At 59.6% G+C, this 57,671-nt stretch carries 50 protein-coding genes and 1 riboswitch (2 of these 51 running past the window's edge); of the genes, 25 read left to right on the forward strand and 25 right to left on the reverse strand.

Annotated features, from left to right (window positions below):
* The 13 genes from AX768_RS01830 to AX768_RS01890 all read right to left on the reverse strand — a co-directional run.
* On the reverse strand, positions 1-773 hold the 5' portion of the coding sequence (locus tag AX768_RS01830; protein ID WP_062000694.1) for a M48 family metallopeptidase. 184 nt of this gene lie to the left of the window's left edge; the window shows 773 of its 957 coding nt (coding positions 1-773); its start codon is at positions 771-773; the stop codon falls past the left edge of the window.
* Between the two features lie 81 nt (positions 774-854).
* Complete coding sequence (locus AX768_RS01835; RefSeq protein ID WP_061998537.1) at positions 855-1,628, reverse strand: lysophospholipid acyltransferase family protein; 774 nt, start codon at positions 1,626-1,628, stop codon at positions 855-857.
* 43 nt (positions 1,629-1,671) lie between these two features.
* Positions 1,672-2,235, reverse strand: coding sequence for a D-glycero-beta-D-manno-heptose 1,7-bisphosphate 7-phosphatase (gmhB, locus tag AX768_RS01840; RefSeq protein ID WP_062000695.1), 564 nt, complete (start codon positions 2,233-2,235; stop codon positions 1,672-1,674).
* Positions 2,236-2,246: 11 nt separating this feature from the next.
* A complete protein-coding gene (gene glyS / locus AX768_RS01845) occupies positions 2,247-4,346 on the reverse strand; it encodes a glycine--tRNA ligase subunit beta (protein WP_061998538.1) in 2,100 nt (699 codons plus the stop codon).
* 18 nt (positions 4,347-4,364) lie between these two features.
* The gene (gene glyQ / locus AX768_RS01850) at positions 4,365-5,372 is read right to left on the reverse strand and encodes a glycine--tRNA ligase subunit alpha (RefSeq protein ID WP_075358982.1); all 1,008 of its coding nucleotides are present in this window, start codon (positions 5,370-5,372) and stop codon (positions 4,365-4,367) included.
* Positions 5,373-5,559: 187 nt separating this feature from the next.
* Positions 5,560-6,042 carry a GNAT family N-acetyltransferase gene (locus tag AX768_RS01855; protein WP_061998539.1) on the reverse strand — a complete coding sequence of 161 codons (483 nt, stop codon included), beginning with the start codon at positions 6,040-6,042 and terminating at the stop codon, positions 5,560-5,562.
* A 9-nt stretch (positions 6,043-6,051) separates the two neighbouring features.
* Positions 6,052-7,695, reverse strand: coding sequence for an apolipoprotein N-acyltransferase (lnt, locus tag AX768_RS01860; RefSeq protein WP_061998540.1), 1,644 nt, complete (start codon positions 7,693-7,695; stop codon positions 6,052-6,054).
* A gap of 121 nt (positions 7,696-7,816) precedes the next feature.
* On the reverse strand, positions 7,817-8,728 hold the full coding sequence (locus AX768_RS01865) for an HlyC/CorC family transporter (RefSeq protein ID WP_061998541.1): 912 nt from the start codon (positions 8,726-8,728) through the stop codon (positions 7,817-7,819).
* A gap of 187 nt (positions 8,729-8,915) precedes the next feature.
* Positions 8,916-9,584, reverse strand: a complete 669-nt coding sequence (locus AX768_RS01870; RefSeq protein WP_061998542.1) for a gamma-glutamylcyclotransferase — start codon at positions 9,582-9,584, stop codon at positions 8,916-8,918.
* A 3-nt stretch (positions 9,585-9,587) separates the two neighbouring features.
* On the reverse strand, positions 9,588-10,055 hold the full coding sequence (gene ybeY / locus AX768_RS01875; protein ID WP_061998543.1) for an rRNA maturation RNase YbeY: 468 nt from the start codon (positions 10,053-10,055) through the stop codon (positions 9,588-9,590).
* 15 nt (positions 10,056-10,070) lie between these two features.
* Complete coding sequence (locus AX768_RS01880; protein ID WP_061998544.1) at positions 10,071-11,159, reverse strand: PhoH family protein; 1,089 nt, start codon at positions 11,157-11,159, stop codon at positions 10,071-10,073.
* Positions 11,160-11,191: 32 nt separating this feature from the next.
* Entirely contained in the window at positions 11,192-12,553 is a 1,362-nt protein-coding gene (miaB, locus tag AX768_RS01885) for a tRNA (N6-isopentenyl adenosine(37)-C2)-methylthiotransferase MiaB (protein ID WP_061998545.1), read from the reverse strand.
* Between the two features lie 126 nt (positions 12,554-12,679).
* The gene (locus tag AX768_RS01890; protein WP_061998546.1) at positions 12,680-13,645 is read right to left on the reverse strand and encodes a LysR family transcriptional regulator; all 966 of its coding nucleotides are present in this window, start codon (positions 13,643-13,645) and stop codon (positions 12,680-12,682) included.
* A 103-nt stretch (positions 13,646-13,748) separates the two neighbouring features.
* Between AX768_RS01890 and AX768_RS01895 the strand changes: the two genes are divergently transcribed.
* The 5 genes from AX768_RS01895 to AX768_RS01915 all read left to right on the forward strand — a co-directional run bounded on the left by AX768_RS01895 (position 13,749) and on the right by AX768_RS01915 (position 18,406).
* A complete protein-coding gene (locus AX768_RS01895) occupies positions 13,749-14,132 on the forward strand; it encodes a VOC family protein (protein ID WP_061998547.1) in 384 nt (127 codons plus the stop codon).
* Between the two features lie 16 nt (positions 14,133-14,148).
* Entirely contained in the window at positions 14,149-15,333 is a 1,185-nt protein-coding gene (locus AX768_RS01900) for an MFS transporter (RefSeq protein WP_061998548.1), read from the forward strand.
* A 4-nt stretch (positions 15,334-15,337) separates the two neighbouring features.
* The gene (locus AX768_RS01905; protein ID WP_061998549.1) at positions 15,338-15,718 is read left to right on the forward strand and encodes a pantoate--beta-alanine ligase; all 381 of its coding nucleotides are present in this window, start codon (positions 15,338-15,340) and stop codon (positions 15,716-15,718) included.
* Positions 15,719-16,115: 397 nt separating this feature from the next.
* Positions 16,116-16,976 carry an FkbM family methyltransferase gene (locus AX768_RS01910; protein WP_197672641.1) on the forward strand — a complete coding sequence of 287 codons (861 nt, stop codon included), beginning with the start codon at positions 16,116-16,118 and terminating at the stop codon, positions 16,974-16,976.
* A gap of 503 nt (positions 16,977-17,479) precedes the next feature.
* Positions 17,480-18,406, forward strand: a complete 927-nt coding sequence (locus AX768_RS01915) for a hypothetical protein (RefSeq protein WP_155524152.1) — start codon at positions 17,480-17,482, stop codon at positions 18,404-18,406.
* Between the two features lie 56 nt (positions 18,407-18,462).
* On the opposite strand, the gene ribB is transcribed toward AX768_RS01915, so the two are convergent.
* The 3 genes from ribB to glpD all read right to left on the reverse strand — a co-directional run bounded on the left by ribB (position 18,463) and on the right by glpD (position 22,089).
* Positions 18,463-19,209 carry a 3,4-dihydroxy-2-butanone-4-phosphate synthase gene (ribB, locus tag AX768_RS01920; protein ID WP_061998551.1) on the reverse strand — a complete coding sequence of 249 codons (747 nt, stop codon included), beginning with the start codon at positions 19,207-19,209 and terminating at the stop codon, positions 18,463-18,465.
* A 130-nt stretch (positions 19,210-19,339) separates the two neighbouring features.
* Positions 19,340-19,521, reverse strand: a riboswitch (FMN riboswitch).
* Positions 19,522-19,622: 101 nt separating this feature from the next.
* Entirely contained in the window at positions 19,623-20,381 is a 759-nt protein-coding gene (locus tag AX768_RS01925) for a helix-turn-helix domain-containing protein (protein ID WP_082778853.1), read from the reverse strand.
* 127 nt (positions 20,382-20,508) lie between these two features.
* The gene (glpD, locus tag AX768_RS01930; protein WP_061998552.1) at positions 20,509-22,089 is read right to left on the reverse strand and encodes a glycerol-3-phosphate dehydrogenase; all 1,581 of its coding nucleotides are present in this window, start codon (positions 22,087-22,089) and stop codon (positions 20,509-20,511) included.
* A 230-nt stretch (positions 22,090-22,319) separates the two neighbouring features.
* Between glpD and AX768_RS01935 the strand changes: the two genes are divergently transcribed.
* The gene (locus AX768_RS01935) at positions 22,320-22,700 is read left to right on the forward strand and encodes a hypothetical protein (protein ID WP_061998553.1); all 381 of its coding nucleotides are present in this window, start codon (positions 22,320-22,322) and stop codon (positions 22,698-22,700) included.
* 34 nt (positions 22,701-22,734) lie between these two features.
* Here AX768_RS01935 and AX768_RS01940 read toward each other — a convergent pair whose 3' ends face one another.
* Both AX768_RS01940 and AX768_RS01945 read right to left on the reverse strand, forming a co-directional pair.
* On the reverse strand, positions 22,735-22,932 hold the full coding sequence (locus AX768_RS01940; protein WP_062000698.1) for a hypothetical protein: 198 nt from the start codon (positions 22,930-22,932) through the stop codon (positions 22,735-22,737).
* Between the two features lie 270 nt (positions 22,933-23,202).
* Positions 23,203-23,982: a DeoR/GlpR family DNA-binding transcription regulator gene (locus tag AX768_RS01945; RefSeq protein ID WP_061998554.1), complete on the reverse strand. Its 780-nt coding sequence runs from the start codon at positions 23,980-23,982 to the stop codon at positions 23,203-23,205.
* A 497-nt stretch (positions 23,983-24,479) separates the two neighbouring features.
* Here AX768_RS01945 and AX768_RS01950 point away from each other — a divergent pair, with 497 nt between their 5' ends.
* Both AX768_RS01950 and AX768_RS01955 read left to right on the forward strand, forming a co-directional pair.
* Complete coding sequence (locus AX768_RS01950; RefSeq protein ID WP_061998555.1) at positions 24,480-25,307, forward strand: ferritin-like domain-containing protein; 828 nt, start codon at positions 24,480-24,482, stop codon at positions 25,305-25,307.
* Positions 25,308-25,377: 70 nt separating this feature from the next.
* Positions 25,378-25,893 (forward strand): hypothetical protein, encoded by a 516-nt coding sequence (locus AX768_RS01955; RefSeq protein WP_061998556.1) that lies wholly within the window; start codon positions 25,378-25,380, stop codon positions 25,891-25,893.
* 51 nt (positions 25,894-25,944) lie between these two features.
* Here AX768_RS01955 and AX768_RS01960 read toward each other — a convergent pair whose 3' ends face one another.
* From AX768_RS01960 to AX768_RS01975, 4 genes are all read right to left on the reverse strand, one after another.
* Entirely contained in the window at positions 25,945-27,432 is a 1,488-nt protein-coding gene (locus tag AX768_RS01960) for a DEAD/DEAH box helicase (RefSeq protein WP_061998557.1), read from the reverse strand.
* 245 nt (positions 27,433-27,677) lie between these two features.
* The gene (gene trhA / locus AX768_RS01965) at positions 27,678-28,298 is read right to left on the reverse strand and encodes a PAQR family membrane homeostasis protein TrhA (RefSeq protein WP_061998558.1); all 621 of its coding nucleotides are present in this window, start codon (positions 28,296-28,298) and stop codon (positions 27,678-27,680) included.
* Positions 28,299-28,523: 225 nt separating this feature from the next.
* Positions 28,524-29,822, reverse strand: coding sequence for a c-type cytochrome (locus tag AX768_RS01970; protein ID WP_061998559.1), 1,299 nt, complete (start codon positions 29,820-29,822; stop codon positions 28,524-28,526).
* Positions 29,823-29,843: 21 nt separating this feature from the next.
* Entirely contained in the window at positions 29,844-30,593 is a 750-nt protein-coding gene (locus AX768_RS01975) for a c-type cytochrome (protein WP_061998560.1), read from the reverse strand.
* Between the two features lie 415 nt (positions 30,594-31,008).
* Between AX768_RS01975 and AX768_RS01980 the strand changes: the two genes are divergently transcribed.
* A complete protein-coding gene (locus tag AX768_RS01980) occupies positions 31,009-31,944 on the forward strand; it encodes a copper resistance D family protein (RefSeq protein WP_061998561.1) in 936 nt (311 codons plus the stop codon).
* A gap of 29 nt (positions 31,945-31,973) precedes the next feature.
* Here the strand turns inward: AX768_RS01980 and AX768_RS01985 are convergent, their stop codons facing one another.
* Together AX768_RS01985 and dgoD are read right to left on the reverse strand one after the other, a co-directional pair.
* Positions 31,974-32,273 carry a hypothetical protein gene (locus AX768_RS01985; RefSeq protein WP_062000699.1) on the reverse strand — a complete coding sequence of 100 codons (300 nt, stop codon included), beginning with the start codon at positions 32,271-32,273 and terminating at the stop codon, positions 31,974-31,976.
* Positions 32,274-32,561: 288 nt separating this feature from the next.
* Positions 32,562-33,710 (reverse strand): galactonate dehydratase, encoded by a 1,149-nt coding sequence (dgoD, locus tag AX768_RS01990; RefSeq protein WP_061998562.1) that lies wholly within the window; start codon positions 33,708-33,710, stop codon positions 32,562-32,564.
* Positions 33,711-33,842: 132 nt separating this feature from the next.
* On the opposite strand from dgoD, the gene AX768_RS01995 reads away from it, so the two are divergent.
* The 3 genes from AX768_RS01995 to AX768_RS02005 all read left to right on the forward strand — a co-directional run bounded on the left by AX768_RS01995 (position 33,843) and on the right by AX768_RS02005 (position 36,672).
* On the forward strand, positions 33,843-34,553 hold the full coding sequence (locus AX768_RS01995; RefSeq protein ID WP_155524245.1) for a FadR/GntR family transcriptional regulator: 711 nt from the start codon (positions 33,843-33,845) through the stop codon (positions 34,551-34,553).
* A 144-nt stretch (positions 34,554-34,697) separates the two neighbouring features.
* On the forward strand, positions 34,698-35,729 hold the full coding sequence (locus tag AX768_RS02000; protein WP_062000701.1) for a DedA family protein/thiosulfate sulfurtransferase GlpE: 1,032 nt from the start codon (positions 34,698-34,700) through the stop codon (positions 35,727-35,729).
* 43 nt (positions 35,730-35,772) lie between these two features.
* Positions 35,773-36,672: an alpha/beta fold hydrolase gene (locus AX768_RS02005; protein WP_082778722.1), complete on the forward strand. Its 900-nt coding sequence runs from the start codon at positions 35,773-35,775 to the stop codon at positions 36,670-36,672.
* Positions 36,673-36,730: 58 nt separating this feature from the next.
* Here the strand turns inward: AX768_RS02005 and AX768_RS31805 are convergent, their stop codons facing one another.
* Entirely contained in the window at positions 36,731-37,450 is a 720-nt protein-coding gene (locus AX768_RS31805) for a TIR domain-containing protein (RefSeq protein ID WP_082778723.1), read from the reverse strand.
* 493 nt (positions 37,451-37,943) lie between these two features.
* Between AX768_RS31805 and AX768_RS02015 the strand changes: the two genes are divergently transcribed.
* From AX768_RS02015 to AX768_RS02075, 13 genes are all read left to right on the forward strand, one after another.
* On the forward strand, positions 37,944-39,293 hold the full coding sequence (locus AX768_RS02015; RefSeq protein ID WP_062000703.1) for an IS4 family transposase: 1,350 nt from the start codon (positions 37,944-37,946) through the stop codon (positions 39,291-39,293).
* 227 nt (positions 39,294-39,520) lie between these two features.
* Entirely contained in the window at positions 39,521-40,339 is an 819-nt protein-coding gene (locus tag AX768_RS02020; RefSeq protein ID WP_231941296.1) for a DUF1819 family protein, read from the forward strand.
* Positions 40,336-40,914 (forward strand): DUF1788 domain-containing protein, encoded by a 579-nt coding sequence (locus AX768_RS02025; RefSeq protein WP_061998564.1) that lies wholly within the window; start codon positions 40,336-40,338, stop codon positions 40,912-40,914. The genes AX768_RS02020 and AX768_RS02025 overlap by 4 nt, the downstream gene beginning before the upstream one ends.
* A 15-nt stretch (positions 40,915-40,929) precedes the next feature.
* Positions 40,930-44,481 carry a BREX system P-loop protein BrxC gene (gene brxC / locus AX768_RS02030; RefSeq protein ID WP_231941297.1) on the forward strand — a complete coding sequence of 1,184 codons (3,552 nt, stop codon included), beginning with the start codon at positions 40,930-40,932 and terminating at the stop codon, positions 44,479-44,481.
* 118 nt (positions 44,482-44,599) lie between these two features.
* On the forward strand, positions 44,600-47,635 hold the full coding sequence (gene pglX, locus AX768_RS02035) for a BREX-1 system adenine-specific DNA-methyltransferase PglX (RefSeq protein ID WP_061998565.1): 3,036 nt from the start codon (positions 44,600-44,602) through the stop codon (positions 47,633-47,635).
* Between the two features lie 156 nt (positions 47,636-47,791).
* Positions 47,792-48,124, forward strand: a complete 333-nt coding sequence (locus AX768_RS33585) for a BREX-1 system adenine-specific DNA-methyltransferase PglX (protein ID WP_231941298.1) — start codon at positions 47,792-47,794, stop codon at positions 48,122-48,124.
* The gene (pglZ, locus tag AX768_RS02045) at positions 48,117-50,741 is read left to right on the forward strand and encodes a BREX-1 system phosphatase PglZ type A (protein WP_061998567.1); all 2,625 of its coding nucleotides are present in this window, start codon (positions 48,117-48,119) and stop codon (positions 50,739-50,741) included. The genes AX768_RS33585 and pglZ overlap by 8 nt, the downstream gene beginning before the upstream one ends.
* An 8-nt stretch (positions 50,742-50,749) precedes the next feature.
* Positions 50,750-52,849 carry a protease Lon-related BREX system protein BrxL gene (gene brxL / locus AX768_RS02050; protein WP_172811909.1) on the forward strand — a complete coding sequence of 700 codons (2,100 nt, stop codon included), beginning with the start codon at positions 50,750-50,752 and terminating at the stop codon, positions 52,847-52,849.
* 230 nt (positions 52,850-53,079) lie between these two features.
* Positions 53,080-54,426, forward strand: coding sequence for an ISL3 family transposase (locus AX768_RS02055; protein ID WP_061998568.1), 1,347 nt, complete (start codon positions 53,080-53,082; stop codon positions 54,424-54,426).
* 395 nt (positions 54,427-54,821) lie between these two features.
* Entirely contained in the window at positions 54,822-55,430 is a 609-nt protein-coding gene (locus tag AX768_RS02060) for a hypothetical protein (protein ID WP_155524153.1), read from the forward strand.
* A 57-nt stretch (positions 55,431-55,487) separates the two neighbouring features.
* On the forward strand, positions 55,488-56,237 hold the full coding sequence (locus AX768_RS02065) for a hypothetical protein (protein ID WP_061998570.1): 750 nt from the start codon (positions 55,488-55,490) through the stop codon (positions 56,235-56,237).
* Positions 56,238-56,653: 416 nt separating this feature from the next.
* Entirely contained in the window at positions 56,654-57,457 is an 804-nt protein-coding gene (locus tag AX768_RS02070; protein ID WP_061998571.1) for a hypothetical protein, read from the forward strand.
* A protein-coding gene (locus AX768_RS02075) for a hypothetical protein (protein ID WP_061998572.1) crosses the window boundary here: on the forward strand, positions 57,454-57,671 show its 5' end (the start). It continues 700 nt past the right edge of the window; the window shows 218 of its 918 coding nt (coding positions 1-218); its start codon is at positions 57,454-57,456; the stop codon falls past the right edge of the window. The genes AX768_RS02070 and AX768_RS02075 overlap by 4 nt, the downstream gene beginning before the upstream one ends.

Below are 57,671 nucleotides of genomic sequence, written 5' to 3' on the forward strand. Positions count from 1 at the left end.
TTGAGGCGGATCTTGCCTTCGCTGGAACAACTGCCCCAGCGCGTTGCCGCCGAAGACAACGCGTATGCCTTGTATTCAACGCCGAGTTTCGTGGCATACACCGGCAGGCGCTGACCGAACACTTCCAGCGCCTGTTTATGCAACCAGAGTTGCACGCGCTCGCGAATGAGTTGTGCGTCAGCCAGTGCGGGAAGGCCGAGCCAGAGGGTGTTGGCGGTGGTATCGAAATGCGGTTGGGTCGCGCTCTTTCCGGTCGCGCCCGGTGCAGCGGTCATCATCACGCTGATGTTCTGCCCGAGATACGGAAGCTGCGCTCCGTCCTTCCAGACAATACGCGGTACGACGCGTTGTTCAACCCGCGTTTGCCATTCTTCGAGCTTCTTGAAGATCCACTTCTCTTTTTCGACAATCGCACTTTCGATAGCACCGATCGTCACCCAGCGCGGCGCGGTGATCGCAAGGCCGGTGCCGTCGATCATGAAACCGATGGTGCGTCGCGACGAACGCTTCAACCGGTAGTCGAGCAGCTTCGACCCGAGCATGAGATGCCGGGAACGCGTGCCGTCCGGAGCGCGCAAAGGTGGAGCGGGCGGTGCGGTTGTATCGGCCGGCGTGATGTCGCCGCGCAACGTGGCGGGCATGGCAGGCGCGGCAGAACCTGCGGCCGACGATGCGTGTTCCATCGGCGCATCGAGCGGCAGATGGAGCGGCAAATCGAGTTGCGGGTTGTCGAGCGCGGCAGCCTGGTGCTGTCGCGTGGGAGTCTTCTGCATCGGCTCAGCTTGGCGCACGCGGCGCAGGAATGACAAAAGGAACGAAGCTAAAAACATGTAACGACGATACAGCCGCGGGCGCTACCGTCGGGTCGCCGCGCCTTCGGAGCGCGCGACGAAACGGTCGTCGGGACCATACGAACCCGGATCGATGCGGCGCATTTCTGTCTCGATCCATTGCTCGACGCGAAGGTTGACTTCTTCCGCGGTGAGGCCGGTCGTCTCGATCGGACGACCGATGGACATTGTGACTATACCCGCATATTTGAGAAACGATTTTCGAGGCCAGACGTGCCCTGCGTTATGAGCAATGGGCACGACAGGCGCGCCCGCCGCCACTGCGAACCGCGCGCCGCCCGACTTGTATTTACCTTGCTGGCCAACAGAGGTGCGTGTGCCTTCCGGAAACATGATGACCCACGCGCCTTCGGCCATGCGCTCACGCCCTTGCCGCGCCACCGATTGAAACGCGTCCTTGCCCTGACGCCTGTCGATATGCACCATCTTCAGCATGCCCATGGTCCAGCCGAAGAACGGCACGAACAGCAACTCGCGCTTGAACACATAGCAGAGCGGCCGCGGCATCAACGCGGGGAACGCGAGCGTTTCCCATGCGGACTGGTGTTTGGACAGCAGCACGGCGGGACCATCGGGCAGGTTCTCCATGCCTTCGATCCGGTAGCGGATGCCGATCAGGTAACGCATCACCACGATCGATGACTTGCACCAGAACGCCGCCATCCAGTAACGCCTTGCAGCGCCCAGGAACGGGAACGTGATGAAGCACATGCACGCGTACGGCACTGTGTACACAACGAAAAAGACCATCAGCAACAGCGAACGAATGAAGCGCATCGGCGTGAAAGAGTTCTTTGGATTCGACGATAAAGCCGGCGCGTCAGTCGTGATCTGCAGCGAGGAAATTCAGCGCGAAAGAGCGCAGGTCGTCGTGTACTTTTGTATTGGGCGGCAGGTTCCCCGCCGCCAGCGTCTTGTGTCCCTTGCCGGTCAGCACCAGATGCGACTTGAAGCCAAGCGAGGCGCCGGCCTGCAGATCGCGCAGGGAGTCGCCGACCACCGGCGTGTCCTCCGGATCGATCTCGAAACGCTCCACGATCTGCTGCAACATGCCCGGCTTCGGCTTGCGGCAATCGCATTCGTCTTCCTGCGTATGCGGGCAGAAAAATACCGCATCGATGCGCCCGCCGACCGCCGCCACCGCCCGGTTCATCTTCACGTGCATGGCGTTGAGCGCGGCCATGTCGAAAAGACCCCGGCCAATGCCTGACTGGTTCGACGCAATCGCCACGCGGTACCCGGCCTGATTCAGCCGCGCAATGGCTTCGAGACTGCCGGGAATGGCAACCCATTCTTCCGGCGACTTGATGAATGCGTCCGAGTCGACGTTGATCACGCCGTCACGATCGAGAACCACCAGTTTCTTGTTTGCGTTGGTCGGCATGGTGTGTCGCATCAGGCGGCGAGCTTCGAGATATCCGCGACGCAGTTCATCTGCTGATGCAGCGCGCCGAGCAGAGCCAGGCGGTTGTTTCGCAGCGCGGGATCTTCGGCGTTCACCATGACGTCGTTGAAGAAGGTGTCAACCGCGTCACGCAACGCGGACAACGCGGACAGTGCTTCCGTGTAGTTGCGCTCGGCCAGTTGCTTTTGCACCTGCGGCGCAACCTGCTCGAGCTGCGCGTACAGCGCTTTCTCGGCGGCTTCTTGCAGCAGCGCAGGTTGCACGCTTGCCGGCACGCCTTCGGCCGACTTCTTCAGGATGTTCGAGATGCGTTTGTTCGCAGCCGCGAGCGATGCCGCCTCCGGCAAGCTCGCGAATTCACGCACGGCCTCGAGGCGCGCAACGATGTCATCCAGTCGAGTGGGGTTCAGGCTCAGCACGGCATCGATTTCGACCGCGTTGAAACCGCGCTCGCGCAACACGCCCCGCAAACGGTCCATGAAAAATGCGTAGATCGCGTCGGTCGAATCGGCGACTTGCGGCATATCGGCAAACTGCTTTTGCGCGATGCGCAGCAAGTCGAGCAAATCGATAGCCAGTTTCTTTTCCAGCAGAATGCGTAACACACCGAGCGCGTGGCGGCGCAGCGCGAACGGATCTTTTTCGCCCGTCGGCTGCAAGCCGATACCCCAGATGCCCACGAGCGTTTCCAGCTTGTCGGCCAGGGCGACGGCGCTGCTTACGCCAGTGGACGGGGTTTCATCGCCGGAAAAACGCGGCTGGTAATGTTCCGAACACGCGAGCGCGACCTCTTCCGGCTCGCCGTCATGGCGCGCGTAATACGTGCCCATCGTGCCTTGCAATTCAGGGAATTCGCCGACCATGTCGGTGAGCAAGTCGGCCTTCGCGAGCAGGGCGGCGCGCTTCGTCACGGCGACGTCCACGCCGATCATCGGGGCGATTTCGCCTGCCAGCGCTTCGAGGCGCTGCACGCGCTGCAGTTGCGAGCCAAGTTTGTTGTGATACACCACGTTCGCCAGCAGCGGCACGCGGTCGGCCAGGCGCTTCTTCTTGTCCTGCTCGAAGAAGAACTTGGCGTCGGCAAGACGCGGACGAATCACGCGCTCGTTGCCTTCCACGATATCGGCCGGCGTTTCTGTTTCAATGTTCGACACAATCAGGAAGCGCGAGCGCAGCTTGCCGTGATCGTCGGTCAGCGCGAAATACTTTTGGTTCGTCTGCATGGTCAGGATCAGGCATTCCTGCGGCACTTGCAGGAACGATTCGTCGAAACGGCACTGATACACGACCGGCCATTCGACCAGCGCGTTCACTTCGTCGAGCAGCGTCTCGGGCATCACGACGCGATCTTCGCCTGCAAACGCGAGCAACTGCGTGCGGATGGATTCGCGGCGGTCATCGAAATTCGCGACTACACGGCCCTTCGAGCGCAGCGTCTCCGAGTAATCGTCGGCGTGACCGATCGCCACGATTCCGCTCGAGAGGAATCGATGACCCAGCGTGGTGTCGCCCGAATCGATGCCAAGCGCGCTCACCGGCACGATGTCACGGCCATGCAGCGCGATCAGCCCATGCACCGGGCGCACGAACTGCACGCTGGTGCCGTCGGGCCGTTGATACGTCATGAGCTTCGGGATTGGCAACTTGCCGAGCGTCTCGGTCAGCGCGGTTTGCAGGCCTTCAGCGAGCGTCGCGCCCGGCGCCGCGTAGCGCAGGAAGAACGCTTCGGCTTTGCCGTCTTGCGCGCGCTCGAGATCTTCGATCTTGATATCGGGGAACCCGAGCGCGGCAAGTTTCTTCGCGAGCGGCGGGGTGGATTGTCCGTCTTTATCGAGCGCTACGCTGACGGGCAGCACTTTCTCGCGCACTTGCCGTTCGGGCGCAACCGCGCGAACGTTCTTGATCAGCACGGCGAGACGGCGCGGCGTGGCGAATTTCTCGAAACTCGCTTCGCCTTCAAGGAGGTCGCGCGCGGCAAGCCGCTGCACGATGCCTTCGGCAAACGAGGTGCCAAGGCGCGCGAGCGCCTTTGGCGGCAGTTCTTCGGTCAGCAGCTCGACGAGCAGCGATGCGGGATTGGATTCGGTCATTGTTATGTCGTGCTCTGGTCAGGCCTGATCGATATTGCGCTCGACCTTCAGCGCCGGCACCCACGAGGGCTTGGCGGCGTCTTCGGCGTCGGTGACGACTCCGGCTGCGGCGTGTACGGGGTTGCCCAGCATCGGGAAACCAAGCGCTTCGCGCGACTCGTAATAGCCCTTCGCGACAAGGCGCGAAAGATCACGAATCCGCCCGATGTACGCCGCGCGCTCCGTCACCGAAATCGCGCCGCGTGCGTCGAGCAGGTTGAACGTGTGGCCGGCTTTCAACACGAGTTCATACGCGGGCAACGCCAGCTTTGCGTCGATCATCTTTTTCGCTTCGGCTTCGTAGCTCTTGAAGAACGTGAACAGCAAGTCGACGTTCGCGTGCTCGAAGTTGTACGTGGACTGTTCCACTTCGTTCTGGTGATAGACGTCGCCGTAAGTGAGGCGCCGTGTCTCGGGACCATTCGGGCCGTTTTCTTCCCATTCGGTCCACACGAGGTCATAGACGTTCTCGACCTTCTGCAGATACATGGCGAGCCGTTCGAGGCCGTAGGTGATCTCGCCCAGCACCGGCTTGCAATCGATACCGCCAACTTGCTGGAAGTATGTGAACTGCGTGACTTCCATGCCGTTCAGCCAGACTTCCCAGCCGAGGCCCCACGCGCCGAGCGTCGGGTTTTCCCAGTCGTCTTCCACGAAACGCACGTCGTTCTGCTTCAGATCGAAGCCGAGCGCTTCGAGCGAGCCGAGGTACAGATCGAGAATGTTCTCGGGCGCCGGTTTCAGCACCACCTGATACTGGTAGTAGTGCTGCAGACGGTTAGGATTGTCGCCGTAGCGGCCGTCCTTCGGGCGGCGCGACGGCTGCACATACGCTGCACGCCACGGTTCCGGGCCGATCGCGCGCAGGAACGTGTGCACGTGCGACGTGCCCGCGCCGACTTCCATGTCGATTGGCTGGAGAAGCGCGCAACCCTTGTTGTCCCAATAGGATTGCAGCGTCAGGATGATTTGCTGAAAAGTGAGCATGAATGCCTTTGAAGCGTGCCTTCGAGGTCGGGCCGGCGGATGAACGTGTCCGGGCGTCCTTCGAAGCGGACCGGAAATTCCGACGGCCGGAGGGCTAAAACCTTGAATTTTAGCGGGAATGAGGGGCTAGCGCGACTTTTTGGGGTGGAACAGCAGACTCATAGGCCGTTCGGAGGGGAAATCGGGGTCAAGCGCCGAGACGTTTCACCATCGGGACGCAATCCATTGTCAGGCCGCGCGGCGAGCGGTACTTCGCGATTTCATCGCCGACGAAACCCAGCGAGCGGTAAAAGGGCGCCGCGTTCAGCGTGGAATCCAGCCGCAGCTTCGTGCAACCCCCGGCACGCGCCAGCGTTTCGAGATGCAGCACCATCCCCGCACCTATGCCGCGTTTCATGTACGCCGGGTCCACGAAGATTGCATCGATCTTGCCGGTAGTGACATCGATCATGCCAGTGCCCGCAACGCGCTCATCCACGGTTGCAACGAGGAACCGTTCTTCGACGGCATCGGCGAATGCTTTCGATGTCGCCCCGCCTGTCCATTCGTCGAGTTGTTTGAGCGGATACGCGTTGATGCACTCGCTCATCACGGCGGCGCGGCGGATTCGCCACGCAACGTCGGCGTCGGCGCGCATGGCTTTGCGGATGATGAAGGCGGGAGAATGCATATGCTGGTTTCAGCTCTTCTTGCGCCCCGGCGCGAACGCGAAGCCAAATGCCAGCAGCAACAGCGACACCAGGATCACCGTCATGTTGCCGCTCGTCACGTAAGGCGTGCGCCCGGATGTACCTTGCACGGTGGCATCGAGGGAACCCGTCGTGTAGACCGGAAGCCTTGCCACCACCGCGCCGTTCGCCGCGATCACCGCGGTCGTACCGGTGTTCGTGGAACGAAGCATCGGGCGGCCGGTTTCGATCGAGCGCATACGGGCCATCTGCAAATGCTGGTCGAGCGCAATCGTGTCGCCGAACCACGCGAGGTTCGTCGAGTTCACGAGAATGCCCGCGGGCGCTTCCTGCTCGCGAATCGTGCGCGCGATTTCTTCGCCGAAAATATCTTCGTAGCAGATATCGACGGCAATTGGCTGGTTGTGCACGAAGAACGATTTCTGCACCGGCGGACCGCGTCCCAGGTCACCGAGTGGAATGCCCATGAGCGCCACGAACCAGTGGAAACCCGTCGGCACGAATTCGCCGAAGGGCACGAGGTGATGTTTGTCGTAGCGGTACACATCCTTCTGGTTCGGCGTGATGCCGAACAGGCTGTTCGTATAATCGGTCGCGCGGCCTTCGGGCGAAACCGTCACGCCGATCGCGCCGAACAGGATGGACGAGTTGGTGGTATCGGAGAAATTGCGCAGTGTCAGCGCGAGGTCTTGCGGCACTTGCACGGCGAGAACGGGGAACGCGGTTTCGGGCGTCACGATCAGGTCAGCCGGTTTCTCGGTGATCAACTTCTTGTAAAGCTGCAGCGACTGGTTCACGCCTTCCTGCTCGAACTTCATTTCCTGCTTCACGTTGCCTTGCAAGAGCCGCACGGTCAGCGGCGCATTTGCGGGAAGCGTCCATTCGACCAGCGACAGCAACATGCCCGCCACGACCAGCACGATCGCCCCGATAAACGGCGCGAACTTCGCGAACGGCGTGTCGCCATGCCGAAACGTATAGAAGCCCTGCACGAGCAACGCAGCGACGAGCGCCAGCACCCAGCCAACGCCATACACGCCCGCGATTGCCCCATAGCTTGCCAGCGGACCGTCGACCTGGGCGTACCCGCTCGAAAGCCATGGGAAGCCCGTGAAGACCAGTCCGCGCAGCCATTCGCCGAGGGCCCATGCACTGGCGAACGCGAATGCGCCGTGCCATGTGGGGACGAAGCGCGGTTCATCGGCGGCGGGGATTACAGAGCCGTTCTCTTCATACCGCGCCCGTCCCGCACAAAACGACCAAAGAACGCCTGCAAGGGCCGGGTAGATCGCGATGTACATGGAGAACAACACGACCGCTGCGGCCGCCAGCGGCGCCGCCATGCCGCCGAAATCGTGCATGCTGACGTAAAGCCACCAGACGCCGGTGACGAAATTGCCGAAACCAAACGCCCAGCCGGTCAGGGCCGCGCCTTTCCATCCGCTGGTACGGGTGAGCCACGCAAAGAACAACGTGAAGATCACGAGTTCGATCCAGCCGCCATGCGGCGTGGGCGCGAATGAAAGGGTGTTCGCGGCGCCCAGGATTGCCGCGACGAGGTAATGCCAAAGCGGCAGGGACTGGGCGCTATCAATCCGGTTACTGCGCCGCAAGGCAAAACGGGAATCGGCCATGGATTACGAAATCGACTGGAAAGTAGGGGATGACGCGGCGTGACCGTCGCGCGTCATGGTGTGACCGGCAGCATGAGCACGCGGCGTGAAACGGGATTCATGCGCGCGTTCATGCTCGTTCTCAATCGCGGTCTTCGTCGCTGTCGCGGGAGCGGCCATCGAGCGCCGGGGTATTGACCGCGCGCCGCACTCTCAGCACGTGAATCTGGCGGGCGTCGCCGCGCAGGATCTCGAACACGAAGTCGTCGATCTTCACCTTCTCCCCACGATGCGGCACGCGGCCGAATCGATGCGTCACCAGCCCGCCGATGGTGTCGACTTCGTCGTCGGAATAATGCGTGCCGAACTCTTCGTTGAACTGTTCAATGCCCGTGAGCGCGCGCACACGATGCCGGCCGTCAGGCGTGGCAATGATGTTGCCGGCTTCTTCGTCGAAGTCGTATTCGTCTTCGATGTCGCCAACAATCTGTTCCAGCACGTCTTCGATCGTGATCAATCCGGCCACGCCGCCGTATTCATCCACCACGATTGCAATGTGATTCCGGTTCACGCGGAAATCGTGAAGCAGCACATTCAGGCGCTTTGATTCGGGAATGAAAACGGCGGGGCGCAGCATGCCGCGGACATCGAATTCTTCTTCGTGGTAATAGCGCAGCAAGTCTTTTGCAAGCAGCACGCCGATTACGTTGTCGCGATTGCTTTCAAATACCGGATAACGCGAGTGCGCTTTTTCCAGCATGAAAGGGATGAATTGCTCGGGCGTTTCAGCAATGTTGATGGCGTCCATCTGGGCACGCGGAATCATGATGTCGCGGGCGCAGAGTTCGGAAACCTGGAATACGCCTTCGATCATGGAGAGCGAATCCGCGTCGAGCAGATTGCGTTCGTGGGCGTCCTGGAGAACTTCCAGCAGTTCGTCGCGAGATTCCGGCTCGTGCGAGATGAAATCGGTCAGGCGCTCGAGCAGCGTGCGCTTTTCCGGTTTGTCGGCAGGTTTGTCGGTATATCGTCGACTGGGATAGGCGTCGTTCATAGTGGGGCGTGCGGAGTGTTCCGAACGCAAAATCACGGAAAGTTAAGAATACACCAAGGAAATTTCGCGCCAATTGATCCGGCGCGAACGCGTGCTACATCATGTGCAAACATCGTAACTGATAAATATGGGCGCAGTATGTCGGACGCCTGACGTTAGCCAATCGGCCTATCTCCGCCGAAGAGATTCATTCCTGCGATGAATCCGCATCCTTGCATCGTTGCAAAAGCGACTCCAGCGCACGGTCCGGCATGCCGCATTCTCGCAGCGCGGCCACGGTGCGGCTGACGTAGTCGAGCGTAGTGCCGTATCGGCCGGTCGCGCAGCCAAAGACGCGGCGCACGATCGGATCGCCGAGCTTGCCGGTGTAAGTGGGTGCTTCACGGCGCATCACGAATGCGAGCGCGTCGACACGGCGGCCATCGATCAACGTGCATGGCAACCACGCGACGCGATACGAATTCATTGCCATTTCGCGCCGCCACAGTACTTCGAGGTGTTCGTCGGCGCCCTCGGCGGCAAGCCGGAACGCCATGCCGGAACAGGAACCGCCCCGATCCAGCGCGAGGACGAGGCCCGGTTGTTCGGGCGTGCCGCGATTCACGCGCGACCATAAATACAGGCCGCGATGATATCCGTGCACCTTGCTGCGCACCGCTTCCACGGCCGGCAACCCCGGATTCCAGATCAGCGAGCCATAACCGAACAGCCACAAATCCGTCTTGCGATCCCAGTGTGCGAACGCTTTTTCGCGCGATGCCAGCAGTTCCGCGTCGGTAAGCAGGCGCGACTCGGCAAAGACCGGCGGGTAGTCGGCGTCAGGCAATCCAGGAGGGGGGAGAGGTATGTCGGTCAAGGCTTAATCAGGCGGCAACGGCAAATAGGGATCGGTGAAACCGAGCTTTTGCATGATGCCGGTTTCGATCGATTCCATTTCATCCGCCTCGGCGGAATCTTCATGATCGTAGCCTTGAGCATGCAGCGTGCCGTGCACGATCAGATGCGCGTAATGCGCGGCGAGCGGTTTGTTCTGCTCACGCGCTTCGCGTTCCACGACCGGGCAACACAGGATCAGGTCGCCCGAAACCGGATCGTCTTCCGATTCGGCATACGCAAAGGTCAGCACGTTCGTTGCGTAATCCTTGTTCCGATACGACCGGTTGAGCGTGCGGCCTTCATCGGTATCGACGAAACGTACCGTCAGTTCCGCGTCCGCGAAGAGCGACGCCTTGATCCAGTTGGCGACCATGGCACGCGGCAAGAGCGCCTTGTGCTCCGGATACGCCTTCGCGGCGGGAAATTGCAGCGTCAATGCAAGTTTCGGCATGACTTTATTCGCTGCTTACTTTGCCGCGGCCGCGTCGGAATCGCGCTGCGACTGCGCGTCGTACGCTTCCACAATGCGCGCGACGAGCGGATGGCGCACCACGTCCACGCTGGTGAAACGCGTCATCGCAATGCCGCGCACGTCCGCCAGGACATGTTGCGCCTCGATCAAGCCGCTCTTGTGACCGCGCGGCAAGTCGACCTGCGTGGTGTCGCCGGTGACGACCGCCTTCGAGCCAAAGCCGATCCGCGTCAGGAACATCTTCATCTGCTCGGGCGTGGTGTTCTGCGCCTCGTCCAGGATGATGAACGCGTGGTTGAGCGTCCGGCCGCGCATGTAGGCGAGCGGCGCGATCTCGATCATCTGGCGCTCGAACATCTTCGCGGTTTTATCGAAGCCGAGAAGGTCGTAGAGCGCGTCGTACAACGGGCGCAGATACGGATCCACTTTCTGCGCGAGATCGCCCGGCAGGAAACCCAGACGCTCGCCGGCTTCCACCGCCGGGCGCGTCAGGACGATGCGCTTTACCTGATCGCGCTCCAGCGCATCGACTGCGCACGCCACCGCCAGATACGTCTTGCCCGTACCGGCCGGGCCGATGCCGAAAGTCACGTCGTGCGCGATGATCTGCTTCAGGTATTCGCGCTGCATGGGCGTGCGGCCGCGCAGGTCCGCACGCCGTGTGTAAAGCTTCGGACCCGGATCTTCCTCGTCGCCCAAATCGATGGTGACGCTGGGTTCATCGAACGGATGATCGGGGTCGCCGCGAAAACGCGGATCGACGGGATCGGAATTCAGATTGTTCGATGGTTTTGCGGCATTCAATCCCCGCCGCGCCGCATTGCGCGCCTCGACCAGCGCCAGTTGAATGTCGTCCACCGACAGCGAATCCTTTGCGCGGTTGTAGAAATTCTCGAGCGCCGTGAGCGCCACTTTCGCGCCGCGTCCGCGGATCGTGATCTTGTGACCGCGGCGCGTGAGCGTCACGTCGAGCGCCTGCTCGATCTGCCGCAGGTTTTCGTCGAGCGGGCCACACAGGTTGGCGAGCCGCGCGTTGTCGTCGCGCGGTGCGGTGAATTCCATATGCTGCTGAGCGGTCTTCAAGGCGAGAGTCGGGGTCCTGTCGAAGCTTCAGTTTAGTGAGTCGTGGCCGGCGTCAAAATCAATTCGCCGCGCAACGAATGGGGGTATGCCACGTTGATTTCTACATCGACCATCTGGCCGATCAGCCGTTTGTGCGACGAAATCGGTACCGGGAAATTCACCACACGATTGTTTTCCGTGCGTCCGGCGAGTTCGCTCGGGTCCTTGCGCGACGGTCCTTCCACCAGAATACGCTGCACCGAACCCAGCATGGAATTGCTGATTTTCGCGACGTTCGCCTCGATGGTCGCCTGCAGATGCTGCAAACGCTTGAGCTTCACTTCGCGCGGCGTGTCGTCGTGCAGGTTCGCGGCGGGCGTGCCGGGACGCGGGCTGTAGATGAACGAGAAACTCGTGTCGTAGCTCATTTCGTCGATGAGCTTCATCATCTTCTGGAAATCGTCCTCGGTCTCGCCGGGGAAACCGACGATCATGTCGGTTGACAGCGACAGATCCGGGCGGATCGCGCGCAGCTTGCGGATCACCGACTTGTATTCGAGCACCGTGTAGCCACGCTTCATGGCCATCAGGATGCGGTCGGAGCCGTGCTGCACGGGCAGGTGCAGGTGGCTCACGAGCTTCGGCACTTTCGCGTAGGTATCGATCAGCCGTTGCGTGAATTCCTTCGGATGCGACGTGGTGTAACGAATCCGTTCGATACCCGGAATCTCCGCCACATATTCAATCAACGTGGCGAAGTCGGCAATATCAGTGGAGTGCTGCGTCACCGGCCCGCGATACGCATTCACGTTCTGCCCGAGCATGGTGACTTCGCGCACGCCCTGGTCGGCGAGACCGGCGATTTCAGTCAGCACGTCGTCGAGCGGCCGGGAGACTTCTTCGCCGCGCGTGTACGGCACGACGCAATAGCTGCAGTACTTGCTGCACCCTTCCATGATTGATACAAACGCGCTCGGGCCATCCACGCGCGCCGGCGGCAAGTGATCGAACTTTTCGATTTCGGGAAACGAGATGTCGACTTGCGAGCGCCCGCTGGAACTGCGTTTCGCGATCATGTCCGGCAGCCGATGCAAGGTCTGCGGGCCAAACACCAAGTCCACGTAGGGCGCGCGGGAAACGATCGCCGCGCCTTCTTGGCTCGCCACGCATCCACCCACGCCGATGATCAGGTTCGGATTCGCTTCCTTCAATTCACGCACGCGGCCGAGGTCAGAGAAGACCTTTTCCTGCGCTTTTTCACGCACGGAGCACGTGTTGAAGAGGATCACGTCCGCGTCTTCCGGCGTGTTTGTCTGGATGAGGCCATTGGCTGCGTTGAGGACGTCGACCATTTTGTCGGAGTCGTACTCGTTCATCTGGCAGCCGAATGTCTTTACATAAACTTTCTTGGTCATGAATTTCGCCGGTCGCAGTGATTAGTCTGGGGGCGCGGTGTTTGATGCGTTGAAGGGATTCTTTCACGTGTTTTAGCGCTGATTCAGACCTGTTCGGCCGGAATTCGCGCATCGTTTAGCCCAATATTATAGCGCCCGCTCGACTTCTCGCCCGGGCTGGCCGGGCGGGTAGGCCAGGTCGCCGAGCAATTCTTCCGTCGCGCGCGCGAAGCGTTCAGTGAGGAAATCCAGCAGAACGCGTACGCGCGGCGCCATGTACCGGTTCGCGTGGAACAGCGCATGGACCGCCGCCTCGTGCGAACACCAGTCGGCGAGCAGCATTTTCAGCGCGCCGGAGCGGACATCGGCGGCGATATCCCATATCGATTTGTGCGCGATGCCTTGCCCCGCCAGCGCCCACGCGCGGGACAAGGCGCCGTCGTTGGTTTCCCAAGCGTCGGCAAGCGGGATGATGTGGGAATACCGCTCGTCGCCGCGCACGAAGTTGATTTCGTTCAGCGTACCCGTCGATGTCACCAGCACCGAGAACGAATGCCCGGCGAGATCGGCGGGCGTTTTCGGCTCGCCGTGCTTCGCCAAATATTCCGGCGATGCGCACAGCACACGCCGGTTTGGCGCGAGGCGGCGCGCGACGAGGCTGGCATCGGGCGGAAGTCCGAAGCGGATCGCCAGGTCGATGTCCTCGCGCAACAGGTTCGACACCGAATCCGCCAGGGTCAGCGCGAAGCTGACGTCGGGGTGAATCCGGCTGAATTCATCGAGCCAGTGGCAGAGCAGGTTGCGCCCGAAATCCGATGTTGCCGAGATCCGCACTTTGCCGCGCACGAGGTTCTGCCCGGCATGCAGCGCGGCTTCGCCGTCTTCAATGGCCTGCAGCGCGATCCGGCAATGCCTGAGATAAAGCTGGCCTTCGTCGGTGAGGCGGAGCTGGCGCGTGGTGCGCTCGAACAATCGCGCCGTGAGGGATTTTTCCAGCTTGAGCAGGCGCGCGCTGGCGGCCGCCGGCGACAAACCCAGCTTCCTCCCCGCCGCCGACAAGCTGCCGAGCGCCGCGGCTTCAACGAACAGGCGCATATCGCCGAGTCGATCCATCGTCACTCTCAATTGCAATTTGATAATGCTTCAAATGCTACGCCAATTATCAAAACCTTACCTGTGACGGAGAATTTGATGCATTGCAGCGTAGGAAGTCGATATGAAGCTGGATCACGCCACCATCGTCACGCCCGATTGCGAGCCAATGCGCCGTTTTTTCACCGACGTAGCCGGCATGACCATCGGCCCGCGTCCGCCGTTCGGCATAGGCGGTTGCTGGCTGTATCTGAACGGCGCGCCGGTCGTGCATCTGGTCGAAAGCGGATCGGTGCTTGTGGCGCCGGCCGGAGGGCGAGCGGCGACGCGTATTGACCACATTGCGCTGCGCGTAACCGATGAAGCCGAATGGCAAACCTTGCTCGCGCGTCTGCACGAGCATGCCGTGCCGTTTTCCGAAGCCGACGTGCCGGTTTCCCGCGAACGCCAGGTGTTCGTGCAGCTTGCGCCCGGCGTGGTCGTCGAATTTGTCGTCCAGCTTTCTTAATACCTAGGACCTTCCCATGCCTATCCCACTTCTAGCGCTTGCCATCAGCGCCTTTGCCATCGGCACGACCGAGTTCGTGATCATGGGCCTGCTGCCCGATGTGGCCCGCGACCTGGCTGTATCGATACCGTCTGCCGGCTTTCTCGTCACTGGCTATGCGCTTGGCGTAGCCGTCGGTGCGCCGCTGCTTGCCGTACTCACCGCAAAATTGCCGCGCAAACTTTCGCTGCAATTGCTGATGGGCGTATTTATCGTGGGCAACGTCTTGTGTGCCATGGCGCCCGGCTATTCGATGCTGATGGTGGCGCGCGTGGTGACATCGTTCGCGCACGGCTCGTTTTTCGGCATCGGCGCGGTGGTCGCAGCGTCGCTCGTTCCGGCTGAAAAGCGGGCAAGCGCAATTGCGCTGATGTTCACCGGGCTCACTCTGGCGAATGTGCTGGGCGTGCCGTTCGGGACGTTTGTCGGGCAGCAGTTCGGATGGCGCGCGACGTTCTGGGTGGTATCGGTGCTCGGGCTGGTGTCGCTGATCGGCGTGGCTGCGCTCGTTCCCAACAAACACGATTCAGGACCGTCGAACTTCGGCCACGAACTGCGCGTGCTGAAAGAGCCGCAAGTCTGGCTGGCACTGGCCATGACGGTGCTCGGCTTCGGCGGCGTCTTTGTGGTGTTCACCTATATTGCGCCGATCCTCGAGCAGGTCAGCGGCTTCGGGCCCCACGGCGTGACGCTCGTGCTGGTGCTGTTCGGCGTTGGACTCACGATCGGCAATACGATCGGCGGGAAGCTCGCGGACCGGGCGCTGATGCCGTCGCTGATGGGCATTCTCGTCGCGCTCGCCATCATCATGGCCGTGTTCGCAAAGACCAGTCACAACCAGATCCTCGCCGCGATCACGATTTTCATCTGGGGCATTGCCGCGTTTGCGACCGTGCCGCCGCTGCAAACCCGGGTGGTGGAGAAGGCGAAACACGCGCCGAACCTGGCATCGACGCTCAATATCGGTGCGTTTAATCTGGGTAACGCCGGCGGCGCGTGGCTCGGCGGCGTGGTGCTGCAGCAAGGTCATCCGCTGGATTCGCTTCCGTGGGTTGCGGCGGTGGTGGCGATCGTGGCGCTCGCCGTAACGTGGTACGCAGGCCGTCTCGATGGCCGTGGCCAGGCGCCCGCGCGCTTTGCCCCCGGAGACTGTCGCGGCTGAGACCATGCGCGACGCCAATGGCCTCGCGCTCAGTGCGCGCAATTGTTTTCTGCGGCCGTCCGAGTGCGCCGAAGCACCGGAACCCGCCAGGACGCTTAATCGCGTGCGCGCCGCTGTGTTGTCAGGCAATCGCGACTTTGCGTCGATTAAAAAAGATGCGGTGCATACTCGGGCCAAGCGCGGCTGGCAGCAGGATTACATTGCAAGAACCGGCTGCCACCGCTCCAAATCTTTCCTCACGCTCAGGACAGGTACGCTGCGTTCGCTACCGAATGACGTGATGTCCCATTCTGCGAGCGATGCAAACGGATTCGACACCAGACGGCCCTGTGCTGTGGTTGAGAGGCAAGCCGATGCCGATCGCTCGGTCGAGGCCCGCTGGTGACTTCGGTCAGCACATAACCGATCCTGCTGACTTATGCGCGTCGGCCTGCAGTGCGATGTTCCTTTCGCACGTGTGAGTGCGCGTAGCGATGTCCATGTCTTCCGCGATCAGGAATTTCGTTAACTATTGTCAATGCTCAGGAATGCGTCGAATACCGTTTTATACTACTGATATCCGGGGCGCGGCTGGCCGTGTTTCGGCATGTCTGGCACGACGGCGTCCTTGTGCACATTGCCTAGTACAACGAACATTTCTTCAGACCGGTCAGCGACCAACGCATTGACGCGCTTTAGTGAGATCGGGTCGTTTCGGGAACTGCGGGAATGAGATCTGACGCCTCATCGAATTTATGACGCGCGATACATTCCTTCTTCAAGATCAGAAAGAACTTCAGCACATGAACTTATCGACCGATAGGCCGCTTAAAAGGCAGATTATGCAAGTTGCCGAACCCTATACGTTGGTTCAAGCCAGGCATGGATGGATGCTCGCAAACCCCAGCGACTTCTACATCGGCAAAGCGATGCTCGAATACGGCGAGTATGCCGAGATCGAAGGGCAGTTTCTGAGCCAGTTGTTTGTTCGCCCGGGTGCTGTCGTCGAGGTTGGTGCCAATGTAGGCACGCATACCGTTGCGCTCGCCAGACAGGCGGCCCAACAACGACGTGAGATGTTCGCTTTCGAGCCGCAACCATTCATTTTCCAGAACTTGTGCGCCAATCTTGCACTTAATGGCATTACGAATGTACGCGCATGGCCTTGGGCGTGTGGGGCTAAAGCAGAGACCGTGTACTTTTCCTCGCCTGACTACAACGCACCGGGCAACTTCGGCGGCGTATCCATGCATGCAAGCCCGGCTAATCAGGACATTGCAATACCTTGTGTTCGCCTGGACGACGTACTTGCAGACCACCCAGTCGGCCTGATTAAAATCGACGTAGAGGGCTTTGAACTACATACGCTGCACGGGGCCGTTAATCTTCTGGCCGCATCGCGCCCTGTACTGTATCTGGAGAACGACCGGGATGATAAGTCGCAGGCGTTGATCGAATGGCTATGGAGCCAGGACTATCGGCTCTGGTGGCACATTCCGCAGCTGTTCAATCCAGCAAACTTCTTCGGCATCCAGGAAAATATCTACGGCAATGCCGCGTCCTTTAATATGCTTGCTCTACCACGAGAGGCCGATATACCCGTAATCGGTCTCCCGGAAGTCACCGACGCGACTTATCATCCGCATCAGGAAGGGGCGTCATGACAGACTCGAGGCTTTCTTGGCTTGCTCGGCCTTATCAGCTAGTGTGGTTCGTATCCAATGTTATCGGGCCGTCTCAAACAAACGTGTGCCCTTTTCTTTAATGTAGTCTCAAGCGCGCCGCTATTGTTAGCTGTTGACAGGCCTTCCCGGCTTTCGGACACAGGCAATGGGCCACCGAGATGATTATTTTGCACTCTTTTATTCGCAGCAGCGATGGGGTCTGCTGCGACGGCTTGGTCGGGGTTGAATCGGCGGCGATTTCGGTATGCACCGGAAATACATTTAATCCAAACATTCGAGAAGATCTCCGGTCAAATACACGCCACCGGCGGGATATTGGCGCGACTAGGCAGACGATCAATGCCGAAAGGACCAATTCCCCGATGGACGACCAGGTCGGTCAAGATACTGTTGCATTACTGCATTGTGGACCGGCCGATGCGCTCTGACATTCCCCGTGGCCCGATGTCATTGACCCGGCGACCTCAACCGATTAGCGTGTCGTGCGCGCCGCAATTCGTCACCATGTGGCTGATTGCTGCAATCCGCGCTTCAACACGCTTTTCGACCGGGGTTTTATGGAAGACATCACGCTGAGCCAATGCCTGAGGGGCGCATGGCGCGACGCCGCGCTGTCCGTGCGGCGCATGCCCACGCTTTTCCTGCTGGCGTTCGTCCTCGTGCTCGGCACGGGCGTCGCCGGATATCAGGAACAACTCTCAGCGCCGCCTTCGGCCAGCCCGCTTTCATCGATGACCGATGGCAGCGCCGTCCACGGCGCCGCGCTGGGTCATTCGCTCACATCGCTCGGACTCGCGTTCTTGCAGTCGCTCGTGATCGCGGTGCTGGCGGTTCAGGTGATTCGCTTCTCGATGACGCTGCACGCAAAGCCGGGTGGCAATGACGTGGAAGCACAGCCAAAACGCCTCTGGGACGCCGGTTTCCGCCGATATTTCCTGCTGTGCATCGCATTGGTCGCGGCCTATGTGGGGGCGACCATCGTTGTTGTGATCGCGTGGATCCTGATGCGGCTGGCGGGATTGTCGAGCGGGACATCGATGGCGGCCACCGCCACGCTCGCCATCCTCGCGCTTTGCGGCATGAGCTACGTGTCGGCGCGCCTCGCACTGCTGTTTCCTCACACCGCGGCGGGCGGGCGGCTTGCATGGCGCGCCGCGTGGGAAGATTCACGCGGACATTTCTGGGCGATTGCATCGACGGCGGTGGTCGCCATCTTGCCGATCGTGGCGATTGCGACGGTGTTCACCGTGGTCACGGAGATGCTGGCGACGGCGGCTTCCACCGATAGCCTGACCGTGGGTTTGCTGGTCGTGCAGAGCATCGTCACTCTGTTCTACACGGCGACGACCGCGACTTGCTCGGTTTGGCTCTACAAGAAGTTCGGAGCGGTTTTGAAAGCGCAGCCTTGACGTTGTGCTTAAAAAAACGCGGCTCTCGAGCCGCGTTTTTTTGTGTGGAAGCCGCGTTAGACGGTTTCTTCAGCTGCGTGGGTTTCCTGAAGGGTTTCCCGAGCGTCTGCCAACGCCATCCGGAAATCCGCCAGTTCGGCGATGGTCAGCACCGGGATATTCCGCTCCTTCACGAACGCATCGATTTGCGCGCCTCGTGCCATCGTTCCATCCGGGTTCATGAGTTCGCACAGCACGCCGGCGGGTTTCAGGCCCGCGAGAATCGCGAGATCGACCGTCCCTTCCGTATGTCCGCGCCGCGTGAGAACGCCGCCCGGTTGCGCACGCAACGGAAACACGTGACCCGGACTCACGATATCGCCCGGCTTCGCGCCATCCGCAATCGCCGCGCGAATCGTCGTCAGCCGGTCCACGGCGGACACGCCTGTGGTGACGCCTTCGCGTGCTTCTATCGATACCGTGAAGGCCGTGCCGTACTTGCTGCCGTTGTCGGCGACCATGGGCGGGAGATGCAGCGCGCGCACGGCGTCGTCCGGCAGGCACAGACACACAATGCCGCTGCACTCGCGGATCATCAGCGCCATGCCTTCAACGTCGAGCTTTTCCGCCGCGTAGATCAGGTCGGCTTCGTTTTCGCGGTCATCGTCGTCGAGCAATGCAACGGCGCGGCCTTCGCGCAAGGCTTGCAGCGCGGCGGCGATTCGGGGAGGGGTCTTGACGGAATTTTCGGCCGAGCGAAGTTGCTCGAAGTCGGCGAATGCGTCGGGAGTGAAGCGATTGAGGCTGGAAGCAGCTACGGACATGATGAAACGCTCTCGCAATAGAAATGGGCGAAAAACGTTTCAGGGCATTGCAAACAGGCAGAACGGCACGCGAGACCTGGCGCGGACGTCAAGACGCCACGACAAACACGCGATACGAACATGACCATCTGCACATCTTCTCTCATCCGGACTATGACCGTCGGCTCTGGCATCTCACCAGATCTGCTGACCCCATGGTCCGGTTCGTACAACGACTACGATCCGGTCCACGGGCGCTCGCGGGCTCGCGTCGGGCTTTAAAACCTGACGCATACCGCCGGTGGGGAATTACACCCCGCCCTGAAGACGTACTGACTTGTCGCTGGACACTTAAAAACCGCGACTAATTCCAGGATACAACATGCCAGCCAATGTTGCAGCGCCGCTTAGTAGCGGCGCGTTGGCTGGCGAACTTAATTCGTCTCTTCGATACGCCGTGAATCGCCCGGCACATGCCAGCGCGGCGGCGTTTCCGCATTCACCGTGACCTGGTAAGCGCGCGCTTCCGTGCTGCCGGGATTGCGCAGCGCGTGGGGCTGGTCGGCGTCGAAGACAATGGCGTCGCCAGTGCCGAGCAATTGCGTGCGGTCATGCACGCGCAGCTCCAGCGTGCCGTCGCTCACGACCAGATTGACCGTGGTGCCGGGCGGCCTGGGGCTGCCAGTCTCGGTGTGCAGCGGCGCGATGCGCAACTCATGGAATTCCGCCGATGCCGGCGCGCTCAGCGGAAACAGCGGTCGCGCCGAAAAACGTCCATTCGATGTCACCAGCCGCGTCGACTGATCGGCCGCAAGGAACTCGATGCCGTTCGTTGCATGACGCCGCAAAAACGCCGCGACCGACACCTTCAACGCCCCGGCGATCTTGTGCAAGACCTTGATGGACGGCACGCTGCGGGCCGATTCGATCTGCGCGAGCATCGCACGGGAAACGCCGGATGCGCGGGCGAGGGCGTCGAGCGAAAGCTGGCGTTCGGCGCGCAGCCGCGCCAGGTTCACGCCGACAAGATATTCCAGCGCGTCGTTTGCTTCCTGAGCGCTTGTCTGAGGAATGTGTTCCTCACGATGAATTTCCGCCGATGCCGCCCGCGTTGCCTCGGCGCGTTCGGCCGGCTCGCGTGCGTCGTACGATTCGCGCACGAGTTCCAGCGATGAATAAGCCGGTGCAACCATGATGAGCCTCCATTCGGACATGCCGCGCAGACCGGCGCGGCATCGGTGAAGGAAAGACTAGCATCGGCAGAAGTTGCATCAAACGAAGATATCGTCACACCGTTATCAGGCGCGGCAGGATAGGTTTTTACACGGCGGTTCGCGATGGAGCCAGCGGCGCGGATTGAAATTGCGGTTGCGCCCATGCTTGTGTTTGTGCAAACCATCCGTCGATACGCCGCGTCACCTCATCCAGCGATCCGGGTTCTATATGCAGGCCGAGTTTCGAACGGCGCCACAGGACATCGTCGGCGCAGGTCGCCCATTCGTTGTCGCGCAGATAGCGCAGTTCGGCCTCGTAAAGGCCTGGCGCGATGGCTTCGCCCAGATCGGTCAGCGAGGTTGCATCGCCGAGCAGCTTTTGGACACGGGTTCCATAAGCGCGTGCATACCTGTGAGCCAGATCCGCCGGCAGCCATGGCTTGTTCTGCTTCAACGCGGCGAGGAATCTATCGAAATTCGCATCGGCGATATCACCGCCCGGCAGCGGCGCGCCTTCCGTCCACGTCTTGCTTTTGGCGGAGGACTGGAGCGCGTCGCCGAGTTTATCGACGGCTTCTTCCGCGAGCTTGCGAAAGGTGGTGATCTTCCCGCCGAACACCGATAACAGCGGCGCCTGGTTTGCGGGGGTATCGAGTTCGAGCAGATAGTCGCGCGTGACGGCCGATGCGTTTTCCGCGTTCTCGTCTTCCAGCAGTCCGCGCACGCCGGAATAGCTCCAGCAGACATCGTCGGGGCCGATGTGCTTCTTGAAGTACCGGTTAATCGACTCGCACAGGTAAGTGGTCTCTTCCGGACTGATGGTCACCTTCGATGTATCGCCGTGATACTCCAGATCCGTCGTGCCGATCAGCGTGTAATCGTGCTCGTAGGGAATTGCGAAGATGATGCGCTTGTCCGGATTCTGGAAGATGTACGCGTGGTCATGTTCAAAGAGGCGACGCGTGACGATATGGCTGCCTTTGACGAGGCGCACGGTATGGCGCGTGTGTGTGCCGCTGCCAAGCGACCCTTTGAGCAGTTCGCTGACCCAAGGACCCGCCGCGTTCGCGATGGAACGCGCTTGCACGTCGAGCGTCGCGCCGTGATCGTCCACGAGCGTGGCGTGCCACACACCGTCGTTGCGCGCCGCGCTGACAAGCCGCGTGCGGGTCTTGATCACCGCGCCGTGTTCCTGCGCATCGACCGCGTTCAGCACGACCAGGCGCGCGTCGTCCACCCAGCCATCGGAATACACAAAACCGCGCTTGATCGAATCGATGAGCGGCGCCCCGGCGGGGTGTTTTCGCATGTCGATGCCTCTCGACCCCGGCAGCAACTGGCGCCGCGCGAGGTGATCGTAGAGGAAAAGGCCGGCGCGGATCATCCAGGCCGGGCGCAGGTTGGGCACGTGCGGCATCACGAAACGCAGCGGCCACATGATGTGGGGCGCCGCGCGCAGCAACACTTCACGTTCCTGCAACGCCTTGCGCACGAGCGAGTATTCGCCATATTCGAGATAACGCAGGCCGCCGTGAATGAGCTTGGTGCTCGATGACGACGTATGCGACGCCAGATCGTCCTTCTCGCACAACAGCACGCTCAAACCCCGACCCGACGCGTCGCGTGCGATGCCCGTGCCATTGACCCCGCCGCCCACGACGAGCACATCGAAAAGATTATCTTGCATCGCTTATTCGCCTCGTTTGCCTTCGCCGCGCTCTGGCAGAACATAAATGTTCGAATTCGAAATTTAACGAACAAAAACGAAAATGTAAAGTCGGCTGATCGGCTACTGCTTCGTTTTGGCGAATATTCTTGGTTTTCGGTCGTTTACCAAAGCAATAGGCCGTTTGGCCGAGTGGCGCGAAGGCGGCGTCAGACCGATACTGTGGAAAGTGAAAACCGGGAGTAAAGACAATGCGAAAGTTGCTGGTGGCAGGCGCGTTTGGGGCGCTGGTGCTGGGCGGATGTGTTTCGACGCCCGATATGTCGGGGTCGATGGGCGCGCCTTCCTTGAGTGCGCTGCAGTCCATGTGCGGTTCGACCGCCGTGGATTACGGCGCGGATGCGCAGAGCGTGTACTCGGCGTTATTCGATGCGTATGTGGCGCAAAAGCGCGGCAAGTTATCGAAGGATCAGTTCTGCGCGTTCCAGGCGGGGATCGCGGACCAGCATTCGGCGTTCGCGGCCAGCCGCACGACCGAGGCGCAAAGCGCATGGGCGACGTTCTTTGCCAATCAGCGAGCGCAAGCGCTCAGTTGGCGCGCCGCCGTCGATCCGACGTTGCGCGCGGGCTGAGTTCCGAAGTAGGGCGGATTAGGCGAAGCGAAGGTTACGAGTACCGCTTGATTGCCTTCATCGTGGAGTCGCCAGTAGCCGTGAGGCTCCAGAGCTGAAGTCCCGATGCGAGATTCTCTAGTTGCACGAGCTGACGCTCGAGGAGGGCGTCGAGTTCGTCGCGAACCATGTCCATCTGGTTGGGTGCTTCCTGTAGCAGGAGCAGCGTGGCAAATTCGTGCGGACTGAGCATCGTGTTCTCCATGACGCGTTAAGCGAGGCAGGAACTTCGAGCCGGCAGACCTATGGCGAACAGCCGCTTCCTGAACCCTGGAAAGGCGGCGCTGCGTAGCCGGGATTTGATTGTATGCAAGCGTTGCTCGAGTGCCAAACGCTTGCGCAAAATAATGGGTTTGACTTTTGGGAGGCGCGAAAGCGGTTCGGCGGGAGCGGGAAAACGTAGAAATTACCTGAGGTTCGTGCCGCAGCGCACACATCGATTTCGGTTGCGCTCATCGAAACCTTACTCGGCGATGTACACCTGCGTGTTCGCACCCGTGAGCGTTTCGGCCATTTCCGGCGGCGTGGGGGCATCGGTGAAAAGCGCGTCGATCTGGTTCAGATGACCGAGCCGGACAAGCGCCGGACGGCCAAATTTCGAGTGATCGGCGGCGAGAAAGACGGTGCGTGCGTGATTGATGATCGCTTCGGCCACGCGGACCTCGCGGGTATCGAAGTCGCGCAGTGTGCCGTCGGGTTCAATACTTGACGCCCCGATGATCGCAAAATCCACCTTGAACTGCCGGATGAAGTCGATGGCAAGCTCACCGACAATGCCCTTGTCCCATGGACGGACAATGCCGCCGGTGATCAGTACTTCGCAATCGGGGTAGCCGCTCATCATGGCCGCCACGTTGAGGTTGTTCGTTATCACGTGCAAGCCGCGGTGCCGGTTCAGCGCCCGGGCAACTTCCTCGGTCGTGGTGCCGAGGTTGATGAAGAGCGAAGCCTGATCAGGAATATGCGATGCAACCAGCGCGGCGATGCGGCGCTTTTCATCGTGGAACATGCGCTGGCGCGCCGTGTACGAGACGTTCTCCGAACTGGTCGGAAGGCTCGCGCCGCCGTGGTAACGGCGCAGCAGGTTCATGTCCGAGAGCCAGTTGACGTCGCGGCGAATGGTCTGTGGGGTGACGTCGAAATGTGTGGCCAGGTCCTCGACGGTCACGAAGCCATCGCGTTGCACCCAGTCGAGCAGCTCTTGCTGTCGTGCGTTCAAGGTGATGCGGGGATCTCGAGTCATGGCGTCCGTACGTGCGCTTTAATGTCGTGAGGTGGCCGTATTGTAAGGGATAGGCCGCATCGACTGGACGATAAGGCTGTGCGGTATAGACATCTGCACAAGCAAATTCCTGAGGATGGCAAGGTCGATCGATGAACGTCGATATCTCGCAGCTTCAGGTATTACAACCGTCCCACCTGTCATCCCGCAAACAGCAGTGTGATTGCGCTTTGGCGAAATCGACTTGTAAGCAAGACCAGGTCGCGCTGTTCGCGCACTGGCAACTCACTCCCATGACTCGGTATGATTTGTGCTGAATTAAACAGTATCCGGAACTGACCATTGCTTGAGCGGTCTCTCTTCGTGCCTGCAGCTTCGCTATAACCCGGCTAATATGCAGGCTCAAAGAAGTCCTCAACCATATGAGAACGCCATGACTTCGTTGTTCATGGCGTTGCCTGATTTTCGGCCGGTTTGGCTGACGGCGCGTTCAATACAGATTTGGGAGCGCGATATTTATGCACACTGAAAGTACCCATGTGATGCCTTGGCGGATCGAAGACATCGACCTGTCCCGGATCGACCGTCGCAAGGCGGCATCCAACGAACATCTGCTCTTGTTGCTTTGTGCGGCCTCGTTCATCGAGAGCGGCACCGATCTCTATACGAGCAACCTGAGCACCTATTTCAACGACGATCCGGAAGTTTCCTCCTGGCTCAACACCGAATGGGAACCCGAGGAAATGCAGCACGGCCGCGCGTTGAAGACGTACATCAACCACGTGTGGCCCGAGTTCGACTGGGATACGGCATTCAAGAATTTCTTCGCCGAGTACTCGCTGACGTGTTCGGTCGAGGACTTCGAGAAGACCCGCGCGCTGGAAATGGTTGCGCGGTGCGTGGTGGAGACCGGTACGGCAACCTTGTACCGCGCTATCAATGAATGCTCCGACGAACCGGTGCTGAAGCAGCTCACAGACAACATACGTACCGACGAAGTCCGTCACTACAAGCACTTCTTCCGCTTCTTCAAGAAGTACAACAAGATCGAAGGCAACGGCCGGTTCGCCGTGCTGGGCGCGCTGCTGCGACGCGTGATAGAAATCAAGAACGAGGATTCCGAGATCGCGCTGCGCCACGTTTTCGCCATCCGCTATCCGGATCGCGCGAACGACACAGCGCATAACCGCGAGCTGGCAGCGCGCGTGAACGCGCTGGTTCGACGCAATTTGTCGGCGGATATGTGCGTGAAGATGCTGCTCAAGCCGCTGGATTTGCCCGCACGCATCCAGCCAAGCGTTCACTATCCAATCGCGAAGATCACGCAGCACGTTTTCTTCCGCTGAGCTTCGCTGTGCGTGATGCTTTGATCGATGGCCCGCTTTCGCGGGCCATCGTCCTTTCACGGAGTTCCATATGAGCGATCCCTCGGCATCGGGTACACGCGACATTGAGCACGGCACGTTCGACGAATGGCCGCTGCCGCTGCGCGCGCTCTTCGACGGCACATCGATAGAAACGAAAGCGGGTTTCACCGCATCGCTTCTCGCCGCCGATGAAGGCCGTATCCGAACGTCGTTGCTGAGCGTCGGCGAGTTGTTCGCGCCGGACCCCGGCAGCTTGTGCTTTTCGTTGTGGCCTCAGTCGCGGGCGGCGCGGGTGATATCGAAGACCGGGTTGGCCACGTTGACCTTCGTCTTCGATGAAGCGTTCTTCCAGGTCCAGCTACGGGCCGAGGTCGTGCCGTTCGCGGACTCGCCGGTGACGTGTTTTATCGCGACGATCGAAAGCGGTGAATGGCAGAAGGTTGCCTACGCGCGGCTCGCGCAGGGAATCGAATTCGCCTTTGCCGAGGGGCAGGAGAACGCCGTACTGGACCGCTGGCGTCATCAGGTGGAAGGACTGAAGCGTGCCGCGAGCGCGGCCCCCTGAAACGAAAACAGCGGAGCTAAAAAGCGCCGCTGTCTGAACTTACCGCATCGATTAACGCCCGCGTTGACCCGTGCGCGGCGTATCGCGCCGGCCGGCACCGCCGCCTTCAGTCCGCGGCTTGCCGCCCAGCAACGCGCCAGCCGGTCGTGCGCCTTCCGGCTTGCGCGGAGCGCCGCTGCTGCCGTTGCCGCCCGTCTTGGCCGCTACCGGCTTTTGCGAGCGCGATCCATTGCCGCCACCGCCATTGCCGTTGCCATTCCCGCCGCCATGCGCCGGCTTGGCCGGTCCACGGCCGCCACCACCATTCGCCTGTTTCGGCGCGCCCTGACGCGGCGAACCTTGACGCGCACCGCCGCCGCCCTGGCTGCGTCGGAGGATCGGTTCCGGCTTCTGGGTCAGATCCGGCTCGAACCCCGCAATCACTTCCTGCGGAATAGGGCGCTTGATGAGCCGCTCGATGTCCTTGAGCAACTGATGTTCATCGACGCAAACCAGCGATACCGCTTCGCCCGTCGCCCCAGCACGTCCCGTGCGTCCAATCCGGTGAACGTAGTCTTCCGGCACGTTCGGCAAATCGAAGTTGACCACGTGCGGCAACTGATCAATATCGATACCGCGCGCCGCAATATCCGTCGCCACGAGCACCTGCAGCGTGTTGTCCTTGAACTCGGCCAAAGCACGCGTACGCGCCGACTGGCTCTTGTTGCCGTGAATGGCCAGCGCGCTGATGCCGTCCTTCGTCAACTGCTCGGCCAGGCGGTTCGCGCCGTGCTTCGTCCGCGAAAATACCAGCACCTGGAACCAGTTGTTCTGTCGTATCAGATGCGTGAGCAACTCGCGCTTTTTGTCGCGATCGACCGGGTGGATCTTTTGCGCGATCGCTTCGACGGTCGAGTTGCGGCGTGCCACTTCGATCAGCGCCGGCTTGTCGAGCAGGCTGTCGGCGAGGGTCTTGATTTCATCGGAGAAGGTAGCCGAGAACAGCAGGTTCTGGCGCTTCGGCGGCAGCTTGGCGAGTACACGCTTGATGTCGTGAATGAAGCCCATGTCGAGCATGCGGTCGGCTTCGTCGAGCACGAGGATCTCGAGCTTCGACAAGTCGATGGTCTTTTGCTGCATGTGATCGAGCAACCGTCCCGGCGTCGCCACGACGATGTCCACGCCGCGCCGCAATGCATCGATTTGAGGATTGATGCCCACGCCGCCGAACATCACGGTCGATTTCAGCTTCAGGTACTTGCCGTAAGTCCGCACGCTTTCTTCGACCTGCGCGGCGAGTTCGCGCGTGGGCGTCAGGATGAGCGCACGAACCGGGCGCTTGGCACCGGCCGCAGGGGCGGCTGCCTCGGACAAACGTTGCAGGATAGGCAACGTGAAACCGGCCGTCTTGCCGGTGCCGGTCTGCGCGCCTGCCAGCAGGTCGCCACCGTTCAGCACGGCCGGGATGGCCTGCGACTGGATGGGAGTAGGGGTGGTGTAGCCTTGTTCAAGGACCGCGCGAAGCAAGGGTTCGGACAAGCCGAGGGAATCAAAAGACATAAGTGTTCACAGATTCGGTATGCCGACCGGCGTTGTCGCATAGGCCTCAAATGAGGTGCGCGCGTACGACGATCGAGGAAATCGGGCGGCATGACGATCGGGGCGCTTGCTTGAAGAAAAGCAGGAGCGCCGGGAAAGTTGCCGCGAAGATCAACGCGCTATCAAGACACGCTGACTGGCGTTAAGTTGCATTTGAAGCGCGCACGCTTCAAATCATCAGGCATTGAGTGCCGATCAGGGCAGGCTCACGCAACATAGCGCGCAATGCTGACGAATTGACACAAGCTGCCGCCCAACACGAACAGGTGCCAGATGCCATGGCCGTGCCGGATGCGCTCGTCGTTGATGAAAAAGTAAATGCCGGCGCTGTAGATCAAGCCGCCTGCCAGCAGCCACGCCGTGCCGGCGGGCGGTAATGCTGTAACGAGAGGACGGATGGCTACGAGCGCGAGCCAGCCCATCAACACGTAAATCACCATCGATACACTGCGGGTTCGGCGCCCGAGCGTGAGTTCCTGAACGATGCCAAGAGCAGCAAGCCCCCAGCTTACCCCGAATAGCGACCAACCCCACGGACCGCGCAACGTGACGAGCGTGAACGGCGTGTAGCTTCCCGCGATCAGCAAATAAATGGCCGAATGATCGCATTTTTGCAATACAGCCTTGAGCCGCGGGCTGCGGACCCAGTGATAGAGCGTTGAAATCGCGTACAAGGCGAGAAGCATGGCGCCATACACGGCAAAGCTCACGATCTTGTACGGATCGCGTTCCAGCGATGCCATGGTCACGAGCGTTGCAAGTCCCGCCACCGACAGTACAGTGCCGACAAGATGGGTAACGCTGTTGAACCGCTCACCAACGTGCATCGAAGAACATCCTCACTGCCTGCGCTGCGTTTTCCGCATGTTGCAATCGCCAGGTATTTTATCGCGAGACCGGCTACTCGAACGGATAGTCCCCGACTCGCTTCGATTGCGCACAAGCGCAGCGCCCGGACAGCCCGGCGCAAAAAGAAGAAGGGCGCCGCCCCGACTGCGAGGCCTGCGCCCTCCACTGCATTTTACGCTACTAGTCGAACTGGTCTCTTTCGGTCAGTCCAGCGGCGCCGAACGCAGGTTGCTCACTTGTTGCGGCGACACCGGCGTACCGTGGTTGCCCCACGACATACGAATGTACGTCACAACCGCAGCCACTTCCGTATCCGACAAAGCTTGCGCGAACGGCGGCATGCCATACGGGTGCGGGTTGCCTTCCGTGCTCGGCGGATAACCACCGTTGAGCGTCATGCGGATCGGGTTCACGGCCGACTGCATCTGGATGGACTGGTTGTTGGCGAGCGGCGGGTAAGCCGGCGGCTTGCCGAGACCGTTCTCCGCGTGGCACTTCGCGCAATTTTCCGTGTAGATCTTCTTGCCCTGGACCAGCAACTCGCCACCGAATTTCTCCGATGTCTCGAACTGCATGGTTTCCGGCGCTTCCTTCTTTTGCGGAATCGACTTGAGGTACGTGGTCATTGCGCCGATGTCCGCGTCCGTCATGTATTGCAGGCTGTTGTGGACCACTTCGGCCATTGGACCGAATACGGCGCCACGCTGCGATACACCCGTCTTCAACAGGTCGTTGATGTCCTTCGCGTCCCAGTCGCCAAGACCAGCTTCCTTGTTCGACGTGAGCGAAGGCGCATACCAGTTCTGCAGCGGAATCAGGCCGCCGCCGAAGGCTGCCGAGCTCACCGGGCCGCCGAGCGGGTTGATCGAGGTGTGGCACATGCTGCAATGGCCAAGCCCTTCGATCAGGTAAGCACCGCGGTTCCACTCGACCGACTTCGTGGGATCCGGCTTGAACTCGCCTTCGCGGAAGAACAGCACGCGCCAGCCAATCAGCATGTTGCGCTGGTTGAACGGGAAGCGCAGTTCGTGCGGACGGCTGGGTTCGTTCACAGGCGGCACCGAGCGCATGTACGCGAACATGGCGTCCGAGTCGGCGCGTGTGACCTTCGTGTAAGCCGTGAACGGCATAGCCGGATAAAGCAGGCTGCCGTCTTTCGAGCGTCCGTTATGGATCGACCGGTAGAAATCGTCCGATGTCCATTTGCCGATGCCGTATTGATCGTCCGGCGTGATGTTCGGCGTGTACATGGTGCCGAACGGCGTCAGCATGGGCAGGCCGCCCGCGAACGTCTTGCCGCCGCGAACCGTGTGGCAGGCAATACAGTCACCAGCGCGCGCCAGGTATTCACCGCGCTTGATCAGCTCGGTCTGGTCGACGGGCACGGCGGCGACAGCACCGCTCGAATGGAATGCGTCGCCACCTGACCAGAGGGCGGCAGCGGCTGCGGCAGCCGTAAGGACGACAACCGCCGAGAGTGCGAACAGGGACTTGCGTTTCATATTCTTATCGCTCCTCGCGCCTTATTGCGGTTCGCTGCCGCAGACGAGCGGCATCTTGCGTGAGCCAGCGGGCGCGGGTACCGGATTGGCCGGTGCGGTTTGCGTGGAAAGCCAGGCGGCGACAGAGGTCACGTCGTCGTCGGTCAGGCGGGATGCGATCTGTTGCATGCAGTCAGGTGCTTTCGCGTGACGCGAGCCCGCACGCCAGGCGCCGAGCTGCGCGCTGATGTAATCGGAGTGCAATCCCACGAGACCCGGAATAGCCGGTTCCATACCAGTGAGCGACGCGCCGTGGCAGGCCGCGCAAGCCGGAATGTTGCGGCTCGGGTCGCCGTTCAGCACGATCTGCTGGCCTTTCGTCACAGTCGATGCCGACACGGTCGGCTTGGCCGGCTGCGGATAAGGCGGGCGCTGTTGCGAGAAGTACGTGGCGATCTGGTGAAGGTAGTCGTCGGAGAGATACGTGACGAGGTAGTTCATGGGCGGATACTTCCGGCGGCCTTCACGGAAGTTCTGCAATTGGTTGTACAGGTACTCGGCGGGCTTGCCGGCAAGACGCGGGAAATAGTCATTGTCCGTGCCTTCACCGTGCACGCCATGACATGCCGTACAGCCCTGCACACGAGCTGCCATGGTGTCCGGCGCGACGGGCTGGGCGGCTTGAGCTTCGGCGGCGCCGGCAGCAGCGCTGGCAGTCCCTAAGAGCGCCAGCGCCATTAGCGGGGCGAGCAACGGACGAAAGATGCGTCTTGAAGACACGCGACACTCCATGAATTTCGAGGACCTGCCGAGCTTCGTTCGGCCCGGTGCGAATATGTGGTGAACCATTGCCACATTGGCTCTGCGAGCCTCTGATGCGACGCGGCATTCTATCATCGTTGCCTGATGATGACTATTTGAGCATTGACCTGTTGTGGCTGACTTTCAACCTCTGCGCGACAATTTGCCGCGCGACTGATCGACAGGGGATTTGAAACTCTTCAATCACTGGCGGGGCGTTGCGTTCGACAAAGCATCGACTCGATTTCGACCATTTCTTGCAACCGTCCTTGTCGTGCATTCCATGTGCCCGTTCCGATAGACTCGCGGTCCGGAAGCCCTGTTGCGCCGATCCACGACACCCCACCGAACTTTCAATGCCTTCCTCGTTCGCTTTCAGCATGACTCAATTTCCGCAGGTGTGCGCATGAACGGCGATCCGCTCTGGTTGTCGCAGGTCGTTATCGCTGCGTTTGCCGATATTGCGTTTGCCTGCACGCTCGGCGCGGGATTGCTGAGCGTGTGGTTATCGAAAGAGAAAGCGGTCGAGGCCAAGTCGCCCGCCCACGCCGCGTGGCAAAAAGCGCGGCGGTTGAGCATCGGCGGCGCGGTCGTGCTGGCCGTGGCGGATCTCGTGCTGGTGTGGCTGCAGGCGGCATCGATGAGCGGCACGCCTTTGTTCGATGCGTTCTCCGCCGTTATTGCCGTGGTGACCGGCACGCATGCGGGTATCGGCTGGGCGATCGCCTTTGGCGGCAGCGTGCTGCTTAACTTTGCAATGGTCTTCGCGACCGCGAAGGGCAGTCCGCGGCTCGGATTGTTCGCGGTGGGCGCGATCGTGGCCGCGGCGGGGAAGGCGTCGATTGGCCATGCCGCCGATGCCGGCGCGTTTTCGCTGGCCGAAGGCGTGCAGACCGTCCATCTTCTGGCGACCGCTTTATGGGGCGGCGTGGTGTTCGCGAGCGCGTGGAGCGTGTTGTCGGCGTTGGGGACATCGCTGGCGCGGGCGTATTTGATTCGCACAGCCGGAAAGATGTCGACGATGTCCGTGATCGCCGTCTCGCTCGTGGTGTTGACCGGGGTATACAACGCCTGGCGCGGGTTGGGCGGTTCGGCAGAAGCGCTCGAAGCAAGCGCGTGGGGCCAGGCGCTGGTGGTGAAAGCGGTGCTGGTCGCGACCGCGTTGCTGCTCGGCGCAATGAACCGATGGTCCGTGTTGCCGCGATTGCAGCGCACGGCATCGACAGTCGATGCCCGCACGTTCACCGGCGTCATGCGGGTGGAAGCGGTTTTGATCGTTGCGGTGTTTGTCGCGGCCGCCGTGCTTTCGCACAGCGTGCCGGGGTTTGCATCGGCGGGATGAAGCGCAGGTGTGTGTTGTGCCTGGCGAGCTTATTCGTAACCGAGTCTGTGACTCACGATAGGCGCGCAGAACAGTGCCAGCGCGCAGCCGACTGCCTTGCCCTGCAACTCGATGAACGCCTTGTGCGACATGGGCGATGAAAACAGGACATCGGCCAGTTGCGGCAGGCAAAACAGCACCGCAGCGCCAATGAAGCATTTCGTGACGACCGACAGCCGCCAGTTGTACTGCGCGCCCATCGAGGCGCAGATCACGCGGAGCACGCCGAACAGCACAAGCGCGCCAACGGCCATTTGCGTGCGGATATATTCGTCTGGAAGTGTGTACATGCTGAACTCTTTCGCTTTATCGTCGCGCTCTTCCCGGGCGCATGGGTCGGAACATCTGTACACGAGATAATGCAAGACGCGGGCCAGGTGTCGATGCTGCATGCAAGGCCTTGCTGCAAAAGGGTTCGCCGGAATTCCAAACGCCCCTTTTTAAACGGCGTAACGCGCTGCGAGAACGAAGCTCGACAGCGCGTTACGTAACAACATCAAGACGAACCGCTGTCTTGATAAGCCGTATTCTACGATGCCTGAAGCAACCGTATCGTACGGTGCGCCGCAATTCTCAGATCACCATTCTGCAACGCTGCCATCGGCGTGACGCCACACTGGATTGCGCCAGCGGTGACCGACCTTCGCCATCTCGCGCACCTTCTCTTCGTTCACTTCGATACCCAAGCCCGGCCCTTGCGGAATCATCACCATGCCGTCTTCGTATTTGAAGACTTCCGGGTTCTTGATGTAGTCGAGCAGGTCGTTGCCCTTGTTGTAGTGAATCCCGAGGCTTTGCTCCTGGATGAAGGCGTTGTAGCTGACGGCATCGATTTGCAGGCAGGTTGCCAGCGCGATCGGCCCAAGCGGGCAATGCAGGGCGAGGGCAACGTCGTAGGCTTCGGCCATCGATGCAATCTTGCGGCATTCCGTGATCCCGCCCGCGTGCGATGCGTCTGGCTGGATGATGTCCACATAACCGCCGGCCAGGATGTGCTTGAAATCCCAGCGCGAATAGAGACGCTCGCCAAGCGCGATCGGCGTGCTGGTCTGGTTCACGATATCCCGCAACGCCTCGACGTTCTCCGACAACACCGGCTCTTCGATAAACAGCAGCTTGAACGGATCGAGTTCCTTCGCGAGGACCTTCGCCATCGGCTTGTGCACGCGGCCGTGGAAATCCACGCCGATGCCAATGTTCGGTCCCACCGCCTCACGCACGGCCGCGACGTTGTTGATGACCGCCTGGACCTTGTCGAAGGTATCGATGATCTGAAGTTCTTCCGAACCGTTCATCTTCACGGCCTTGAAACCGCGATCCACGACCGCGTGCGCATTGTTCGCGACATCGCTTGGACGATCGCCGCCAATCCACGAATACACCTTGATGCGGTCGCGCACCTGACCGCCGAGCAGCGCGTGAATGGGCACGCCATGATGCTTGCCCTTGATGTCCCAGAGCGCCTGATCGACGCCCGCAATCGCGCTCATGCCGATCGGCCCGCCACGATAAAACCCCGCGCGATACATCACCTGCCAGTGATCCTCGATCAACAGCGGGTCCTTGCCGATCAGGTAGTCCGAGAGCTCATCGACCGCTGCTGCGACCGTGTGCGCGCGGCCTTCCACCACCGGTTCGCCCCAGCCGACGATGCCTTCGTCCGTTGTGATCTTCAGGAAACACCAGCGCGGCGGAACGATAAAAGTTTCGAGTTTCGTGATTTTCATGCTGGCGTCTCCTGATTGTCTGGTGAGTGAGGAACGAGGGTTTCAATGCTATCAAAAATCAGCTCACTCTGTATATTAATAGTACTATTCGACGGAAACGCTTGCCAGTAAAGGGTCCGTTTGTGGGTCCGTATAATCGCGTCATTTTGCGCAAAGGGGAAAGTCATTCAGCACGATCTGCACGGACGCGTGGCTTACGACCTCGGCACTGAAATCTTGCGCGGCGATTTCGCGCCCGCGACCATCTTGCCGCGCGAAGCCGAGCTCATGGAGCGCTTTGGCGTGAGCCGGACCGTGCTGCGTGAGGCGTTGCGGACGCTGACATCGAAGGGATTGATTGAATCGCGGCCCCGGATCGGCACGCGCGTGCGGCCGCGAGACGCGTGGAACCTGCTCGATGCCGACGTGCTCGAGTGGTACTCGCGTGTCGCCAAGCCCATGCAGTTCGCGCTCAAGCTGCAGGAAATGCGCGAGATGATCGAACCTTATGCCGCCGCTCTGGCCGCTGCGAATCACGATGAACATGCGATGGCGCGTCTGGCCGAAGCCCATCAGGCGATGCTCGATGCCCGCAACGTCGACGAATGGGTGCGCGCCGACCTGCGCTTTCACTTGAGCGTGCTGAACGCGTGCAGCAACGAGTTGCTCGTGCCGCTCGGGACGCTGATCGAGCGCACGCTCGAGGCGCAATTGCAGTTGAATGCGCGTCGGGCGGAGGTGTTCAATGCATCGATGGCCGAACACACGGCCGTCTTCGATGCCATCGCCAAGCGGAAATCAAGCGCTGCGCGTCACGCCATGGCCGGTTTGCTCGGCGTGACGCGAGCGCGGATCGAGGGGTGATCAGCGCGTGTTAATGCGCCTGTAAGCCCGGCGATATTTTCGTTTTCGCTATAAAGTTGCGGGTCAGGCGCGGTTTTGTCGATATCGGTCAAACAGTAAATATCCAGAATGTTGCGCTCTGCACTCAATGCGAGGAGCACGATCTTGCCGCACGTTCCGATCTCTTTAGTGTCGTCCTGGGGCGCGTGGGCCGTGTTCGTCAGCGTGCTCGCCACGCAGCTCGGCGTGCCCATTCCTGCCGCGCCCATGCTCGTGCTCGCCGGTACGCTGGTCGCGGCCGGGCTCGCTTCGTTCTGGCATATGTTGGCTGCTGCGGTGATCGCGGTGGTCATCGCCGATTCTCTCTGGTTTGCCGCCGGAAGGTTTTACGGTCGGCGGTTCCTGAACTCGCTCGTGCGCTTCTCGCTTTCCCTCGATACCACCTTGCGTACTGCCCGGCATTGGTTCGAGCGCTTCGGCGCGCCTTTGCTCGCGTTGTCCAAGTTCGTGCCGGGGCTTGGGCTGGTTTCATCGCCCATGCTTGGGACCACGCAGATCGATGTGCGCGTATTCCTGTTCTGGGATTTCGTGGGCGCGACGCTCTGGGCATCGGCCTGGATGCTGGGCGGCGCGATCCTGAAGGCCGAGGTCGCGGATCTGCTCGTGTTCGTGCGCACGTACGGGCTGACCGCGCTCGATGTGCTCGGCATGGCTGCGGGGGTGTTCTTGGCGTATCGATGGGTGCGTCGCCTGCAGTTTCGCCGATGGCTCGCGAAGTACCGGATATCGCCCGAGCAGCTCGATGAAATGATGCGCTCCGACGCACCGCCCGTCATTTTCGATGCCCGGCCCGAAGAGATCCGGCGCAAGGAGGCGCACAGGATCAAGGGCGCGTTGCCGCTGGATCTGCAGGCATCGGGGAAAATCGATGAGATGTTCCGCGAGCGCGAGGTTGTTGTCTACTGCGTGTGTCCGAATGAAGCGACGGCCAAGCAGATCGTGCGGCAGTTGAAGGCGAAGGGGTTCTCGAATGTGCGGCCGCTGAAGGGCGGGCTCGATGCCTGGGAGAAGAAGGGGTTTCCGGTGGAGGCGATTCCTTTGGGCGGTGGGCGTGGTGCTGATGTTGAGGATGCTTCGTTCGATGATCAGGACTCGATGGGCGATATGGTTACCGTTCGGGCTACGGCGCCGGAGTGAGGGTTTTGGTGGTTTGTTGGTTTGCTAATTGGAGTTGCATCGGATGACGCTGTTGGATGGGGTGGATCCCTCGCAACTTTTTGGCTTGCCCATGCCCGATGTGGCAACGCTCGATCATGGCGTGCAAGTGCCCTTTGTACAGACCGGGCATGAGCATCAGGAAGTCATGCTGTTTATTCACGGCTCGCTTTGCGACTTTCGATACTGGAAGCCGCAGTTGGGGCCGCTTGGCAGGCAGTATCGATGTGTCGCGCCGAGTCTTTCGCATTACTGGCCTTCCGGGAGGGCAGGGGCGCTTGGGGTGGCGGGGGATTTACGGCCGTTTAGCTGGGATGCCCATGTTGATGAGATGGGGCAGTTTATCGAGCGGCTCGGGGTGGGGGCGGTGAATGTTGTGGGGCATTCGAGGGGTGGGTGTGTGGCGTTTCATTTGGCCGTCCGGTATCCGGAGATGGTGAAATCGCTGGTGCTGGCTGATCCCGGTGGGGCGGTGGCCAGGGCCGGTGACGATGCGCGGGCGAGGACGGTGTTGCCCGCGCCGGTTAATGCGCTAAGAGCGAAGGCGGCGGAGTTGATTGCGGCGGGTGAGGTCGATGCGGGATTGGAGTTGTTTGTCGATTCAGTGAGCCGGCCCGGGTTCTGGGCGCGGAGTCCGAAAGAGTTTCGGGCCATGGCGATGGATAACGCCGATACCTTGGCGCTTCAATTTCGCGATCCGCTTCCTGCTTACGATGCAAGTGCTGCGGGAAGGGTGCAATGCCCTACGCTGCTTATCGAGGGGGAGAAGAGTCCGAAGATGTTTCGGGATGCGGCGGGGGCGTTGGAAAGGTGGATCGATGGGGCAAAGCGGGTGACGATTGAAGGGGCGTCGCATGGGATGAATGTTACGCATGCGGGGGTTTTTAATCGGGCAGTGAGTGAAAAAGGCCGTGCTCTTTACTGAGCGACAGCCATTACTAAAACTGATTTCCAGCTCCGACGCTCAAAGAGCGTCGTCAAATTCAAAGCAGATCAGCAAGATCTTGACGGACAAGAGTTCCCTTGAATTGAGGGATGACCCATCCCTGAAGCGTCCGATTATAAGACGCGTAAGGGAGTGCGGAAAGGCGCTCTCTATGAACAGGATCGTCATTTTTAAGTAAGAAGGACTTCTTGTATTGCTCGATCTTAATCTTTGCCGTTACCTCCTTGCCCGCCGGAGCAACGTGTTCGCTTGATGCGCCGATATGAGCCCTGATAATCGGGCCAGAAATTTCGATTTTACTTAGATGCGTCTGGTCGCGCATAACCTGCAATATTGATGTGCATGCAGGGTTCACCGCTGCGACCCAATTTGAATCGCGTCGATTCGATTCATATTCGGTTGAGTTCAGGCCGAAAAGATCGGTTGGTAACCTTATGCCTCCTGATTCTGGAACCAGGAAAAAGCAACGCTTATGTCCCAGTCGCCCGATAAAAAGCCCTAGCTCGAAGAGGACATTGTCTCGTACCACCTGATGTTGCTCGGATCTCATTATTAAAGTGTCGTCCGGGCTAAATACGAAAATACCGAACTGCGAATCGTCTAGTTCGTCAATTAGACTATTCAACGCGAAAGAAGATGGTTGAAAAACACCACTCTTCCAAACGGTGCACTCTGCATCCCGAGTTAGATTTGTATGGATTGCATTAGCAATCGGGATCCCTTCTCGGGACGAACCTATAAATACCCTTGGCTTCATCAGTCCTCCTAGCGTTCAACATCAGTGCATCGCAAATTCAGCGACGGGCATGATCGTATAACGCTGTGCCGAGGTTTGACGTCAAGTCGCAAATTTTTACTTTTGGTGACGTTAAGAGAATTGACGCGCGACTGAAAATTTCGCGATTAGTGCGTCGCATTGACGCATATTCGTTACGGTGGGCTGATAGAAACAATCGAAAAAGATGACTTTGCCAAATGCGGTAACCGCGACAAAAGATCTTGGATGTTCAACGCAAAAAAGGCTTTGCGGAGTTATCCGCAAAGCCTTTTTCTTACAACTTGGTGGCGAATCAGGGATTCGAACCCCGGACCTGCGGATTATGATTCCGTCGCTCTAACCCATTGCGTTATACACATCTCTGATCGGTGGTCGCTGAGCGCAGAGAAACATGTTTACTTTCAATGACATGGAGTGGGGGCTTGTAAACTTTCGGCAAATCGCGTTTACTTTCGCTTTTTGAGTGAACGTATTGGTCACCGAAACGACGCCCTGGACCCAGACGGAATTCGAGCAACTCGAGCTCGGCGATGCGCGCCTGAACAAGCGAGCGAGGCTTTTGATGCAACGATTGGCGGCCGACCCGATGGCCAGTGTCCCCAAGGCATGCCAGGGTTGGGGCGAGACGATGGCGGCGTACCGCTTCTTCGACAACGAGAACGTCGACTGGCACGCGATTCTCGAGCCCCATTGGCAGCACACGCAAAAGCGGATGGAAGCGCATCGTGTGGTGCTGTGCCTGCAAGACACCACGGAGCTGGACTTTAACGGTCAAGGCACGTTCGGACTCGGACCACTGAGCTATGAGGCCCAGCGCGGCATGTATCTGCATCCGACCTACGCGGTCACGCCGCAGCGCGAGCCCTTGGGTATTTTGGACGCGTGGATGTGGGCGCGCGAGAAGAAGGACGAATCGGGCAAGCGCGGCGGGCTGAAGGAAAGTCTGCGTTGGATCGAGGGGTATGAACGCATTGCCGAGATGGCACCGAGCCTGCCATCCACGCGCCTGGTGTACGTGGCGGACCGCGAAGCGGACCTGATGGCGCTCATGGAGCGCGCCCAAGCACTGGGTACGCCGGCCGACTGGCTGGTACGTGCCACGCATAACCGCTGCTTGCCGGAGGGAGACAAGCTGTGGGACCGCGCGACCCGTGGCGAATCCATCGGGCAGATCAGCTTCACAATGGCCTCGCGTCATGGTGTCAAGGCACGCACGGTGCGCCAGCACCTGTGGATGCAGCGCGTAGAGTTGCCCACAGGCCGAGGCAAGTGCGTGGCGGCCACCTGTCTGGTCGCGCGCGAGTTTGATGCGCCCGCGGGAGTCAAGCCGATCGAATGGCGCTTGCTGACCAACCGCGTGGCGACGACCTCGGAAGAGGCGATCGAATTGATCGACTGGTATCGAGCGCGCTGGGAAATTGAGATGTTGTTCAACATCTTGAAGAATGCTTGCCGCGTCGAGGCGCTTCAGCTCGGCTCGATCGAACAGCTCGAGCGCGCATTGGCGCTGTTCCTGGTAGTGGCTTGGCGCGTGGCCTATCTGATGCGGCTGGGACGCACTTGCCCCGATCTGGACGCGCATCTTTTCTTTGATCCAGACGAAATTCGCAGTGCCTACCTGTTCACGAAAGTACCCCGTCCGACCCAGCCCAAGCTCAATGAAGTATTGCGCCTGATCGCACGCCTGGGGGGATTCCTCGGACGCAAAAGCGACGGCGAACCCGGCGCGAAAACGATCTGGCTCGGACTCAGGGAAGTTCATATTGCCGCAAAAACACTGCGCCTATTACGCGAAGCCGACGGCGACGACACTTGTGTATAACGCGATGGCTCTAACCGGCTGAGCCGAAAGGACTTTTTCAACGGCTGCCGGATCTCAGCAAGCCACTTCGCAGTCCAGTGTCACACGGCAGTGTGGACTCAATAAGCAACATATTACATGCGATCGACGTTTCACAGGCGACGCGGCAAGGTGTGCTGGCCGCTTCGCGGGACTCGACGTCATCTTTGATGCCATCCCCACGGTGCGCCAACGCGAGCATCGAATCCGTGAACGATCCCGTCGCGGTGGCCGGAAAGGGCAGAAAGTGCGCGATAATTGCGGCTTTTGAGCCGGGTGCGGGGCGTCGTCGGCGCGACGCGCGCGGCCAACCCTGGAACAGCGCAGAAAATGCATGGAGGAGCGTGATCAAAACGGGAGCGATCGGCCAGTGGCAGAGTCGGCAGCCAGGCCGCAACGCCCCGCGTCATCCGGGGACCTTGTCGAGGAGGCCGACGGTGGGACTGTATAACGCCGAAATCTCCGCCGGTTCGCTGATGATTCCTGAAAGCCGGCGAGTAGCGACCCTGTTGCTTTCGCGGCCTAGCGCCGAGCAATGGGAAGCGGCGCTGAATGATGAGAACTTGTTGCAGAAAAAGCCCGCCACGGCGAAGCGGCAAGCGCGTTTGATTCGCAATCGTCTCGAAACCCTCGACGAAGGCGGACTGCGCCTGGTCGCACAGGGCGACGCTGAGCTCTGCCGCCAAATTCTGTTGTCTGCCGCCGCCCGGCACAGCCGCCTTCTTAGCGACTTTATGCGCGATGTCTACGCGGCGGACCTGCGCCGTCTAGAAAAGACGCTGAGCCATCGTCAATGGGACGGTTTTCTGGCGGAGTGCGAGCACCGCGACGAGTCGGTCGCGAACTGGGCCGACTCGACCCGCGAGAAACTATTCCAAGTGATTGTCCGAATCCTCTTCGAAGCCAAATACCTTGATTCCACCCGGCAGAGGGCACTCACGCCACCCTTGGTGCATCCGCAGGCCGAGGCTTACCTCAAACACCTTGGCGATGCCGAAACGCTCGCGCGCTTGGAGACCCGGACATGAACGCCTCCTTTGACGACCGATTGAATCAGGTATTGCCGCGCCTGCTGTCCTCCGATGTGCTCGACAACAAGGGCGCCGGCGGCGAGATCGGATTCTGGATTTTCGATTACCCTCCCGAGCACGAAATGAAGGTGCGCGGTTGGCTCGCGGACGTGATCGAGCCGGGCGTGCGCAAGCAGAAGCCCAAGCTTCGCTTTGCGACGGTGGATCTCTTTGAGTGCGTGATTGGGTTGCTCGAAGACCGCGGCCTGTTGGCCAAGGCGTTGGAGATGCAGCGCACCAAAGGCGACGACGCGCTGCTCACCTCCTTGCGCTCGGTCCTCAAAGAGGATCGATTGGCCGCGCGGATCGTCGAGAAGACGCGCGTCGACGATCTCGACCTGCTGATCGTGAAGGGGGTGGGCGCCGTTTATCCGCTGCTGCGCACCCACACGCTGCTCTCGGCGCTGCACCCGCACATGCGCGACGCGCCGCTGCTGATGCTCTACCCCGGGCGATATGACGGGCAGTCGCTACGGCTGTTCAACGCGCTAGTCGACGACAACTACTACCGGGCGTTCAGCCTGGTGCCCTAACGCTTTGAGAGACCAATGAAAATCCAAGAGCTATTCGTCAAGCCCATTGACCGGCCGATCAACGGCGTCATCAAAGCGGACCAACGCGACGAGGCGAGCGTCTGGCAGGAGCTGGACGAATACGTCGCGACCAAAGAGGTCACGGAATACCTGCGCAGCTTTTTTGAAGCCTACCTGGCCACCGCGGCCCACCCCAACGACCCGAGCATCGCCTCACGAATGGGTGTCTGGGTGTCGGGCTTCTTTGGGTCGGGCAAGTCGCACTTCATCAAGATTTTGTCGTATCTGTTGTCGAACCTCGAAGCCTCCCATCCGGGGGACGAGACATCGCGGCGCGCGATTGAATTCTTTGATTCGAAAATCAAGGACGCCATGCTTCTGGGCGACATTCGCCGCGCGGTCAAGGGCAACACCGACGTGATCTTGTTCAACATCGACTCGAAGGCCGACTCCAAAGGCGATCGCGACGCGATCTTGCAAGTGTTCCTGCGCGTCTTCAACGAGATGCAAGGGTTGTCGGGGGACGCGCCGCACGTCGCCGAGATGGAGCGCTATCTGATCTCCAAGGGCGCCTACGACTCGTTTACGCAGGCGTTTAAAGTGGCCAATGGCAACGCGTGGGACGTCGAGCGCGACGCGGTCGATTTCCTGCGCGACGATGTGATCGCAGGGCTCAGCCACGCGCTGGACATGTCGCCCGATTCTGCAGCGAAATGGTTCGACAACGCGCGCGACGCCTACAAGATCAACATCGAAGGCTTCGCCGCGCTCGTGCGCAAATACCTCGACACCAAAGGTCCGCAGCACCGGATCGTTTTTTTGGTCGACGAGGTCGGCCAGTTTATCGGAAAGAACATCGCGCTGATGCTCAACTTGCAGACCATCACAGAAGAGCTTGGCATGCAGTGCAAAGGGCGCGCCTGGGTGATCGTGACCAGCCAGGAGGACATCGACGCCACCCTGGGCGAAGCCAACCAGGCACGCACGAACGACTTCTCGAAGATCACGGGGCGCTTTCACACGCGGTTGTCCCTGTCGAGCTCGAACACCGACGAAGTCATTTCGCATCGCCTGCTCGAAAAAACGCCCTCAGCGCGCGCCGAGCTCGAAGCCCTATGGAAAGCCAAGGGCGACATCATCAACAACCAGGTTTCGTTTGCGGATCACGCGGTGGCTTTTCGGCGCTTTCGCGACGCCGCGGACTTCGCCGCGCATTATCCGTTCGCCCCTTACCAGTTTCAGTTGCTGCAAAAGGTCTTTGAGTCCATTCGCAAGGTGGGAGCGACCGGTCGGCACTTGGCGCGCGGCGAGCGCTCGATGCTCGACGCCTTTCAAACGGCGGCGGTCCACAACGGCCAGCGGGACATCGACACGCTCGTGCCCCTCTACGATTTCTATCCGGCGATCGAGAGCTTTCTGGACTCCTCGGTCAAGCGCGCCGTGGATCAAGCGGCCTCCAATCCCGCGTTGGAGCCTTGGGATGGGAAGCTTTTGCGAACCTTGTTCCTGATCCGATACGCGGACGCGGTCAAGGGCACGATCGACAACTTGGCGACCCTTTGCCTCGATCGCGTCGATGCGGACAAGCTTGCACTCAAACGAGAGATTGAGGCGTCGCTTCTGCGGTTGGAGCGGCAGAATCTGGTGAGCCGAAACGGCGATCTTTGGTTTTTCCTGACCAACGAGGAGCGAGACGTCTCCCAAGAGGTGAAGTCCGTCAACGTTTCGGAAGCGGAAATCTCTCGCCTGGTCGCCGAGCTTGTGTTCGATGAGATTCTTGCCGGCCAAACGAAGGTGAGGCACCGAGACACCAAGAGCGATTACGAATTCAATCGCCTGCTCGACAGCGTCCCCTTCAAGCTTGCGAATTCGGCATTGACCTTCGAGGTGATCTCACCCGTCGGCGCCGACTACGAAATGATGCACGAGGCACGATGCATCGGCCGCAGCGCCGAGGGCTCTGGCCGAGCGTTGCTGCGAATGGCCAACGATTCGCGCGTCTATGTCGAGCTGAAAACGTATCTGCAGATCGAGAAATACATCGCGCCGAAAGCGGACACGGCGACCCCGTCGCTCAAACGGATCCTTTACGACCGGAAGGACGAAAACCGCGAACGCCGGGCGCGCCTTCTCACGCAACTGGCGGAGATGATGAGCGCCGGGGACTTCTACGCGTTGGGGCAGCGGCTGACGATCAAGCCGCAATCGCCGCCCAGCGTGCGCGACGAAATGCTCAACTATCTGGTCTCCAACACCTACTCGAAGCTCAGCTACATCAAGGTTCGTCAGGCCGATCCGATCGCGGAAATTCGAGCCGTGCTCACCGCCGACACGGTGGGCCAGCAACGCATGGCGTTGGGCGGGGAGGACGGCAATGCCCTCGCGTTGGGGGAAATGCGCCAATATCTCGACGTGGTCGCCAAGAGCAGCCGCGTGCTCCTTTCTGACGTCATCGACCGTTTCTCGGGTGTGCCCTGGGGGTGGCGGCCGGAATGGGAGACGGTCCTGCTGGTGGCGCGGCTTTTTATGGCCGGCGAGATTAAGCTGGTGATGGAGGGCGCCGATCTTGACCCTCTGGGGGCGATCGAGCCGTTGACGAAAGCGGCCCGCTTCAAAAACGTCTCGATCTTGAAGCGCAAGACCTCGGACGCTCTGACGCGCACCAACGCGCGAGAGTTGCATCGCGACATGTTTTCGATCATGCCACCGGAGGACGAAGACGCGCTCGTTGCCGAGTTCCGCAGCCACCTGGCTCAACTCAAAGCGGACCTCGAACGCGCGCGCGGCAAAGCCGAGCACAAGGATTACCCGGGCGGCACGGAGATTGTGCGGGCGCTGATCACGATCGATCGCCAACTTGCGCTGCGCGATCCCTATGAGTTTTTGGACGCGCTCGCGCAGGCTCGCAACGATTGGTTGGATTTGGCCGAAGACGTCCACGACGTGCTCGGGTTCTACAAGAACCAAGTTCCGGTCTGGTCACGCCTGCTCGACGCCCTCGCGAGCTTTTCGGACAATCGCGAGGAGCTGCTCAATGCGCCGGAGGCCGCGGTTGCCCTGTCCGAATTGGAGATGATCCACCACAACCCGGCGCCCTACGGGATGATCAATCGGATCGAGGGTTTGGTCGCGACCGTGGAGAAGGTGAACGACGCGATCGGCGGCGAGCGTCGCGAGCGCGCGCTCCGTTCGGTCGACGAGAAGATTGCCGAAGCGCAGCAGGCGCTGGACGCCGCCGAGGCGGATCCGAATCTGCGCAATGCGGCGCTCAATCCCCTTCAAGCCTTGAAGGCGCAACTGGCCGGGATGGTCAGCATCCCGCGCATTCTCTTCGCGCAGGGGAGGGCTGGCGATCTGCTCGACGATGCGATGGACAAGATCGCGCGCGCGGCCAAGGCGAAGGAGGCGCCCAAGCCTCGGGTCGAGCCGCGGGACGACGGCGCCGGGGGGCGGAGCGGGCGCGGGCGGCTCAGGGGGCTCGGGGACGGGCGGCGCAGGCGCTGTGGTCTCGACGCGCCCCATCAAGGTGGTGCGCACGAGCGAGCTGAGCGCCAAGACCTACCTTGAAAGCGCCGAAGACGTCGAGGAATTTATCGGAAGCCTTCGCCGGGAGCTCCTCGCGGCCATCGCGGCGGGGCACCGCGCGCGTTTGCAGTAGCATTTAGACGAAAGGCTCAATCAAGACATGAACAAAACAAACCTGAAAGCCTACGCGCCGCAAGCGCGCCTCGATTTCATCGCCGCTGTCGCCGCGCGGGCCAACCTGTTGGGCATCTCGGCGGCGGGGGCCGCGCCGGCCAGCGTCCGGGGCGACTTGGTGATCATTGAGGGTCGCGAGTGGCCCGTCAAGGTCAACGCGCAACGCGAGAAGCTCGTTCGGCGCATCGAGCGACGTGGCTTCGAGCAAGCGATGGAAGATGTGGCCTACACTTGGTTCAATCGATTTGCCGCCTTGCGCTTCATGGAGCTGCATGGATACCTCGATCATGGATGGCGGGTGCTGTCGAGCCGGGATGGGGGGCTGCCTGAAATCCTGCGTCATGCCAGCGACGTGTCGCTTCCCGGACTGAACACGCAAACAGCACGAGAAATGCACCTGGCGGGCACGCAGGACAACGAACTCTACAAGCTCTTGCTGGTGGCGCAATGCAATGATTTGTCGCGCTCAATGCCCTTCCTGTTCGAGCATATCGACGACGAGACGGAGCTGCTGCTGCCTGAGAATTTGCTACGCACCGATTCAATCGTGGTGAAGCTCGTGGTGAGCGTCCCGGAAGAAGATTGGAATCAGATTGAGGCAGTTGGCTGGCTTTACCAGTTCTATATTAGCGATAAAAAGTCGCAAATAATGGGGAAGGTTGTTCGAAGCGAGGATATTCCAGCGGCGACCCAACTGTTCACGCCCAACTGGATCGTCAAGTATCTCGTTCAAAATAGTATCGGCCGACTCTGGGCCTTAGGTAATCCAACGTCAAGTCTTCACTCGAACTACGACTACTATCTTGAGCCCGCCCCGCAGGACGATGACGTCGCTTCGCGGCTAAATGCTCAAATGAGACAGCGGGTAGATGAGAACGCTGGCCGGGTGGATCCGGAAGCGCTTACTCTCCTCGATCCTGCGTGCGGCTCCGGCCATATATTGGTCGAGGCTTACGACGTATTCAAAACTTTTTATCTTGAACGTGGCTATCGACCACGGGATATACCGCGTCTTGTGCTTGAAAAGAACATCTTCGGTATTGATATTGATGATCGTGCCGCCCAGCTCGCTTCGTTTTCGCTTCTGATGAAGGCCCGGGCGGATGATCCCCGGATTTTAAGAGATCCTCCACGGCTAAATATTATTTCACTCCTGCAAAGTGATGCAATTGACGTCGATAATGAGGCGGGGCCGCTTGAATCCTTCGGGATTTCAAAGCAGGTTATTTCTGCGTTGCTAAAAATTTTCCAAGGCGCCTCTACCACAGGCTCTCTCATTAAAGTCCCCAGCTCGTTGTCAATTGAATTGCCTCGGCTAAGGGAAGCATTATTGCGCGCGATTTCCGAGGGCGATCTGTATGCAGTTGCGTCGGCTCGCACTATTTTTCCGTTTGTCGCGCAAGCAGAGCTGCTAAGCAGCACGTTCGATGCGGTAATAGCAAACCCTCCATATATGGGAAGCAAGGGTATGTGCGGTCCGCTTCAACGTTTTATCAAAAACCACTATGAGTCGACGAAGGCCGACTTGTTCGCTTGTTTTATCGTTCGAGCATTGGATTTTACAGCTGCTCAAGGTATTACCGCGCTAGTCACACTTCAGAATTGGATGTTCAATTCCTCGTATGAAGCACTGCGTAATCATTTGTTGAAAACCACCTCCATCGAGAGTTTGGTTCAAATCGGCTTTAATAGCTTTCCGATGCTAAACAGTAAGGTGGCATTGGCTGCGGCGTTCACCATTCGCAAGACAAAAATAGGTGATTATGTCGCAAAATACATTAATTGTAACGATGTGGCGCCGTCATTGGACAAAGAAGCAGTTTTCAAGGGGCGGTTGTTACGCAATCAGTATTTTCTTCGAAGCTCGAGCAGCTTTTCTGACATCGCCGGAGAGCCAATTTCATATTGGACGTCTGAGGAAACGCGAAATATTTTTAAGACTTGTCGGCCCATGGGTGCCGTGTCGCGCGCTCGACAGGGGCTGTCAACGTCGGATAATCCGAGATTCGTCCGATATTGGCACGAAATAGGCTTCAATTGTGTTGATTTCAACTGCACATCTTCTGATGAGGCGTCGAAGACGAAAAGCACTTGGGTTCCTTACAATAAGGGCGGGTTAGTCCGGCGATGGTATGGCAACAATGAATTTGTGGTTAATTGGAGAGACAATGGAAATGACATTAAAAGCCTCGTTCCGAAATCGGTTATTCGAAACGAATCTTGGTATTTCAAGCGGTCGGTCACCTGGTCGGATATAACTATCGATAATGCATTTCGCTTGCAGGACGCCGGCTTCATTTTCGCAAATTCAGCACACTCCGCGTTTTGTGAAAATGAAGAGCAGCTATATGAACTGCTTGGATTGCTCAATTCACCCGTTGTCGATCACTTCATTGGCGCGCTAAGTCAATCACTTCACTTCGATGTTGGATACTACAACAAGCTGCCGTTTCCCAAGGGGCCCGTGCATGGCGCATTAATTTCGGCAGTCCGGCAGCTCGTCGAGTTGTCGAAAGCTGACTGGGATTCTCGAGAAACTTCGTGGGGCTTCAGGCACCTCGAACTTGTGTCTATGAGGAAAACAGTGTCGTCCTTACGCGAGGCGTCGGCACTTCTTTCTGCGAAAAATGCCAGCGCCCTCGACAGAAATCGCGAATTGGAAAAAACGGTTGCTGAGGCGAGTTTCCAGGCATACGGAATAAACGATGTCGAAACTATGTCGAACCATAAGGCGAAGTTGATACTCGAGCAGATTGATCGATCTACCGAAGCTGTCAGGTTCATCTCTTATGTGATCGGTTGTCTCATGGGACGTTATAGTCTTGAAGACGACGGCGTGGTTTATGCAGAGAGTGGTGGTAAAGAATTCGATCCCTCGCGATACGTCAGCTTTCCTGCGGACGTGGATGGCATCGTGCCCGTGACCGATGAAGGATGGTTCGACGACGACGCGTTAAATCAAATGCCTGCCTTTATTCGTGCATTGGGCGGTCAAGACTCCGCAACAGTTGACATGGAATAACTTGCTGAAGCTCTGCAACCCAAGGGAAACGGAACGCCACTCGAATTGGTTCGCTCGTATTTAGCCGATAAGTTTTATTCGGACCATTTGCAGACTTACAAGAACCGTCCTATTTACTGGCTTTTCTCTAGTGGTAAGCATGGAGCATTCCAAGCATTGGTCTATATTCATCGTTACCACGAGGGGACCCTTGCGCGCATGCGCTCGGAATATGTTGTGCCGCTTACCGGAAAGATCGCGTCTCGATTGGAGGGCTTGGAAAGGGATGCGCTTGCTGCAATAGCAACTGCCACGCGAGTAAAGGTGCAGAAGAAGATTGATCTGCTGCGCAAGAAGCAGGCGGAGCTGTTTGCCTATGACGAAAAGCTGCGGCACTACGCCGACATGCGCATCTCGATCGATCTCGATGATGGCGTGAAAAAGAATTACGGCAAGTTTGGAGACCTGGTGTCGAACCCCAAGATCATTTGCGGCGGTAGCGATGACTAGCGGACAACAGGCATTTTTTTTGCCGGCGCTTGCGCGGATCTTCGCCGAGGGCCATTCGCTGGTGTTCTGGAACGACGCGGACGGAGAGTTCGCGTCGCAAGTCGACCTGCTCGATCTCCAAGGGGTTCGCGTGGTGCGCCTGGACCAAACGCCCGCGTTGCAGGCGAAGATTGAGATTGAGCGCGAAGACGGCGCGCAATGGCTCTTTTACGCCCCGTTTCCGGAACCAGCGCCCGCCGCCGATTGGCTTCTTGACGCGCGATTGCGCGGCAAGGCGTTCAGCGCGGACACCGCCTCGATTCAGTTGGATGAGCTCGGCCTCGCCACGCAGGCGCTTCGCGGCCACCTCAAACAACGCGCGAAATTTTTGCGCGCCCGCGATCGGTTGGATCGATTGAAGCGTTGGGCGGAGCCGGAAGACACCGCGGATGATCTCGATCGCAAAATGCTGGCTGTGCTGGCCCGCGCCGAAACCTCCGAGACGTCGGGCATTTTCTTGAAGGTGTTCGCGGGGCTCGCGAACGATGGGGCGGATCTCGACGCCATTCCGAAGGCGCTTGCGGAAATCGAGGCGAACGAGCTGGGCGACGCGTTTTGGACGCTGGCGGAGCGGGAATTCGGATACCGTGAGGCGGCGCCCGACGCGCGCAGCCTTCGAAGCCTTCTTTACGCGATTTTCGCAACGGATTTTTGCAATGGCGTGCATTCAGCTCCCGCGCCCTTGGGTCATTTGCTCATTCGCGAGCGCGCTCGGGCGGCGCACTCGTCGGTCTTCGCGAGCCGATGGCGCTCGGACATGGCCAACTACGGAAGTTACGACACGCTGTCGGCGATGGTGGCCGTCGACTTGCGCGTGATGGATCTGATTGGCCCGATTGGCGCCGAGGACCTCCTTGAATCGATGACCTTCGAAGACATCGAGAAGCGGGTCATCGCGGATCTGAAATCCCGGATCATCGCCGGCGGCGGCGCCAACATGGATTCGGTCCGCGCGCTCATCGCGCGGCGTCGCGACGGCCACTGGGCCAACCCGTTGCTGGCGGGCGCGAACGACTCGACGCGCGCGCTCGCGGCGAGCTACGACGCGTTGGAGGCCGCCGCTGGCTTCTTCGAGCTGCAAGCGACGCATGCGAGCGGGTTCAGCTTCCCCGACGCGCAAACCGCCTTTGCCGCGTATCGGTCGGACATTTTCCGGTTCGACCAGCTCTATCGATGGTTCATGCATGCCGCGGAGTCGGTAGAGCCGATGGGCTGGGCGCTCTTGCACGAGCTGCGCGATCGGATGGAGGACGCCTATTCCGGATGGTTTATTGGGCAGCTGGCGTCCGGGTGGAGCGCCGTGATCGAAGGCGACACCGGGCTTCTGAGCGTTTGGCAGTTGCCGGGCGTGGCCAGCCAGCAGGCATTTTACCCGCGCGTGGTCCAGCCGGAGTTTGAAAACGGCGCCAAACGCGTCTTCGTGATCATTTCCGATGCGTTCCGCTACGAGGCGGCCGAAGAGCTCGCGCGTGATCTCAACTCGCGCAATCGCGTCAAGGCGCGGTTGGATGCCATGCTGGGGGTCTTGCCGAGCTACACCACGCTCGGCATGGCGAGCCTCTTGCCCCATGAGCGCCTCGCCTACAAGGCCAACGCGAGCTTGGATGTGATGGTCGACGGCAAGCCCTCGGCCACGCTCGACCAGCGCTCGGCGATCCTCGCGAGGCACGACGGCGTGGCGATCGGCCGCGACGAGCTGATGGAGAAGGGCAAGGAGCGCGGGCGCGAATTCGTCAAGCCGCACCGCCTGGTCTACATCTACCACGACCGCATCGACGCTATCGCCGACAAGCGGGTCACGGAGACCAAGGCCTTCGAGGCGACGGCGCAGACCATCAAGGAGTTGGCCGAGACGGTCAACTTCATCGTCAACAGCCTCAACGGCTCGACGGTGGTCGTGACCGCCGACCATGGCTTCTTGTATCAGGAGTCTGCGCTCGAAGAGGCCGACCGCTCCGTCCTCGGCGAGGAGCCCGAGGGCGCCATCAAGTCCAAAAAGCGCTACATCCTCGGCCGCGGCATGGGGACCACTCCCAAGGCCTGGTGCGGCTCCACGGAGCGGACGGCCGGCACCGACGCGGGCGACGGCAGCATCGACTTTTGGGCGCTAAAAGCGGCCGGACGCTTCCACTTTTCCGGCGGCGCTCGGTTTGTCCATGGCAGCGCGATGCCGCAGGAGATCGTCGTCCCCTTCATTGTTGTCAAGGAGAGCGAGTCGGAGAAGGTCCGGACCAAGCCCGTGGAAGTGAGCCCCTTGGGGTCGAGCAACCGTGTGGTGACGAACAAACAACGGTTCGAATTCATTCAAAATGAAGCGATCTCGGAGCGTGTTCTGCCCGTCACGTTAATATTCTCTATTCGGGACGGCGACACGCCGGTGAGCGACGAGCAGACGATCACGTTTGACAGCACGTCGGGATTGCTCGACGAGCGCAAGCGCTCGGTGATGCTCACGATTCAAGCCGGCTCCCACGATCGGACGAAAGACTATTTTCTCGTCGCGCGCGACGCGAAGACGAAGGCCGAGGCTTGGCGCTCGCCGCTGCGTATCGACCTCGCCTTTAGCAACGATTTTTAGAGGCCGCCATGGCAGAACCGATTTCCGCGCCATTTTCCGACCCGGCGACCCCGTCCCCGAACGCGGCTGCGCGCGCGGCGGCGGACGCCAGCGCCGAGCGGACGCTCGACAGCCTGCTCAACGAGCGGTTTGCCGGTCGCGTGGTGCGCAAAGACCTGACGAAACTCATCAAAGAAGGGGCCAACGTTCCAGTCTATGTGCTCGAATATCTGTTGGGCATGTATTGCGCCTCGGACGACCCGGAGACGATTCGCGCGGGTTTGGACAGCGTCAAGCGCATCCTAGCGGAAAACTACGTGCGCCCGGACGAGGCCGAGAAGGTCAAGAGCAAGATCCGGGAGCTCGGCTCGTTCAAGGTGATCGACAAAGTCACCGTCAAGCTCAACGAGAGCCGCGACGCCTATGAGGCGCTGCTCTCCAACCTTGGCATCAAAAACGCCGAGGTGCCGGACCATTACGTGCGAGAGTTTGAGAAGCTGCTCGTCGGCGGCATTTGGTGCATTGTCACGCTGCGCTACTTCTTCGAAGAGAACCAAAAGACCTCGCCCTTCGCCGTCGCGGACTTGAAGCCCATCCAGATGCCCAGCCTGGACATGGAAGAGCTGTTTTCGGCGCGCAAAGGCTTCACCGAATCGCAGTGGATCGACGCGTTGCTGCGCTCGACCGGCATGGAGCCGACGTGCTTCAAAGAGCGAGCCAAGTGGCATTTGCTCGCGCGCATGATCCCGCTCGTCGAAAACAACTACAACCTGTGTGAGCTGGGTCCCCGTGGCACGGGCAAGAGCCACATTTACAAGGAAATCAGCCCCAATTCAATCTTGGTCTCCGGAGGGCAGTCGACCGTCGCCAACCTTTTTTACAACATGAGCGCGCGCAAAGTCGGCCTGGTCGGCTTGTGGGACGTCGTGGCGTTCGACGAAGTAGCCGGCATCAACTTCAAGGATCAAGACGGGGTTCAAATCATGAAGGATTACATGGCCTCGGGATCGTTCAGCCGGGGCCGCGAGTCCATCAATGCTAGTGCGTCGATGGTCTTTGTAGGAAACATTAACCAAAGCGTCGAGTCGCTCGTGAAAACGAGCCATCTGCTGGCGCCCTTTCCGGATGCCATGATCGACTCTGCGTTTTTCGATCGTTTCCACGCTTATGTTCCTGGCTGGGAGATTCCGAAGATGCGTCCGGAATTTTTCACCAACCAGTATGGGCTGATCGTCGACTATTTGGCTGAGTGGGTGCGCGAGATGCGTAAGCGCAGCTTCGCGGACGCGATCGACAAGTGGTTCAAGCTGGGCAATAACCTCAACCAGCGGGACACCATCGCTGTGCGCCGAACGGTCTCCGGCCTCCTTAAGCTGATTTGCCCGGACGGCGAATACACAAAGGACACTGTCCGCCGGTGCCTCGAATACGCGTTGGAGGTGCGTCGACGTGTCAAGGAGCAACTCAAAAAGATCGGTGGCATGGAGTTCTATGACGTCCATTTTTCCTACATTGACCTAGAAGACATGCAAGAGCGTTTCGTGTCCGTGCCCGAGCAAACCGGCGGCGGCCTGATCCCCGAGGGGCGCTTGCAACCAGGCGTGCTGCACACGATCGCCATGGCCGCGGCCGAAATGCCCGGGGTCTACCGAATGGAAGTGCAGGCCATGGCAGGCGGCGGCAAGCTGTCCGTTTCTGGGGCTCTGTCTCGTGAGAACGTTCGGGTGGCATTCGACTACTTTAGGGCCAATGCCTCGCGGGTAAGTGCCTCCATCCATCCAACCGAACGTGATTTCCATCTGCATCTGGTTGAGTTGCAGAACGCCGGGGCGCCGGACGCCGTGACGCTCGCGAGCTTCATCGCTTTCTGTTCTGCGGCGCTGAGTAAGCCGGTCCAAACCCAGCTTGCGGTGATGGGCGACATGACGCTGGGTGGGACGATCGCGCAAGCGCGCAATCTTGCAGAGAGCCTTCAGGTAGCGTTCGATGCAGGAGCCAAGCGAATTCTATTGCCGATGTCCAGCGTGACGGATATTCCGTCTGTGCCAGGTGAGCTCTTCGCGAAGTTTCAAACGAGTTTCTATTCTGACCCAGTCGATGCAGTGTTTAAGGCTCTAGGAGTTGAGTAATTCGGGCTCATCCAAACTAGCCTAAATTATCTGCACTTGTTATGCAGAACCAGCAGGCAGACGCAAACCAAGATTGGCCCAAGGACGTTTTGAGTGGAACTTGACATCAAGTACCATAATGGCCTCCGCTGTTTCCCATCAGATTCTTTGTAAGCCGACGGCCATGTCGACGCGTTGCGAAGAAGTGATGGTAGGCAGTAGTCGCCCTTATCTGAATCGAGGAATCGTCTGTGAGTGTTGCCGTTGAAACCCTGTTTACTTCCGCGTTGGGTCTGCAAGCTCCGTGGATGGTATCCAGAGTTGAGCTCGATACAACCAAGCGCCGGATCGATTTCGAAGTGTCCTGCGACGCGAAAAAGTTACCGTGTCCAGCATGCGGGGTGAACGGACAAGGCATCCATGATCGGGTCAGACGTGACTGGCGTCATCTCGATTTTTTCCAGTTCGAGGCATGGCTGCACGCCGACGTGCCGCGCGTCGATTGCAGTGCCTGCGGCAAGACCACGGCTGTGGAGGTTCCGTGGGCGCGGCCGGGCAGCGGCTTCACCCTGCTGTTCGAGGCGCTGGGCCTGTCGCTGTGCCAATCCCTGCCGGTCGCGCAGGCGGCCTCCCTGTTGCGGGTGAACGCCAGGCGGCTGTGGCGCCGGATCGAACACTATGTCGGGACGGCGCGCGCCAGGCAAACGATGGACGGGGTCAAGGTGATCGGCATCGACGAGACCAGTATCAGACGCGGCCATGATTACGTCACGGTGGTACATGACCTGGAAGCGAAACGCCTGCTGTTCATGACCGAGGGCAGCGACCACAAGAGCGTCACCGAATTCAAGGCCGACCTGGTCGCGCACGGCGGCAATCCTGATGAGATCAGGCACGCCTGCATGGATATGGGCGCCGCCTATATCAAGGGCGTCACCGAAGCCTTGCCGCAAGCGCAGATCAGCTTCGACCGGTTCCACGTGATCGCCCTGGCCAACGAGGCGATGGACGAGGTGCGGCGTGAAGAGATGCGGGAACAGCCGGAGCTCGTGCGGGCTGCGCTGGGGACCCAGCGCAAGACGATCCAAGGCCTGATGTGGGGCATGCGCGGCAATCCCGCTGACTGGAACAGGGATCAAATCAATACGATGCACCGGTTGCAGCGCTCGAACCTGAAGAGCGCACGGGCTTGGCGCCTGAAGGAGGGGTTGCGTACGGTCTACAGCGTGGCCGTGCAGAGCAACTGTGCGCAGACAGCCGAGGAGATGCTCAAGGGCTGGATCTCATGGGCGAAGCGTTGTCGGCTTGAGCCGTTCAGGCGGCTGGCCACGACGCTCAAGGAGCGCCTGCCGGGCGTCGTGCGCGGCATGCTCGACGGTCGCAGCAATGCCTATGTCGAGGCGATGAATGGCATGCTCCAACAAACCAAGCGGGCCGCGCGCGGATTTCGAACCGTGAAGAACTTCGTGGCCATCGCCTACCTCCGCATGTCCAGGCTAAAACATTTGCCGCAAAACCCTTTGCGTCCCGCCGCCTCGCGTGATCAAGGGATTAAACGCTATCGCGCCGGCCGTCAAGTTCCACTCAAAACGGCATAGAGCCCCAAGATTCTTGCCCTGCGGTCCTGCGGTTGCAATGATGGCTGATTGAACTCAGATAAGTATGATTGTCGTAGGCAACGGGCTGACCCAATGGGATCGTCAAGACAGGCGGATCTTGCCCCGCGGCTGCGGTCGAGTCGGCTGTTAATACGTTATCTGGTAGCAAGCCTGGCGGCTTTGGAATCTGAACCAGTGATCTCAGCCAAGACGCCAATTCTTCGCCATTGTGTCTGCTCGCTGCTTTAATATTACGCATGCTACCCAAAAACACGATCGAACGCTTCTCCAAAGAGCTTCTCAGTCTAGACTTGCCTAAGCACCATTCTTCTTTCACATGGAAGGGGCAAGCACTTCGTCCCGCTTGGAACGCGCGCGTCGAACTCGAGCGAGCCATGAAAAGTGCCTTGTCTTCTACGCATGCTTTAACGGTTCGAAATGCGGCGGACCAGATTCATCGATGGGGATTCGGCAGGAGCCTGCCGTCGGTGATCGATCACCACGACTGGTTTGCCAAGCTTCAGCTATCGTCGGCCGTATGGGGTAATTCCGAGTCGACTGCGGCGCAGCTAGTTCAAGCCTGCGCAGCGCTGCATGAAAAAGGGATAAAAATTGCCCGCGTCAGCAAATGGCTGTGCTTCATCGATCAGCAAAAATTTGCGATCTATGATTCGCGCGTTTCGATTGCTCTCAGAGGATGCCGTGACAATGAGGGTAAGCCCGCTTTTCCGATCGTCCCGCGCCGACTATTGAAGCACAAAACATCTTGGCCTGGATCCGGTATGCCGACCAGCCCCTTGCGATCCGCAGAAATCTACGTCGATTACGTATCGTTAATGCAGGAAACCGCCAAGCTGTTGAATAAAAATAAAGTCGGAGAGTTGGGTGGGCTTTACGAACCCGACAATATCGAGACCGGCTGGTGGCCAGCACACGTTGAGATGGCGTTGTTCATGGCTGGTGACGTATGGCCGCCAAAATTGACTATAACGGGACCTCATTGATAAATCCGCAGCGATAAATTGCACCTAACTATTCATGTATGTGTCACGGATACCATCATGAGCAACTTTGCCGAAGTAGATAGAGAATATCGTAAAGCCATAGCGGCACCTGGGCGGGAGTTGCTGGCCGCGTTCGATGCGGCTCGCTCCGTTAAGCATGTCGATTGGGGCGGCGTTGACATAACGAATGCGATACTTTTGCGCGTTAAAGCATTTTCAGACTCTCAACAACAGATTAAAGCAGGCCTCAGTAAGGGTGTCGCATCCGCGGCCGCGGATATATTTGTTGAGTGCGTATGCTTTTACCTAAAAATCGCTGTCGAAAGACAGGACCTCAAGCTCATAGTCGCCTCGGAAAAAGCAATAACGACGGGGCGGAAGGCCTTGCGACCAGATATCACGGTATGGCGGGAAGGCTCGCTAATCGCTGCAATTGAATGCAAAACCCAACTGGGATGGAATCGCAACGGGTGGCGAGATGACTTCAACGATCGCGAAGCACGACTCCGATTGAGCTTTCCCGGGGCAAAGCTGTTTTTGCTCGTCCTTACTGGGGGCAATTGGCCGGGATTTGCCGACGACTCGCGGCTTGGCCACCAATTTTTCTTGTTGCTCCGTGATAAGTGGTATGGCGAATTTGACTTACCCACGGATCAACACTTGCTTTTTCATTCGGTCGAACAGCTTTTTCTGGTTCTCTTTTCGCATGCGGCAAACACCCCCGCATCACCGATGCATCAGACTACATCGTCGCCTTCGCCGAGGATACGAGAAGCGAGCACCCATCAGGGGGAAATCGGCATCTAGCTTGTTAAACCACGCTTGGACGACCCGCACAACTTGTTGTTAGCTGCGGCTATGATTGGTTTGCTGGCGTGTGGAACGACATGTTATCGGCTAGCTGCTCCAATCTTGAACGGGTAATCCGCGGGCAGCTCCGTAGAAATCTGCGTCGAACATGTGCCAATTTATCTGGAGGCGGCTCCCTCGCAATTGCTGCGAATGCACTCGGGTGGAGGGTGCTCACAATACGGCGTTGCTTACCGCTCTGATTGACTTAAGCGTAGGTGCGGCCCGGGTTGCCAACGACTTCACTCGATTAACTAAGTAACCCGCCTGCTCTTGCCGTCCAAGCGGTGTTGGTAGGATATGCTTGCGCGAATATTTCTATGCGCGCTTCGGTTTATGGTAACCGGGGCCAATGCGGTTCGGAGAATTGCTTGATGAGCGTCCCCATCCTAGACACGTCCGCGTGGCGAGAGTTTCGCGGTAAGCCCAGTAGCGCCGGCGCCAACGAGACCGTGCATTTGGCGAAGATCGCTGACTCGACTGGCAAACTGCGAGATTGCTTCGTCAAGCTCTTGCCGCTCAATTATCCTTCGCTTTTGGGAGAGGCGATTGGGTGGCTGCTCGCTCGCTCATCGGATGTCTCGTGCGTGTCCTTTGCCGCGATCGTTCTTGTCCCACTCTCAGAATTACGCAAGAGCCTGATTTTGCCTGCCGCCTTTGACGCGATGCACGAGTGCCCGGCGTGGTGCTGCGAGATCGTGGCAGGGAAGTCTTTGCGGCAAATAAACAAGTGGGCTTTCTGGCTGGCCCGACGCAACTGCCTGCTTAGCAAAGATGCCCGGAAAATCGCGTCGTTCGACGTTTGGACCGACCTTAGAGACCGTAACTTCGGAAACGTGATTCGAGCTCCGGGCGGCGGCTACATTTCAATCGATCACGAGACAATATTGCACGACCTTCTCTGGCCGCCATCGGGGAGAATTTTTCAACCGCGAAGTTTGCTAGCGGAGGCCAAACAGCATCTGACGGTCACACAATTCCAGCGTTTTCAAGTTGAAATGGCCGACGCTGCTCAAAAGCACGCCGAGGGGTTGGCGGCCGTGCGCGCTGACTTGGCCGACATCGTCAATAAGATCTATCCAAACTTGGCAGCCACCTTGGTCCCTGCTGCTTTAGCCGCGCTAGACCAGCGGGCACAAGCGGGCTGGCTTGCGAACGAATTGGGGGTGGTCGCATGAACTCATCGATAACGTCATTTGATGGGGACTTTTCTCACCTCAGAAGCTTTGCGGCGACAACCCCACAGCCCGCGTTTTCGGGTGTTTGGAGCACCGTCGAACTGCAGCCCGATGTGTTTGCGCCTCAGCAGTTCACGATCGGCGTCGTCGTCCAGCCTCTCAACGGTCGCCTTCACTTTAAGCTTCTCGACGACTTCAAGAAATTTGAGTGTAT

This window comes from Burkholderia sp. PAMC 28687 (assembly GCF_001577465.1).
Taxonomy (GTDB): Bacteria; Pseudomonadota; Gammaproteobacteria; order Burkholderiales; family Burkholderiaceae; genus Caballeronia.

Coding starts and splice junctions, on each gene's coding strand:
- AX768_RS01900 (WP_061998548.1), top strand. CDS start 14,149: ATGCCTATCCCACTTCTAGCGCTTGCCATCAGCGCCTTTGCCATCGGC.
- AX768_RS31805 (WP_082778723.1), bottom strand. CDS start 37,450: ATGAAGCCAAGGGTATTTATAGGTTCGTCCCGAGAAGGGATCCCGATT.
- AX768_RS01835 (WP_061998537.1), bottom strand. CDS start 1,628: ATGCGCTTCATTCGTTCGCTGTTGCTGATGGTCTTTTTCGTTGTGTAC.
- AX768_RS01890 (WP_061998546.1), bottom strand. CDS start 13,645: ATGGATCGACTCGGCGATATGCGCCTGTTCGTTGAAGCCGCGGCGCTC.
- brxC (WP_231941297.1), top strand. CDS start 40,930: ATGAAAATCCAAGAGCTATTCGTCAAGCCCATTGACCGGCCGATCAAC.
- ybeY (WP_061998543.1), bottom strand. CDS start 10,055: ATGCCGAAACTTGCATTGACGCTGCAATTTCCCGCCGCGAAGGCGTAT.
- AX768_RS01950 (WP_061998555.1), top strand. CDS start 24,480: ATGCACACTGAAAGTACCCATGTGATGCCTTGGCGGATCGAAGACATC.
- AX768_RS01980 (WP_061998561.1), top strand. CDS start 31,009: ATGAACGGCGATCCGCTCTGGTTGTCGCAGGTCGTTATCGCTGCGTTT.
- glyQ (WP_075358982.1), bottom strand. CDS start 5,372: ATGCTCACTTTTCAGCAAATCATCCTGACGCTGCAATCCTATTGGGAC.
- ribB (WP_061998551.1), bottom strand. CDS start 19,209: ATGTCCGTAGCTGCTTCCAGCCTCAATCGCTTCACTCCCGACGCATTC.
- dgoD (WP_061998562.1), bottom strand. CDS start 33,710: ATGAAAATCACGAAACTCGAAACTTTTATCGTTCCGCCGCGCTGGTGT.
- AX768_RS01985 (WP_062000699.1), bottom strand. CDS start 32,273: ATGTACACACTTCCAGACGAATATATCCGCACGCAAATGGCCGTTGGC.
- glpD (WP_061998552.1), bottom strand. CDS start 22,089: ATGCAAGATAATCTTTTCGATGTGCTCGTCGTGGGCGGCGGGGTCAAT.
- AX768_RS01970 (WP_061998559.1), bottom strand. CDS start 29,822: ATGAAACGCAAGTCCCTGTTCGCACTCTCGGCGGTTGTCGTCCTTACG.
- AX768_RS01910 (WP_197672641.1), top strand. CDS start 16,116: ATGAACTTATCGACCGATAGGCCGCTTAAAAGGCAGATTATGCAAGTT.
- trhA (WP_061998558.1), bottom strand. CDS start 28,298: ATGCACGTTGGTGAGCGGTTCAACAGCGTTACCCATCTTGTCGGCACT.
- AX768_RS01940 (WP_062000698.1), bottom strand. CDS start 22,932: ATGCTCAGTCCGCACGAATTTGCCACGCTGCTCCTGCTACAGGAAGCA.
- AX768_RS01935 (WP_061998553.1), top strand. CDS start 22,320: ATGCGAAAGTTGCTGGTGGCAGGCGCGTTTGGGGCGCTGGTGCTGGGC.
- AX768_RS02025 (WP_061998564.1), top strand. CDS start 40,336: ATGAACGCCTCCTTTGACGACCGATTGAATCAGGTATTGCCGCGCCTG.
- AX768_RS01905 (WP_061998549.1), top strand. CDS start 15,338: ATGCGCGACGCCAATGGCCTCGCGCTCAGTGCGCGCAATTGTTTTCTG.
- AX768_RS02060 (WP_155524153.1), top strand. CDS start 54,822: ATGAAAAGTGCCTTGTCTTCTACGCATGCTTTAACGGTTCGAAATGCG.
- glyS (WP_061998538.1), bottom strand. CDS start 4,346: ATGACCGAATCCAATCCCGCATCGCTGCTCGTCGAGCTGCTGACCGAA.
- pglZ (WP_061998567.1), top strand. CDS start 48,117: ATGACTAGCGGACAACAGGCATTTTTTTTGCCGGCGCTTGCGCGGATC.
- AX768_RS01925 (WP_082778853.1), bottom strand. CDS start 20,381: ATGGTTGCACCGGCTTATTCATCGCTGGAACTCGTGCGCGAATCGTAC.
- AX768_RS01960 (WP_061998557.1), bottom strand. CDS start 27,432: ATGTCTTTTGATTCCCTCGGCTTGTCCGAACCCTTGCTTCGCGCGGTC.
- brxL (WP_172811909.1), top strand. CDS start 50,750: ATGGCAGAACCGATTTCCGCGCCATTTTCCGACCCGGCGACCCCGTCC.
- AX768_RS01945 (WP_061998554.1), bottom strand. CDS start 23,982: ATGACTCGAGATCCCCGCATCACCTTGAACGCACGACAGCAAGAGCTG.
- AX768_RS02005 (WP_082778722.1), top strand. CDS start 35,773: ATGACGCTGTTGGATGGGGTGGATCCCTCGCAACTTTTTGGCTTGCCC.
- AX768_RS02065 (WP_061998570.1), top strand. CDS start 55,488: ATGAGCAACTTTGCCGAAGTAGATAGAGAATATCGTAAAGCCATAGCG.
- gmhB (WP_062000695.1), bottom strand. CDS start 2,235: ATGCCGACCAACGCAAACAAGAAACTGGTGGTTCTCGATCGTGACGGC.
- AX768_RS01955 (WP_061998556.1), top strand. CDS start 25,378: ATGAGCGATCCCTCGGCATCGGGTACACGCGACATTGAGCACGGCACG.
- AX768_RS01865 (WP_061998541.1), bottom strand. CDS start 8,728: ATGAACGACGCCTATCCCAGTCGACGATATACCGACAAACCTGCCGAC.
- AX768_RS01855 (WP_061998539.1), bottom strand. CDS start 6,042: ATGCATTCTCCCGCCTTCATCATCCGCAAAGCCATGCGCGCCGACGCC.
- AX768_RS01895 (WP_061998547.1), top strand. CDS start 13,749: ATGAAGCTGGATCACGCCACCATCGTCACGCCCGATTGCGAGCCAATG.
- miaB (WP_061998545.1), bottom strand. CDS start 12,553: ATGACCAAGAAAGTTTATGTAAAGACATTCGGCTGCCAGATGAACGAG.
- AX768_RS02070 (WP_061998571.1), top strand. CDS start 56,654: ATGAGCGTCCCCATCCTAGACACGTCCGCGTGGCGAGAGTTTCGCGGT.
- AX768_RS01975 (WP_061998560.1), bottom strand. CDS start 30,593: ATGGAGTGTCGCGTGTCTTCAAGACGCATCTTTCGTCCGTTGCTCGCC.
- pglX (WP_061998565.1), top strand. CDS start 44,600: ATGAACAAAACAAACCTGAAAGCCTACGCGCCGCAAGCGCGCCTCGAT.
- lnt (WP_061998540.1), bottom strand. CDS start 7,695: ATGGCCGATTCCCGTTTTGCCTTGCGGCGCAGTAACCGGATTGATAGC.